41 protein-coding genes, 1 tRNA gene, 2 pseudogenes and 1 riboswitch are annotated in these 46,489 nt (G+C 69.4%); of the genes and pseudogenes, 22 read left to right on the top strand and 22 right to left on the bottom strand.

Going from position 1 to position 46,489, the window contains the following annotated elements:
• Together ACPL7H_RS17910 and ACPL7H_RS17905 are read right to left on the bottom strand one after the other, a co-directional pair.
• The coding region (locus ACPL7H_RS17910) for a carbohydrate ABC transporter permease (protein WP_424798116.1) at window positions 1–416 on the bottom strand (416 nt) is incomplete at its 3' end.
• Between the two features lie 81 nt (window positions 417–497).
• Window positions 498–1,859 (bottom strand): ABC transporter substrate-binding protein, encoded by a 1,362-nt coding sequence (locus ACPL7H_RS17905; protein WP_424798115.1) that lies wholly within the window; start codon window positions 1,857–1,859, stop codon window positions 498–500.
• An 89-nt stretch (window positions 1,860–1,948) separates the two neighbouring features.
• On the opposite strand from ACPL7H_RS17905, the gene ACPL7H_RS17900 reads away from it, so the two are divergent.
• Complete coding sequence (locus ACPL7H_RS17900) at window positions 1,949–2,707, top strand: FadR/GntR family transcriptional regulator (protein WP_424798114.1); 759 nt, start codon at window positions 1,949–1,951, stop codon at window positions 2,705–2,707.
• Between the two features lie 15 nt (window positions 2,708–2,722).
• Here ACPL7H_RS17900 and ACPL7H_RS17895 read toward each other — a convergent pair whose 3' ends face one another.
• A complete protein-coding gene (locus ACPL7H_RS17895; RefSeq protein WP_424798113.1) occupies window positions 2,723–4,918 on the bottom strand; it encodes a S9 family peptidase in 2,196 nt (731 codons plus the stop codon).
• 147 nt (window positions 4,919–5,065) lie between these two features.
• Between ACPL7H_RS17895 and ACPL7H_RS17890 the strand changes: the two genes are divergently transcribed.
• From ACPL7H_RS17890 to ACPL7H_RS17875, 4 genes are all read left to right on the top strand, one after another.
• Window positions 5,066–6,496: a sensor histidine kinase gene (locus ACPL7H_RS17890; protein ID WP_424798112.1), complete on the top strand. Its 1,431-nt coding sequence runs from the start codon at window positions 5,066–5,068 to the stop codon at window positions 6,494–6,496.
• A complete protein-coding gene (locus ACPL7H_RS17885; protein WP_424789027.1) occupies window positions 6,493–7,314 on the top strand; it encodes a response regulator in 822 nt (273 codons plus the stop codon). Before ACPL7H_RS17890 ends, ACPL7H_RS17885 begins: the two co-directional genes overlap by 4 nt.
• Window positions 7,315–7,452: 138 nt before the next feature.
• On the top strand, window positions 7,453–8,361 hold the full coding sequence (locus tag ACPL7H_RS17880) for an ABC transporter ATP-binding protein (RefSeq protein ID WP_424789026.1): 909 nt from the start codon (window positions 7,453–7,455) through the stop codon (window positions 8,359–8,361).
• Window positions 8,358–9,506: an ABC transporter permease gene (locus tag ACPL7H_RS17875; protein WP_424789025.1), complete on the top strand. Its 1,149-nt coding sequence runs from the start codon at window positions 8,358–8,360 to the stop codon at window positions 9,504–9,506. Before ACPL7H_RS17880 ends, ACPL7H_RS17875 begins: the two co-directional genes overlap by 4 nt.
• A gap of 237 nt (window positions 9,507–9,743) precedes the next feature.
• On the opposite strand, the gene ACPL7H_RS17870 is transcribed toward ACPL7H_RS17875, so the two are convergent.
• The gene (locus ACPL7H_RS17870) at window positions 9,744–10,730 is read right to left on the bottom strand and encodes a diaminopimelate dehydrogenase (RefSeq protein ID WP_424798111.1); all 987 of its coding nucleotides are present in this window, start codon (window positions 10,728–10,730) and stop codon (window positions 9,744–9,746) included.
• Window positions 10,731–11,212: 482 nt separating this feature from the next.
• On the opposite strand from ACPL7H_RS17870, the gene ACPL7H_RS17865 reads away from it, so the two are divergent.
• Both ACPL7H_RS17865 and ACPL7H_RS17860 read left to right on the top strand, forming a co-directional pair.
• Window positions 11,213–11,836, top strand: coding sequence for a ClpP family protease (locus ACPL7H_RS17865; protein ID WP_424798110.1), 624 nt, complete (start codon window positions 11,213–11,215; stop codon window positions 11,834–11,836).
• Window positions 11,829–12,416 carry a ClpP family protease gene (locus tag ACPL7H_RS17860; protein ID WP_424798109.1) on the top strand — a complete coding sequence of 196 codons (588 nt, stop codon included), beginning with the start codon at window positions 11,829–11,831 and terminating at the stop codon, window positions 12,414–12,416. The genes ACPL7H_RS17865 and ACPL7H_RS17860 overlap by 8 nt, the downstream gene beginning before the upstream one ends.
• A gap of 41 nt (window positions 12,417–12,457) precedes the next feature.
• Here ACPL7H_RS17860 and ACPL7H_RS17855 read toward each other — a convergent pair whose 3' ends face one another.
• A complete protein-coding gene (locus tag ACPL7H_RS17855; RefSeq protein ID WP_424798108.1) occupies window positions 12,458–12,853 on the bottom strand; it encodes a helix-turn-helix domain-containing protein in 396 nt (131 codons plus the stop codon).
• Window positions 12,854–12,925: 72 nt separating this feature from the next.
• Window positions 12,926–13,411 (bottom strand): MarR family winged helix-turn-helix transcriptional regulator, encoded by a 486-nt coding sequence (locus ACPL7H_RS17850; protein ID WP_424798107.1) that lies wholly within the window; start codon window positions 13,409–13,411, stop codon window positions 12,926–12,928.
• A 158-nt stretch (window positions 13,412–13,569) separates the two neighbouring features.
• Between ACPL7H_RS17850 and ACPL7H_RS17845 the strand changes: the two are divergent.
• A pseudogene (locus tag ACPL7H_RS17845) lies at window positions 13,570–14,040 on the top strand (maleylpyruvate isomerase family mycothiol-dependent enzyme); the annotation flags it as partial.
• Between the two features lie 42 nt (window positions 14,041–14,082).
• On the opposite strand, the gene ACPL7H_RS17840 reads toward ACPL7H_RS17845, so the two are convergent.
• A complete protein-coding gene (locus ACPL7H_RS17840) occupies window positions 14,083–14,826 on the bottom strand; it encodes a hypothetical protein (protein ID WP_424798117.1) in 744 nt (247 codons plus the stop codon).
• A 137-nt stretch (window positions 14,827–14,963) separates the two neighbouring features.
• Here ACPL7H_RS17840 and ACPL7H_RS17835 point away from each other — a divergent pair, with 137 nt between their 5' ends.
• The gene (locus ACPL7H_RS17835; RefSeq protein ID WP_424798106.1) at window positions 14,964–15,662 is read left to right on the top strand and encodes a TetR/AcrR family transcriptional regulator; all 699 of its coding nucleotides are present in this window, start codon (window positions 14,964–14,966) and stop codon (window positions 15,660–15,662) included.
• A gap of 254 nt (window positions 15,663–15,916) precedes the next feature.
• On the opposite strand, the gene ACPL7H_RS17830 is transcribed toward ACPL7H_RS17835, so the two are convergent.
• Window positions 15,917–17,542, bottom strand: coding sequence for a LuxR C-terminal-related transcriptional regulator (locus ACPL7H_RS17830; protein WP_424798105.1), 1,626 nt, complete (start codon window positions 17,540–17,542; stop codon window positions 15,917–15,919).
• Between the two features lie 32 nt (window positions 17,543–17,574).
• Window positions 17,575–18,672, bottom strand: a complete 1,098-nt coding sequence (locus tag ACPL7H_RS17825) for a flavin-containing monooxygenase (RefSeq protein WP_424798104.1) — start codon at window positions 18,670–18,672, stop codon at window positions 17,575–17,577.
• Between the two features lie 122 nt (window positions 18,673–18,794).
• Between ACPL7H_RS17825 and ACPL7H_RS17820 the strand changes: the two genes are divergently transcribed.
• Complete coding sequence (locus tag ACPL7H_RS17820) at window positions 18,795–19,436, top strand: methyltransferase domain-containing protein (RefSeq protein WP_424798103.1); 642 nt, start codon at window positions 18,795–18,797, stop codon at window positions 19,434–19,436.
• 110 nt (window positions 19,437–19,546) lie between these two features.
• Here ACPL7H_RS17820 and ACPL7H_RS17815 read toward each other — a convergent pair whose 3' ends face one another.
• From ACPL7H_RS17815 to ACPL7H_RS17800, 4 genes are read right to left on the bottom strand one after another with little or no spacing between them, the layout of a single operon-like run.
• Window positions 19,547–20,284 (bottom strand): ABC transporter permease, encoded by a 738-nt coding sequence (locus tag ACPL7H_RS17815; RefSeq protein ID WP_424798102.1) that lies wholly within the window; start codon window positions 20,282–20,284, stop codon window positions 19,547–19,549.
• A 10-nt stretch (window positions 20,285–20,294) separates the two neighbouring features.
• A complete protein-coding gene (locus tag ACPL7H_RS17810) occupies window positions 20,295–21,173 on the bottom strand; it encodes an ABC transporter ATP-binding protein (RefSeq protein ID WP_424798101.1) in 879 nt (292 codons plus the stop codon).
• Complete coding sequence (locus ACPL7H_RS17805) at window positions 21,170–21,946, bottom strand: SDR family NAD(P)-dependent oxidoreductase (RefSeq protein WP_424798100.1); 777 nt, start codon at window positions 21,944–21,946, stop codon at window positions 21,170–21,172. The genes ACPL7H_RS17810 and ACPL7H_RS17805 overlap by 4 nt, the downstream gene beginning before the upstream one ends.
• Window positions 21,943–22,581: a TetR/AcrR family transcriptional regulator gene (locus tag ACPL7H_RS17800; RefSeq protein WP_424789691.1), complete on the bottom strand. Its 639-nt coding sequence runs from the start codon at window positions 22,579–22,581 to the stop codon at window positions 21,943–21,945. The genes ACPL7H_RS17805 and ACPL7H_RS17800 overlap by 4 nt, the downstream gene beginning before the upstream one ends.
• An 89-nt stretch (window positions 22,582–22,670) precedes the next feature.
• Between ACPL7H_RS17800 and ACPL7H_RS17795 the strand changes: the two genes are divergently transcribed.
• A complete protein-coding gene (locus tag ACPL7H_RS17795; protein ID WP_424798099.1) occupies window positions 22,671–23,204 on the top strand; it encodes a DUF421 domain-containing protein in 534 nt (177 codons plus the stop codon).
• Between the two features lie 122 nt (window positions 23,205–23,326).
• Here the strand turns inward: ACPL7H_RS17795 and ACPL7H_RS17790 are convergent, their stop codons facing one another.
• Window positions 23,327–23,977 (bottom strand): hypothetical protein, encoded by a 651-nt coding sequence (locus ACPL7H_RS17790; RefSeq protein WP_424798098.1) that lies wholly within the window; start codon window positions 23,975–23,977, stop codon window positions 23,327–23,329.
• Window positions 23,978–24,148: 171 nt separating this feature from the next.
• On the opposite strand from ACPL7H_RS17790, the gene ACPL7H_RS17785 reads away from it, so the two are divergent.
• The 4 genes from ACPL7H_RS17785 (at window position 24,149) to ACPL7H_RS17770 (ending at window position 28,457) form a co-directional block, all read left to right on the top strand.
• Window positions 24,149–25,744, top strand: coding sequence for a histidine kinase (locus ACPL7H_RS17785; protein ID WP_424798097.1), 1,596 nt, complete (start codon window positions 24,149–24,151; stop codon window positions 25,742–25,744).
• A complete protein-coding gene (locus tag ACPL7H_RS17780; RefSeq protein WP_424798096.1) occupies window positions 25,741–26,379 on the top strand; it encodes a response regulator in 639 nt (212 codons plus the stop codon). Before ACPL7H_RS17785 ends, ACPL7H_RS17780 begins: the two co-directional genes overlap by 4 nt.
• A gap of 231 nt (window positions 26,380–26,610) precedes the next feature.
• Window positions 26,611–27,330: a response regulator gene (locus ACPL7H_RS17775; RefSeq protein WP_424798095.1), complete on the top strand. Its 720-nt coding sequence runs from the start codon at window positions 26,611–26,613 to the stop codon at window positions 27,328–27,330.
• Complete coding sequence (locus ACPL7H_RS17770) at window positions 27,327–28,457, top strand: sensor histidine kinase (RefSeq protein WP_424798094.1); 1,131 nt, start codon at window positions 27,327–27,329, stop codon at window positions 28,455–28,457. Before ACPL7H_RS17775 ends, ACPL7H_RS17770 begins: the two co-directional genes overlap by 4 nt.
• A gap of 128 nt (window positions 28,458–28,585) precedes the next feature.
• Here ACPL7H_RS17770 and ACPL7H_RS17765 read toward each other — a convergent pair whose 3' ends face one another.
• Window positions 28,586–29,428 carry a C40 family peptidase gene (locus ACPL7H_RS17765; RefSeq protein ID WP_424798093.1) on the bottom strand — a complete coding sequence of 281 codons (843 nt, stop codon included), beginning with the start codon at window positions 29,426–29,428 and terminating at the stop codon, window positions 28,586–28,588.
• A riboswitch (cyclic di-AMP (ydaO/yuaA leader) is annotated at window positions 29,429–29,577 on the bottom strand. It lies immediately after the preceding gene.
• A gap of 303 nt (window positions 29,578–29,880) precedes the next feature.
• Here ACPL7H_RS17765 and ACPL7H_RS17760 point away from each other — a divergent pair.
• On the top strand, window positions 29,881–30,297 hold the full coding sequence (locus ACPL7H_RS17760; protein ID WP_424786663.1) for a CueP family metal-binding protein: 417 nt from the start codon (window positions 29,881–29,883) through the stop codon (window positions 30,295–30,297).
• Window positions 30,298–30,313: 16 nt separating this feature from the next.
• Entirely contained in the window at window positions 30,314–31,429 is a 1,116-nt protein-coding gene (locus ACPL7H_RS17755) for a heparan-alpha-glucosaminide N-acetyltransferase domain-containing protein (protein ID WP_424786664.1), read from the top strand.
• 277 nt (window positions 31,430–31,706) lie between these two features.
• Here the strand turns inward: ACPL7H_RS17755 and ACPL7H_RS17750 are convergent.
• The 7 genes and pseudogenes from ACPL7H_RS17750 to ACPL7H_RS17720 form a co-directional block, all read right to left on the bottom strand.
• Window positions 31,707–34,010: pseudogene (locus tag ACPL7H_RS17750) on the bottom strand (heavy metal translocating P-type ATPase).
• Between the two features lie 340 nt (window positions 34,011–34,350).
• A complete protein-coding gene (locus ACPL7H_RS17745) occupies window positions 34,351–35,829 on the bottom strand; it encodes a multicopper oxidase family protein (protein WP_424786665.1) in 1,479 nt (492 codons plus the stop codon).
• Window positions 35,830–35,832: 3 nt separating this feature from the next.
• On the bottom strand, window positions 35,833–36,096 hold the full coding sequence (locus tag ACPL7H_RS17740) for an SHOCT domain-containing protein (protein ID WP_424798092.1): 264 nt from the start codon (window positions 36,094–36,096) through the stop codon (window positions 35,833–35,835).
• Between the two features lie 77 nt (window positions 36,097–36,173).
• Complete coding sequence (locus ACPL7H_RS17735; RefSeq protein ID WP_424786667.1) at window positions 36,174–36,809, bottom strand: DUF305 domain-containing protein; 636 nt, start codon at window positions 36,807–36,809, stop codon at window positions 36,174–36,176.
• Window positions 36,810–37,213: 404 nt separating this feature from the next.
• Window positions 37,214–37,286 (bottom strand) — tRNA-Thr (locus tag ACPL7H_RS17730).
• Window positions 37,287–37,335: 49 nt separating this feature from the next.
• Entirely contained in the window at window positions 37,336–38,103 is a 768-nt protein-coding gene (locus ACPL7H_RS17725) for a DsbA family protein (RefSeq protein WP_424786680.1), read from the bottom strand.
• Window positions 38,104–38,286: 183 nt separating this feature from the next.
• Complete coding sequence (locus ACPL7H_RS17720; RefSeq protein ID WP_424798091.1) at window positions 38,287–40,005, bottom strand: protein kinase domain-containing protein; 1,719 nt, start codon at window positions 40,003–40,005, stop codon at window positions 38,287–38,289.
• Between the two features lie 244 nt (window positions 40,006–40,249).
• On the opposite strand from ACPL7H_RS17720, the gene ACPL7H_RS17715 reads away from it, so the two are divergent.
• From ACPL7H_RS17715 to cysK, 5 genes are all read left to right on the top strand, one after another.
• Entirely contained in the window at window positions 40,250–41,722 is a 1,473-nt protein-coding gene (locus ACPL7H_RS17715) for an alpha,alpha-trehalose-phosphate synthase (UDP-forming) (RefSeq protein ID WP_424798090.1), read from the top strand.
• Window positions 41,722–42,588 carry a trehalose-phosphatase gene (otsB, locus tag ACPL7H_RS17710; protein WP_424786683.1) on the top strand — a complete coding sequence of 289 codons (867 nt, stop codon included), beginning with the start codon at window positions 41,722–41,724 and terminating at the stop codon, window positions 42,586–42,588. Before ACPL7H_RS17715 ends, otsB begins: the two co-directional genes overlap by 1 nt.
• A gap of 140 nt (window positions 42,589–42,728) precedes the next feature.
• Complete coding sequence (locus tag ACPL7H_RS17705) at window positions 42,729–43,853, top strand: ABC transporter ATP-binding protein (RefSeq protein ID WP_424786684.1); 1,125 nt, start codon at window positions 42,729–42,731, stop codon at window positions 43,851–43,853.
• A 162-nt stretch (window positions 43,854–44,015) separates the two neighbouring features.
• Window positions 44,016–45,266 carry a DUF4032 domain-containing protein gene (locus ACPL7H_RS17700; protein WP_424786685.1) on the top strand — a complete coding sequence of 417 codons (1,251 nt, stop codon included), beginning with the start codon at window positions 44,016–44,018 and terminating at the stop codon, window positions 45,264–45,266.
• Window positions 45,267–45,402: 136 nt separating this feature from the next.
• Window positions 45,403–46,344, top strand: a complete 942-nt coding sequence (cysK, locus tag ACPL7H_RS17695; RefSeq protein WP_424798089.1) for a cysteine synthase A — start codon at window positions 45,403–45,405, stop codon at window positions 46,342–46,344.
• Window positions 46,345–46,489: the final 145 nt, after the last annotated feature.

Below are 46,489 nucleotides of genomic sequence, written 5' to 3'. Positions count from 1 at the left end.
CCCATGCGGGTGAGGAGGTTCGGGAGGAAGCCGTACACATCATTGAGGATCCAGGTCCATCCGAACCCGATGATGATCGCCGGAAACGCCCAAGGGATGATCAGGAGTGTTCGATAGAGTCCGGTGCACCGACGGACCCTGTCCAACGCGAGCGCAAGCAGCAGCCCGAGCAACAACTGTCCGCTGACCGATCCGACGGTCCACCAGGCTGACGTCGAGAATGCCCTCCAGAACGCCTCGGACGTCAGCAGGTTGACGAAGTTGTCCAGCCACACGATGTCGTAGCTCTGCCGAAGCAGGTGCCGGTTGGTTGATGAGTAGAAGAAGCTGGACAGCAGCGGGTATATCAGCAGCCCGAGGACGGCGATGACGCTGGGGAGGATGAAGGCCAGGCCGACCTTGTCGATTCGCTTCACGCGGGACCAGCGGGAGGGCGCTGGTGCGCCGCTCCCGCCGATCCCGCTGTTCGCCGGCGCTTCTGCCGTTCCGATCATGGATTAGCCGATTTCGGCGCCGGCGGCTTCGAACAGTTCGTTGAGTTCGCGCTCCGCAGCCTCAGCGGCTTCCCGCGTGTCGGTGCCATCGAGGATGACCGAATGGAACATCCGCTCGACGACCCCTTGGCTCGTGAGGATTCCAGCCTGGAGAGCCGGCCCCTGCTCCATCCCGATCGCGGTGCCGAGGGGCACTGCCTCTTCGATGACCGCGACCGATTCTGAGAACTCCTCGATCACGTCGTTGTCCTGGTACTCCGGGCTATCACTGATGTCGGACATAGCCGGGAGCATCCCGCCCGGCACCGAGTGCAGGAACTCGATGTAGTCCTCGTCGTTGTAGAGGAACCTCAGGAACGCCTTCGCCTCTTCCTGGACGTCGCTGGCCTCCCACACAACCATCGGAATGTTCGAGGTCTCGCCCCCGTAGTGGGGCTCGCCGGCGGCCATCCGAGGCAGCGGAGCGGCAGCGATGTCGCCGAGGAGGTCGGGACTTGCACCCTCCACTCCGCTGATGTGGAAGCCGGAGTTGAAGTCGAAGGCGGTGCGACCCTGGTAGAACAGCGTCGCCTGGTCAAGCACGTCATAGTTCAGGCTGCCCTCGGGCGATGTCGATCGATAAGCCTCAACCCAATAATCAATGCCCTCGAGCGCGGCCTCGGATGTCAGGTTGGCGCGCCCGTCGTCGGCGAGGAGGCGCTCACCCGCGGACTGGACGTAGAAGTTGAGGAACCGACTGCCCATCATGTCGTTCGCGCCCAAGGGGACGGAGAGTCCGTAGGTGCCATCCTCCGTCAGAGCGGCAGCCGCATGCGCCAGTTCTTCCCACGTTTCGGGAACGGCGATTCCGGCGTCTTCGAGCAGGTCCGTTCGGTACCACATGACCTGAGCATGCGAATAGATCGGGATGGCATAGGCGTGCCCGTCTTTCGAACCCTCGGTCAGCGCAGCCTCGGAGAAGCGCTCGTGGCCGATCTCCTCGATGACATCATCCAGCGGCACGAGTGCCTCGGCGCCGATCATCTCGACGACGTGATTGGGTAGCGCGGTACTGAGGTCCGGCACCTGACCGGTCGCCAGTCCCGTGGTCCACATCGTGTAGAACTCCGGCCAGGCGAACGTCTCGATCGTGATGTCCACATCCGGGTGGGCATCTTCGAACTCGGCGGCCATTCGTTCCATGTAGTCCGCTCTCGGACCTTGCGTGAAACTGTGCCAGAACACCACCTCCCCCGAGAGCGACCCGTCGTCGCTCCCACCTCCCCCGCCACCCCCACCGCAGGCGGACAGGACGAGCGCCGTGGCGAGAGCGGACGCCCCGAGGGCGACCCCCCTCCGAGGACGGCTGACGGTTGATCGATGCATGGGCTCTCCCGTGAGATGAATGACGTCGGAGGTCTGATGTCGGATGTACTATGGTGACTATAAACGCATCGAGAGCGAAGGGTCAACCAATGGCGCTAACAGCACAGCAGAGATCGTCGGTACCCGACGCCGGGCGCGCGAGCCAGCGGCCGACGACCGCGGACAAGATCAAGGACTACGTCCTCACCCATGGGCTACGGCCCGGTGATGCGCTGCCCACCGAGTCCGAACTGTGCGAACTGCTCGGAGTCTCCCGCTCCAACGTACGCGAAGCCATCCGAACCCTCTCCACGCTGAACATCGTCTCGGTGCGTCACGGGTACGGCACATTCGTCGGGGAATTGAGCCTGGATGCTTTGGTGGAGTCCCTGGTCTTTCGCGGGGTGCTGACCCCTGGCGATGACTTGCAGGCGCTGCGCGACATCATTGAGGTCCGCCAAGCGCTCGATACTGCGATGGCGCACAAGGTTGCGGACAGTATGCGAGGAACACACAATGCCGACTTGCATGACCTGGTGGCGCAGATGGTCGACCTGGCTTCCAGCGGGCAGCCCTTCCCCCACCAGGACCGGGCCTTTCACACGTCGATGCTGGAGCGTCTGGACAACGTTCTCGTCGGTCAACTGGTCGGGGCCTTCTGGGACGTCCACACCGCCGTGATGCCCCGGCTCGGCGTCAGTCCTTCCGCTGATCTCGTCCAGACTGCCAAGGCCCACGGTGACATGCTCCGTGCCGCCGAGAAGGGCGACGCGGAGGCGCTCATCGCTTCAGTTGACGACCATTACGAGCCCATCATGCGCGCTCTGGATGGAGTCCGTCCTCGCCCCTCGGCCCAGAATCCCCGATAGACCGGCGCTTCGCCGTCACCGGACTGGCAGGTACTTGTCCCACCAGGTGAGGATGTGCTCGAACCGGGCCAGGCGGTGCTGTGGCCGCCCGGACCTGCTCAACTCGTGGCCCTCGCCCGGGAAGAGCAGGAACTCGGTCTCCACGCCGCGGCGCTTGAGCCCCACGAACCAGCGCTGGCCCTGCTCCACCGGGCAGCGCCAGTCCTGCTCGGAGTGGATCACCATGGTGGGCGTGGCGACCTTGTCGATGTGGGCCATCGGGCTCTGTGCGGCCACCTGGTCCGGATCCTCACCCAGGTACTTGATCCCGAAGAACCAGCCGATGTCGCTCGACCCCTCGAAACTGACCGGGTCCAGGAAGCCGCGCTCCACGATCGCGGCGACGAACCGGTCGGTGCGGGTGGTGAGCCACGCCGTCATGTACCCGCCGTAGGAACCACCGAGCACGCCGACGCGCTGGGCTTCGAGGCTGGGGTGGGCGGCCAGGGCGCCGTCGAGGAAGGCCAGCACATCGGCGGCGTCACGGTCCCCGAAGCCGTTGATGATCGCCCGGCCGTGGTCCTGCCCGTAACCGGCCGAGCCCCGGGGGTTGCAGAAGACGACGGCGTAACCGGCCCTGGTGTAGACCTGCACCTCGTCGAAGAGCACCGACTCGTACTGTGCGTGCGGGCCCCCGTGGATGAGCAGCAGCACCGGGTGCGGGCCCTCCCCCTCGGGCACCGTGACCCAGCCGTGCACCGGGTAACCGTCCTCGCCGTCGACCTGCAGTTCCTGCGGGACGAACACCCCTGCCTGCTCGCGCAGCCGCGCGGACAGGTCGGTCAGCCGGCGCGCGGTGACGTCGTCGTCGTCGTTGTGGTTGTCGTTGTGGTTGTCGGAATGCCCGACGACGAAGAGGTCGCCGGCACTGTCCGGCGTCGAGGCACTCACGAGCACCCCGCCACCGGGGAGCGGGTCGGCCCCGGCCACGCTCACCTGACCGCTGAAGACCGGCCATAGTTCGCCACCGGTGTAGCGCACCAGTTCGGTGCTACCCCGGTTCAGGCGGGTGAGCAGGACGTCCTCGTCGACGGCCAGGAACACGGCGTTGGTCAACGACCCGGTGCGCGGGTCGGTCACCTGTTCCAGGTCGGCGAGTCCGTCCCGGGTGAGCCGGGCGCGGTGCAGCGCGGGGGTCTTACCGATGAAGTCCATCGAGTCCGGGCCCAGGTCGGAGATCAGCAGCCAGAGGGTGTCGCCCGGGCCGGTCCGCACGCCGACAGGACCGTGCTCGAGGCCCTGCAGCAACTCCGGTTCGGGTACCGGCACCTCGCGCTCGCCCTCCGTCCGGGTGTCCCCGCCATCCGATTCGGACGTGGCGCTCTCACCGGCGCCGTCGGCGGAGGCGCCGGGGCCGGGGCCGGGGCCGGGAGCAGGAACGCGGATCAACTCGCTCCGCAGTTCATCGACCACGCCACGGGTAATGAGCAGGTGGGTGCCGTCGTGGGTCCACACCGGTTCGCGGTGGTCCCGTTCGCCCGCTGTGACCGCCGCCGGTTGCACCGGCACGCCCGTGCGAGCGCCGGGCGTGCTGGCGTTGTGCCCGGTGGTGCTGTGCCCGGTGGTGCTGCCCTTGTCCTCGTTCGACCCAGCCGGGCTCGACCCAGCCGGGCTCGACCCAGCCGGGCTCGACGCCGTCGGGTCGTTCTCCTCGCGCACATCGATGACGTAGACATGCTGGGGCCGGTCGGCATGGAAGCCGGCACCGTCGAGACGGTAGGTGAAGCGGGTGATATGCCGCGGGGGCTCGGCGTCGGGACCCACGCCCTCGGTGGTGCCGTAGCGCCCCTCTTCCGGCACCCGGGCGGTGTAGGCGATTCGGGTGGAGTCCGGGGAGAACTCCGGCCGGCCCGATACCCCCAGCGGGTGGTCGGTGAGCAATTGCGGCTCCCCGCCGTCAGCGCGCATCAGGGCGAGTTGGGGCTTGTCCCCCTTGGCGGCGCGCAGGAAGGCCACGTACTGCCCATCAGGTGAGATGACCGGTTCGGCATCTCGGAAACCGTGCGTCAGCGGGCGCAATGCTCCGTCGCCCAGGTCCAGGCGCCAGAGCCGGGAAGGGTAGGTGTCCTCCTCCAGGTCCGGGCGGGAGACCGCGATCACCGCCCAGGTGCCGTCGGGGTGCACGGCCGGGCGGGTGGTGCTGTGCAGAAGGTTGAGGTGTTCGGGACGCATGGTCGACGAGCCTACCGAGGCCTCGCCACGGCCTGTGCACCAGGCGCTCCACGGGCACGGGCGTGAACCATCCCCGGCGGCCTCCACCTACTGGCCTCCGCCCCGAGGCGGAGGAATCCCCGCGTACCCGCCGCTACCGTTGGGCTCATGAGTGCACCGGCCCCCACCAGCCAGCCGGGCGCTGCCGCTGCGGCAGTCCCGGCGCCCGCAGGACCAGCCGGCGGCGGGGAACTCGGCACTCGGACCACCCCCCGCCCGTGGCAGCGTCCCGCCCCCACCCAGGCGCAGTTGCGCATGGACGCCGCCGCAGCCCTCGCACTGTTCGCCGGTGCACTGCTGGCCATGGCGCTGCAGCGCGCGGCGATGCTCTTCACCGACCCGGCCCACCCGGTGCTGTCGGTGGTGGCGCTGGCCGGGATCACCCTGCCGCTGGCCCTGCGGCGGCGGTATCCGGCCACGGTGCTGGTGGTGGTGTCGGCAGTGTTCATCGTGGCCGGGGAGACCCTGGTCCCCGAGACGCTGATCACCAACATCGCGTTGTTCATGGCGCTGTACACCTCCGGCGCCTGGATCTCCGACCGGCGCCGCGCACTCGTCCTGCGCCTGGTGGTCGTGGACGTGATGGCCATCTGGCTGCTGGTCTCCTTCTTCCGCATCGCCACCGATCCCCCCGACGGGGAGCAGGTGGACATCGGGCCCGGCACGCTGAGCCCGCTGGCCGCGTTCATGTTGGTGCAGGTGCTGATCAACGCCCTCTACTTCGCCGGGGCGATCTGGTTCGGCAACCACGCGTGGAAAGCGGCCCGGGACCGCCACCTCCTCATCGAACGTGCCCACGACCTCCAGGCCGAGCGCGCCCTGGTCGAGGCCCAGGCGGTGACCATCGAGCGGATGCGCCTGGCCCGCGAACTCCACGATGCGGTAGCCCACCACGTGTCGCTGATGGGGGTGCAGGCCGCGGCCGCGCGCACCCTGCTGGACCGGGATCCCGGCCGGGCCGGCGGTGCACTGGAGCGGGTGGAGGACGCCGCCCGCGATGCCATCAGCGAGTTGCACACCCTGCTCGGCACCCTTCGGGCCGAACCCGACGGCGGCGTCGATCCGGGCAGCACAGATCCCGTGGGCTCCCTGGGCGTGGAACGCATTCCCGACCTGATCGAGGACGCCCGGCACGGCGGCCTGCAGGTGCAGTACCAGGTGATCGGCGAGCCGGTGCCGATGCGCCCACTGGCCTCCCTGAACCTGTACCGAATCGCCCAGGAGGCCTTGACGAACGCCCGCAAACACGCCGGCAATGGCGCCCAGGTCGACGTGCGGTTGCGCTACCTGCCCGAGGCGGTGGAGCTGGAGGTGGCCGATGACGGTGCGGGCCGGCGGCGACGCCCGGTCCGCACCGGCAGCGGCGGTCTGGGCCTGGTCGGGATGCGCGAACGGGTCGGCACCGACGGCGGCACCCTGCACGTGGGCCCGCGCCGTGAGGGCGGGTTCCTGGTGCGTGCCCAGGTGCCGCTGACCCCCACCGCGCTGGCCGCCGACGAACACAGATCCCCCGACGAGGAACAGGAAGCTCCCGCATGAGCAGTCCGGCCGAGCACGAGACACCGGCAGGCGACGCGGGGGTGCGGGTGGTGCTCGTGGATGACCAGCCCCTGCTGCGCGAGGGCATCGCCACCATCCTGGACGCCCAGCCCGGCATCACCGTGGTGGGGCAGGCCTCCACCGGGGCCGAGGCGCTGGAGGTGGTGGCCGACACCGGCCCGGACGTGGTGTGCATGGACGTGGAGATGCCCGGGATGAACGGCCTGGAGGCCACCCGGGCGATCATCGCCGCAGACCCCGGCGGGCCCAAGGTGCTGGTGCTGACCACGTTCAGCCGGGAGGACTACCTGCTCGAGGCGCTGCGCGCCGGCGCCAGCGCGTTCCTGCTCAAGACCGCCCGGCCCGAACAACTCGCCGACGCGATCCGCTCGGTGGCCGACGGCGACGCCCTGCTCTCCCCCGAGGTCACCCGGGCGATCATCGAGCGGGCGGTCTCCGGCGCGGACCTGGACGGGGCCAGTCCTGGCCAGGCGGGCCCGGCTGCCCAGGAGAGTTCCGCCGTCGGCCATCCCGCCACCGGCCGGGCCGACGCCGGCGCCGACCCGCTGGCCCCGGCCCGCGGCGCCGGTGGCAACGCGGCCCGGCCCGCGGCCGCGGCTGACCTGACCGAACGCGAACGGGAGGTGCTGGCGCTGGTGGCCCGCGGCATGTCCAACGACGAGATCGCCGCCCACCTGGTGATCGGGCGCGCCACGGTCAAGACCCACGTCTCCAACCTGCTGATGAAACTGCACCTGCGCGACCGGGTCCAGGCCGTGGCCTTCGCCTACCGCCACGGCCTGGCCGGGCAGGACTGACGGTGCCCTCCCTCCCCCGCAGGGTGGAGACCGGAAAGATCCCCCTGACGGCCGAAGCGGCACCGGCCGGTGGCCTCATAGCCTCGATGTCATCGACGGGCGCACACGGTGCCCGCATCAGCAGGGACGGGGTGAGGCATGCTTCAGGTAGAGGGCATCGACCGCTTCTTCGGCGACCACAAGGTGCTGGACAACGTGTCCTTCGGCGTCGAACGAGGCAAACTGACCGGATTCGTCGGGGGGAACGGCGCCGGTAAGACCACCACGATGCGCATCATCCTGGGGGTGCTCAGCGCCCACGCCGGAACGGTGACGATGGACGGTCAACCCCTCGACGGCGGTGGACGGCGGTCGTTCGGGTACATGCCCGAGGAGCGCGGCCTGTACCCGAAGATGAAGATCGCCGAGCAGATCGGCTACCTGGCGCGGTTGCACGGCTACGACCGGGACGGCGCCAACACCCGGGCCCGGGATCTCTTGGAGCGCCTGGGGCTGGGTGAGCGGGCCGATGACCCGCTGGAGGCACTGTCGCTGGGTAACCAGCAGCGGGTGCAGATCGCCGCCGCGCTGGTGCACAACCCGGATGTACTCATCCTCGATGAGCCGTTCTCCGGACTGGACCCGATGGCCGTGGAGGTGGTGCTGGGCGTGCTGACCGAGTACGCCGAACGCGGGGTGCCGGTGCTGTTCTCCTCCCACCAGTTGGACGTGGTGGAACGGCTCAGCGACAGGCTGGTGATCATCGCCGGCGGCAAGATCCGCGCCGACGGCACCGCCGAGGACCTGCGGGAGGCCTTCGGGGTGCGCCGCCACCGGATCGTCACCGCCCGCGACGCCGGCTGGGTCCGGGATGTCCCGGGCGCCCGAGTGCTGGAGCTGGACGGCGCCACGGCCTTGTTCGAGGGCGGGGACCAGGTGGCCCAGCAGGTGCTCACCCGAGCGATCGCCACCGACACCGTTCTCAGCTTCGGGCCGGTGCACCCCTCACTGAGCGAGATCTTCAAGGACGTCGTCACCGACGAGGAGAGCAAGGAGCAGGCAGCATGACCACGCTGACCACCACCCCGACCCGAGGCACCCGGCACGAGCCCACCGAGACCGAGCGTGCCGAGAAACTGTCCACCACCGCGGCCTCGCTGCTGGTGGCCGAGCGGGAGATCACCACCCAGGTCCGCACCAAGTCGTTCATCATCTCCCTGGCCGTCACACTCGGTCTGGTGCTGGCCGGAATTCTGGCGTCCGGCTTCTTCGCCGACCGCATCGGCTCGGACACCCCGGTGGCCGTGGTCGACGGGGCCGGCGCGGAGTTGGAGAACGTGGACGGCTTCGAGGTGACCGCCGCGGCGGACGTGACCCAGGCGCAGGACCTCGTCCGCGACGAGGAGGTGGACGCCGCCATCGTGCCCGATGAGACCTCCCCGGTGGGCGTGCGCGTGATCGCCCTGACCGACCCGCCCACCGAGGTGCTGGGGGCGCTGTCGGTGCAACCGGAGGTGGAACTGCTCGACACCACCACCTCCCGCGGGCTGCAGGTGCTGGTCTCGGTGATCTTCGGGTTCCTGTTCATGCTGTTCGCCATGGGGTCAGGGGCGATGATCGTGCAGAACACCGTGCAGGAGAAGCAGTCCAGGATCGTGGAGATCCTGCTCTCGGCCGTTCCCGCGCGGGCACTTCTGGCCGGGAAGGTGATCGGCAACAGCGTGCTCGCGGTGGGACAGACCGCAGCCATCGGAGCGGTTGCGGTGCTCGGGCTGATGCTCACCGGTCAGAGTGAACTGCTGGACCTGCTCACCGGGCCGATCGCGTGGTTCGTGATCTTCTTCCTGTTCGGGTTCGTGCTGGTGGCGGCGATGTTCGCCGCCGGGGCCTCCCTGGTCTCCCGCCAGGAGGACACCGGCGCGGTGATGATGCCCACGATGATGCTGATCATGGCCCCGTACTTCGTGGTGATCATCCTCGGCGAGAACAGTCTGGCGATGGCGATCGCCTCCTACATCCCGTTCAGCGCCCCGGTGGCGATGCCGGTCCGGCTGTTCATGGGCGATGCCCTGTGGTGGGAGCCGCTGCTGTCACTGGGCGTGCTGGCCCTGGCCGCCGGGATCGTGATCGCCCTGGCCGCCCGGATCTACTCCGGCTCGTTGCTGCGCACCGGGGCGCGGGTATCGCTGCGATCGGCCCTGAAAGGAGACTGATCGCCTAGTCTGTGAAGACGGTCCGGGGTACAGACCGTATGGAGCCGGTGGTGCGGGGTTTCCCCCACCACCGGCTCTGCTGTTCCGGCCCGCCCGAGGTCGCGGCGCCGGCAGTTCGCAGTCTCTGGTTGGCATCGGGCCGGACAGGGGCGCCTGGGGGCGTTCATCCTGGGCGCCAACTCCGTCCTGGACGGGGCGGTCACCGTCACCGTATTGACGTCCTGGCGGCCGAGCGCCTCAGAGCAGTTCGGCGCGCAACTGCTCCACCGGGGTTGGCGAGAGCAGCGCCGGCGGCACCTCCAACACGGTCTGCGCCCCGATCACGCCCTGAGTGTTCAGCCGGGCCGCAGCGCGGGCGTAGGCCACCAGCACGCTGGCGGTGAACTCGGGGTTGCTGCCCAGTTCCAGCCGGTACTCGATCACCTGGTCGTAGCCGCCACCGGTGGTGCCGCTGCGGATCACGAAGCCTCCGTGCGGCATCGCGCCGTGCTCCCGGCGCAACGTCTCCTCACTGACGAAGTGCACGGTGGTGTCGTACTCGGCGAAGTAGTGCGGCATCGTCACGATCGCCTGCTCCACCTCGGTCTCGTCGGCGCCCTCGGCCAGCACCACGTAACACTCCCGGCGGTGCTTGTCCCGGGTACTCAGTTCGGGCCGGGCACCGGAGCGGACCGCCTCGATCGCGTCGGTGGCCGGGATCGTGTACTGCACACCGGCCGCCACCCCGGGAACCCGGCGGACGGCGTCGGAGTGTCCCTGGCTCAGGCCCTTGCCCCAGAAGGAGTAGGTCTCACCCTGAGGCAGCAGCGCCTCCCCGAGCAGGCGGTTCAGGGAGAACATTCCCGGGTCCCAGCCCACCGCGATGATCGACGTGGTCCCGGCCGCGCGCGCGGGCCGGTCGACGGCGGCGAAGTAGTCCGGGATGCGCGCGTGGGTGTCGAAGGAGTCGACCGTGCTGAAGTGTGCAGCGAGTTCGGGACCCTGCTTGGGAAGGTCCTCCTTGGACCCACCGCACAGGATCAGCACGTCGATGTCGTCCTTGTGCTCCAGCAACTCCGACCAGGTGAAGACCGGGGCGACGTCCTGGGCAACCTGCAATGAGGCCGGGTCCCGGCGGGTGAAGATGCCGTGCAACTCCATGTCCGGGTTCTGCCCCACGGCGGCAGCCACCCCCTTGCCGAGGTTGCCGTAACCAGCGATTCCGATCCGCAGCGGTTGCCTCATCGGCCATCCTTCCCCAGTTGATCCGACGGCCAGGTTACCGCCGCATCGGTTACTACCGGGCTCTCGGACACCGGTCGGAGAGTGAGTACCCCGACCTGGGGCGGGGCTACCTGAACCGCCGGCGGGACGTGGTGGACCGGCGAACACCTCCGGCGGTAGACGCCCGACACGTTGCGCGCGCGACTACGCCTGGGCGATGCTGTTCAGGACGTCGATAACTTCGGGCGTCGAGCGAGTGTCGCAGGTACGCACGTGCCGTGCTGAGTTGGCAGCGATTTCGGGACCCCCGGCCGGGATATGACGGCGGGGTAGTCGGCCCGGCCAGAGCAACATGCTCGTGCGGATCATCCTCCGACCGATCGACCTTGGGGGTTCTCCTACGACCGGGCCCAGACACGCTGCCGGCGGCTGACTGCTCTGAGCGGATCCGCTCCGGGCAGCATCGGCAGCGGCGGGTGACCGCCGGCAGGCACAGTGCTGGCATGAGCGAACATCCCCCGCCCCCGTTATTCGACCACCGCGCCAGGCGCCGTCTGTACGAGCAGCGGGTGCTGGTCCTGGACGGCCCGCTGGACGATGACAACGGCACCGTCCTGACCACCCAGCTCATCGCACTGGCCGCCGAGGACGCCTCCACCGACATAGCCCTCTGGATCCACTCCCCCGGCGGTTCGGTGCCCGCGATGCTCGCGATCCGCGACATCATCCGACTGACCCCGTGCGACGTGTCCACCCTGGCCCTCGGCGTCGCCTACAGCGCCGGGCAGTTCCTGCTCTCGGCGGGCACTCCGGGCAAGCGACGCGCACTGCCGCACGCCCGGATCCTGATGCACCAGGGCTCGGCCGGCATCGGGGGTTCGGCGATGGATATCGAGCTGCAGGCCGGCGACCTGCGCCACACCCGGGACACCGTACTCAGCCTTATCGCCCAGGACACCGGCCGTCCGCTGGAGGAGGTGTTCGCCGATTCCCTGCACGACCGCTGGTTCACCGCGGCAGAGGCACTGGAGTACGGCTTCATCGACGAGGTGGTCCAGGCCTTCGACGACGTTGCCCCACCCGGGCGTGCGCGCGCCGGGTTCATCGGGGGCGGTCCCGATGAGTAGTTACACCATCCCGAACATCATCGTCCGCCACCCGCGTGGGGAGCGGGTCATGGACGTCTACTCCCACCTGCTCACCGAACGGATCATCTACCTGGGCACTGCCCTCGATGCCGGCGTGGCCAACGCCATGATCGCCCAGTTGCTGCACCTGGAGGCGGATAACCCGGAGGCAGACATCCAGATGTACATCAATTGTGACGGCGGTGACCCCAGCGCGATGCTGGGCATCTACGACACCATCCGCTTCATCCGCCCCGACGTCGCCACCAGTTGCGTGGGGCAGGCGGTGGGTGCCGGCGCGGTGCTACTCGCGGCCGGTGCGGCCGGGAAGAGGATCGCTCTGCCGCACACCCGCGTCATCCTCCATCAACCGGCCGCTCAGGGGAGAGGCTCGATCCCGGACCTGATCCTGCAGGCTGATGAGGTGGTGCGCATCCGTACCCAGATGGAGTCGATCCTGTCCCGTCACAGTGGTCAGGATGTCGACACCCTGCGGGCCGACACCGCCCATCACCGGGTGTTCGACGCCGCCGGTGCACGCGACTACGGACTGGTCGATGAGGTCGTCGAGGGACGATAGGCCCCGGCGTGCGTGGACCGACGGCGTGTGGCCCGGGGTCCTCAAGCGGCCAGCATCAGCCGCACCTGTGCCGGCGAAGTCCCCGGGGCCTGCGATCGGGCGGCGCGGGCAGCGCCCAGCCCCTCCGCCACGCCCAGGGTCAGGTCCAGCAGCGTCATCCCCAGCGCCGCGGCAACGGCAGCGAGCATCTCACTGGAGGGCTCTTTGAGGCCGCGCTCCATCTCCGACAGGTACTGCGGTGAGACCCCCGCTCGTTCTGCCGTCTCACCCAGCGTCTGGCCGCGGGCGTGACGGGCGCGGCGCAACTGCTCGCCCGCCATGTGCCGCCACAACGGCTCGGGGCGTCGTAGTGGTCTGCGGGACTCGGGCCGTGGTGATGGTCCGCGGGACGAGGGGCCCTGGCGGTGCGGGCGAAGCGGGTTCGTGATCTCGGCCATGGTCCAACGTAGAACGCCCGCACCCGGCCGTGGCGGTTCTTCTGCCCAGAGCAGAACACCGAATCCGGGGCGTCACGGACCACCATGGCCCGTCCCCTCCTGCGCCAGCCTCTCGAGCCCTTCGAGCATGTGCCGCAGCACGCGCAGCGTGGCCTCGAGATCGGCATCGGTCAGGTCGCCTCCGACGTGACTCATGAGGTGGTGCTCGCGCTCGTGCACTGCGCGGATAGACGCTCGTCCCACCGGTGTCAGCCGGACGAGGCTCGAGCGGCGGTGCGCGGGGTTGTCGACCAACTCCACATAGCCGGCCGCAACGGCATCGTTGACCATGCGCTGCACGAACTGCCTGCTCAGCACCTGCTCGCTCGCAAGCTGGGGCACGGTTCGCTCGCCGTCGCGCCTGAGGTGGTCGAGCACCGCACGGATACCGACGGACACTCCGCTCGATTGCCCGTCCCGCTCGACGAGGCGGGAGGCCCTGCGGTAGAGCGGCCCGATGGTGTCGTACACCTCGGCAAGACGCTCGGCCAGGGCGGAGGGGTCAAGGACGGTTCCCATCAACGCATTATGGCAACTTGGTTGTCAGATCTCGCACATTACGGCACCTTGGTTGTCATATCTGCTCGATCACGACTGTCACTGGTCCGAGGACGCCGGCCACGATCTCCGCGCGCAGGCCACCGCGCCCACCGACCACACACAAACCAGGAGAACCCATGGACCCCGCTGCGCAGATGCACGCGCGCACCACGCGCAACCGGTTGGATATCGCGGATCTGCTGCAGTCCCTCGAACCCGAAGACTGGGACGCGCTCACGTTGTGCGAGGGCTGGACCGTCCGGCACATGGCAGCGCACCTCATCCAGTCGATGCTCGTCGGCTTCGCCCGGTTCTGCCTGGTAGCGCTCCGGTATCGCGGAAGCACTCCGGCCACCGTCGACCACCTCACGCGGGACATCGCCCGTCGGCAGCCCTCCGAACTCGTCACACTCCTCCGACGTCACGCGGGCGACCGGGTGGACCCGCCTCGGGTAGGACCCATGGGCCCGTTCGCGGAGACGTGCATTCATCTGCGCGACATCGCCCGACCTTTGAAGCTGACAGCAAATGCGCGCCAGGAGGACTGGGGCGACTTGCTGACGTATCTCACCTCTCCGGGCGCAGCCCCCAGTCTCACCACCCCCGAACGGCTGAGTCCACTGCCAGGTTCGACACCCCTCCGCGTTCGGCTACCTGGGACCGGTGGACGCAGGACGTCGGGTCGGTCCGACACCGACCGCGAACCGCCGAATACGCCCGGAGTGCGCTGTCCGACCGAACAGGGACATCCCAAGCAGGACCAATCCGATGCCAAGCACCAGTCCGTGGCCAATCCGCCCCGCAGCGGGGACGAAGAACTGCGGGAGGTAGGTTGCCAGGCCGAGTCCGGCCAGCAGGCCACCCCATCGCGCCAGTCCAGCACCGGGCCGGGTGGACACGATCAGCGCAATCCCTGCCCCGGCCAGTGCGAGCAGGCCCACCCCGAACATCGTCATCGGCACCGGCGCCAGCCGGAAGGACTCGACCGCGGCGAGCACCTCCACATCACCGACAGTCAGGGCGTGCTCACCGGCGGCGCCCAGGGCGAAGGTCTCCGCGCCGTAGTAGGGCAGCACCAGCACCGACCCGAGCCAGGCGAGCGCCACCGTCGCGCGGGCCGCACCACCGACCCGACCGGCTTGTCCGGCATCGGATCGCCCAGCACCGTCGGAGAACCCCGGAACGGCCTGGCGCTGCCACACCAGGAGCCCCGGCGCGAGCAGGATGAAGGCGACGATGCCGAACATGTGGGAGATCAGCCACGCCGGGGAGGCCCAGGACGCCGCCCCGGCCATGGTGATCTCGTCCTCAGCGTATGGCCGCAGGATCGGGTACATCGCGAAGAGGGCCCCGGCGGCGCCGAGCGCTGCGACTCCCCATCGGCTACTGATCATCGGTCGTCCTTCCATCAACTTCCACAAACTGTGAGCAGTGCTCTCTGACTGTCGTCAGCGTAGAGGCTCCGGCGCGGATCTGGAAGAGCATTGATCACATTCGTGACAACCGATCACACCTTTGTGAGAATCAGACCATGACCACACCCGGCACCGAGGCTTCGACGACGCGCCCTCCGACACCGCGGGCGCGCGCACGAGCGGACGCGATCTCGCGGATCAAGGAACTGGCATCGGCACAACTGGCCGACTCCGGTCCGGCCTCACTCTCGCTGCGCGCGATCGCGCGTGAACTGGGCATCGTCTCCTCAGCGCTGTACCGGTACTTCCCCAGCCGCGAGGCACTCCTGACCGCGCTGATCGTGGACGCCTACCAGGATCTGGCCACCAACCTTCGCCATGCCGCCAGGGACTACCGGCCGGCCCAACGCTGGATGCAGATCTGCATGGCCCTGCGTCGGTGGGCGCACGACGAGCCCCACCGGTTCGCGCTGATCTACGGCACCCCGGTGCCGGGATACACCGCACCGGCCGAGACCATCGAGCCGGCGACACAGGTCATGGCTCAGTTCCTGCAGGTGGCAGGCACCGCCACCGGCCCGGTGCGCGACGATGAGCCGCCGTCGGCTGCCCTGACCGTGCAACTCCACCGGCTCACCGAGGCATTGCAGAGCGACATCTCACCGCAGCGCGCCCTTGCCGCGGTCGGCGTGATCGGTCAGCTGTTCGGGCTGTTGACGCTGGAACTGGGTGGGCATCTGGTGGGTACGTTCGAACCAGCTGAGGAACTGTACGTGCACAGCGTGACCACGGGCGCGCAGCGGATCGGCTTGTGACCACGGCGGTGATAGCGCTCCCGGCTATGTGAGAGCAGCGAGCAAGTCCCTCAGCCCGGTGGCCATCGTCTCCGTGGGCCGTCCCTGAGCGCGGTGCCGGGGCACGTGGGTGCGCACGAGCGCGTGCAGGTCGCGCTCGCGGCCCGGCAGCGGGCGGTAGCTCGCGATGACGACACGGCCGGTGCTGGCGGTCACGGGATGAACTTCCTCGCCCGAGGACGCCGGTGTGCGCTATCTGCTCTACCGGTGACGGCTCAGACCAGCCCGTGGGTGAAGGCGAACGCCGTGGCGGCGGTGCGGGAGCCGACGTCGAGCTTGGTGAAGATGTTGGATAAGTGCCGGGCGACGGTCTTCTCGCTGAGCACGAGGTCGGTGGCGATCTGGGCGTTGCCGCGTCCGGCGGCGACGAGCCGGAGTACCTCGACCTCACGAGCGGTGAGGCCGGCGGGCAGGCTCGGCGGTGCCAGCAGGTCAGTGACGTCGTCGGCCGCGGGCCGGGCCCCGAGCCGGCGGAAGGTCGCGCGGGCCGCCTCGAACTCCCGCCGTGCGGACTGCCCGTCCCCGACGGCGGCCAGCGCGCGCCCGGTGAGGACCTGGGTCCGGGCGCCATCGTAGGGCGACTCGGCCCGCGTCCACAGTTGATGGGCCTTGCGCAGGTAGGGGAGGGCGCCCAGCGGATCGCCGGCGGCCAACTCGACGGCGCCGGAGGCCTGGGCTGCCGCCGCCTCCAAGAACAGGCAGCCGGCGGTCACGGCCAGCGCGTCGAGTTCCCCGGCCCCCTCGCGGGCCCGCTCGACCTCCCCGGACGCAATCAGGATGTCGACTGCTGCGGGCAGCAGCCGGCAGCGCTGGACAGGGCCCCCGCCCTCGGCCAGCAGCCGGTCGATCACGCCGCGGGCCGCGTCCAGCCCGCCGCGCGCCGACCACAGCAGCGCCAGGCCGGGCTGCGGATCGTAACCGTGGTCCGCGGCGATCTGGTAGAAGGCGTCGGCCTGCTCCCACTCGCCCCGCAGTCGGTGCACGTCGCCGGCCTCGGCGGCGGCCAGGCCGATCGCGTCGGGCGCGCCCACCTGCCGGTAGCGCGCCGTGGCGAGTTCGTACTCCTCCAGGGCGGCGGACCACTCGCCGCGGATCCGCATGAGCTGGCCCCGGTGCACGGCGCACTGGCCGGTGAAGGCGAGCAGACCCGGCTGCGCTGCGCACCAGCGCTCGAGCGCAGCGGTCCACTCCGCCACCCGGGCGAAGTCGCTGATCTCCTGGCAGCCCTCGATGGCCGTGCAATACACATGGCCGGCGATGATCGGTGACGCCTCACCGGCGATGACGCGCACCATGGCCTCGTCGAGCAGCGCCAGGCCGTCTGTGACCCGGCCGGCGTAGATCGCCATCCGGCCGCGCGCGCAGACGCTCATGGCGATGAGGTCCGCGTCGTGGTGTCGGTGCCCGATCTCGGAGGCCTCGTCGGCGGCCGCTGCAGCCTCGGCGTACTCGCCCGTGCCGAGGGCGCGGAACATCCGCAGGAGCGCCACCCAGCCACCCTCGGGGCCGTCGCCGCCGAGTTCGGTGAGCAGACTCTCCGCGCGGGACGTCCAACCGGCGAACATGGCCGGCTCGCCGTGGGCGGCCGAACTCATCGCGAGCCGGAAGGCACATGCCACCGCGCCTGCCGGGTCCCGTTCCTGCTGCCGGCGCAGGAAGGCGTGCTGCAACGCGCGCACCGTCTCGGTGTGGCGGCCCATCAACTCCGCGGTGGTGGCGAAGTCCTCGAGGTCTGCGGGCGTGAGAGCCGCGGCATCCGCAGCGGACCAGCCCTGGAACGCGACGTCCCAGTCGCCCCGGGCGAAGGCGTCTCGTGCCTGCTCGAACTGGACGACGCCCATGACGGGAACCTCCGACCCGATTTTACGGCGCCTCAGTCCGCCGCCGCAAACCTCTCCGACTCCCGGCGGGCCACGAGATGGTCGACGACGTACTCGGCATCGCGCCCCGCCCCCGCGATGAGCATCGAACTGAACGCGTACTGGAAGCTCAGCCCGGCGAAGTACAGCCCGGGCGCCTCGTCGACGACGCCGCGCAGCTCGCGTGGGTAGCCGTCCTCGCCGAAGACCGGGACATCGATCCAGTCGAAGACCTGCCGGAAGCCGGTGGCCCACACGACGTTCGCGACGTCGCGCGGCGCGCCGTCGACGACGGGTCGTCCATCGCGCACCTCCTCGACCCGCGAGGTGACCCGCTCGACGCCGCGGGCCGTCAGGTCTGCCCGCTTCACCCGGAGCATCGGGCCGCCGTGGAAGCGGATGTGCGGCAGCTGCTTGCGGCCGATCGGAGTGCGCCGGGTGAGGATGTGCTGCCACGCGAAGTGCACCACCGGGAAGAGCAGGTGCATTGCTCGGGAGTCCAGGCGCGGCGGGATCTGCCCGCAGTCACGGCCGGCGAGGATCGTCGGGTGGGTCTGGCCGACCTCGTGGGCGACGTCGGTGCCGGAGTGGCTCGCGCCCACGACCAGCACCGGGCCCTCGCGCAGCTGGCCGGGCCGGCGGTACTCGCTGGAGTGCAGTTGCAGGATGGTGGGGTCGAGCCGGTCCGCGATGGCCGGGACATAGGGGGTGCGACCGAAGGTGCCGGTGGCGACCACGACGTTGTCGCAGCGGTAGATGTCACCGTCGGTGGTGATGGCCCACTGGTCGCCGTGCCGCTCGAGTGACCGGACCCGGGTCCCGAGGACGATGGGAAGATCGAAGTGGTGGGCGTAGGTCTCCAGGTAGTCACCGACCTCGTCCTTGGTCGGGAAGGTCCACTTCGGGGCCGGGAACGGCAGACCGGGCAGGTTGTCGTACTGCGCCGGAGAGTAGAGCTGGAGCGTGTCCCACTGCCGGCGCCAGTTGTCGCCGAGCCGGGAGTTGGCGTCGAGGATGACGAACGGGCGGCCCCGGCGCTGGAGGTAGTAACCGGCTGCCAGCCCCGCCTGGCCGGCGCCGATGATGACGGTCTCGATCTCTTTGGTGTCCATGGCACCCACGCTAGGAGTGGGCAGTGGGGCACCGCGTCGGGCGTCCTGCGCATCGTGGTCCGCAGTGCGAGTGGGTGGAAATACCCATGGTGCGGGCGCGGTCGCGGGTGGAGACTGGGCCCATGGCCGGATGCTGTGACCCGCGGGGCTGCGACCACATGTTCGGGTCTGCCTTCGCCCAGCACGTGGCGAGGCGGTTCCGCCGGCGCGGCCTGGACGCGACCGCGCGCCGGATGGTCGACTTTCTCGCGGCCGACGGCGTCGAGGGCGCCACCGTGCTCGACATCGGCGGTGGCGTGGGGGAGATCGGCATCGAACTGCTGAGACGCGGGGCCGCACGGGCGACCACCCTCGAGTTGTCGCCGGCGTACGACGACGAGGCGGGGCGGCTTGCGCGGGAGGCGGGCGTCGCCGACCGGGTGCACCGGCAGGTCACCGACATCGCGGCCGCGCCGGACGACGTGGAGCCGGCCGACCTCGTCGTGCTCCACCGTGTGGTGTGCTGCTACCCGGACTACGACCGGCTGCTGGGCGCGGCGGCGGAACACTGCCGGGGCCGGCTGGTCTTCAGCCACCCGCCACGCACCCTCATCAGCCGCGGGTTCGTCGCCGCGCAAGGCGCCGTGTTCCGGCTGCTGGGACGCGAGTACCGCGCGTTCGCGCACCCGCCCGCCGCGATGGTCGCAGCGGCGGCGGCCCGTGGCCTCCGGCCGGTGACGGCCGGCTCAGGCCTGGTGTGGCAGATCGCGGGACTGGCGCGCTGAGGGCAGCCGCCCGCCCGCTACGTGGGAGGCCGACCGCCCCCCCCTCCTCAAGCAAGACCGGCACCACGGAGAACAGCCCGGGTGAGGGAACTCGCTGGAGAAGCCGCGGATCAGCGGAACCTGCGGCCTTCGTCCCGGCGGTGGCCCCGCACCAGGAGCGCCGCGAAGACGACCGTCCACACCACCAGGAGCACCAGGGCGAGGGCGTCTGGGGGCTGGCCCATCAGTGCGAACAGCACCAGATCGGTCGCGCCGCGGGTGGGGACGAACGGGGCGATGGTCGCAATCAGGGCCGGCACTTCCGCCGGATCGAAGAACATCCCACCGGCCACCGCAAGAGGCAACGCGCCGACCGTTGCCACGATCAGTGCGGCCCGGAAAGTGAGGAGGTACCCGAGGGCCAGGCCCATCAGGGTGAAGGTGACCACCGTGGCCAGCAAGGCCACGGCAGCCAGCAGGACCTGGCCGATGCTCGCCGTCGCCGCGGTGAAGATCGCGGCCACCGCCACGACAGGCACGATCGCCGCTGTGACCATCGCCAGGCCGGTCAGGAGGTTCGCCGTGATCTCCGGTGCCAACCCTCCGGGCAGGGTTCGTAGGTAGGTACCCCAGGTTGACTCGCGAGTGGCCGAGACGGTTGTGGCGAAGTGACCGACGCAGCCCAGGAGCACCGCGAACACCATCATTGTGCCGACTGTCGCGGTCATCATTGTGGCATCCGAGCCGACGAAGGGGATGAAGAAGAACAGCATCACAGCGACCGGAGTCATGGTGATCGACAGGAACATCACAGGGGTGCGGATCATCTCGACGAGATAGCGCCGGGTGTAGGTCATGGTCAGTGACATGGAAACTCCCTCAGGCGGCCCGCTCGGTGGAGGTCAGCGCCAGGAAGGCGTCCTCCAGCGACGCGGAGCGGATCTCGATATCGGTGAAGGGGGCACCGCTGGCGGCCAGCCGGCGCACGAAGGTGGCGGCGTCGTCGGTGAGCACGTGGATGCGTTCGCCCTCCTGCTCGATGCTGTGCGCCGTGGGCAGCTCGGGCAGCCGGGCACCCGTGAGGGTGACCCGTTTGAGGCGGACCAGGCCGCGGACCTCGGACAGCGAGCCGTCGGTCAGTACGCGACCGTGGTCAATGACCACCACCCTCTCGGCGAGTGCCTCGACTTCCTCCAGGTAGTGGCTGGTCAGCAGCACGGTGCCGCCGTCGGTGTGGTAGTTGCGAATGCCCTCCCACAGCGCGCGGCGGGCCTCGACGTCCAGACCCGTGGTCGGTTCATCCAGGAACACGATCTCTGGCCTGCCCACAAAGGCAAGCGCGACGGCGAGACGCCGTTGCTGGCCACCGGACAGCCCGCCGACCTGGCGGTCGGTGAACTCGGTGAGGTCGAACCGGGCGAGGGCTTCGGACCGTGTCAGCGGATCGGGGAAGTGGGCGCGAATGAAGTCGACGAGTTCGCCGACCCGCCAGGCCTCGGGCAGGGCCGTCTCCTGCGGTGTCACTCCGATGACCCGGCGCGTGGCCTCGTCACGGGGGTCACCACCGCGGAGTTCGACCGTGCCGGAGGAGGGCCGGCGCAGCCCGACCAGCAGATTGATCAGCGTGGTCTTGCCCGCTCCGTTCGGGCCGAGCGTGCCGACGATCTGCCCGCTCGGGATCTCCAGGGCGACATTGTCCAGGGCGAGGACATCGCCGTAGCGGCGGCTCAGGTCGGTGGTGCGCACGAGGGCGGTCATGTGGAGATCTCCGGGAGGGTCGCGGTGGGGTCGGCCATGATGCTGGGCGTATCTGGAAAGTCCATCGGCCGGGCGTCGGAATTGGGCACGAGCAGCCAGGCCTGTCCGGTGCGTTCGTCGGCGAGGATGGCTTCGACCGCGTCCGCGGCTCGCTCGGGGTCCAGCACCGCGATGCCGAGCCCTCGGATGTAGGGGACAGCGTCTCGGAGTATCGGGGTGTCGACGAACGTGGGGCAAAGCGCGTTGATCCGCACGCCGGACTGCTCCAGAACCGGCCCGAGCGAGCGGACCAGTCCGATGACCGCGTGCTTGGTGCCGGCATACAGCGGGTTGATCGGGCTCGCGTCCACACCGGCCATGCTCGAGGTGGCGATGATCGTGCCGGAGCCCTGCTTGCTCATCTGCCCGAGGGCGGCGTGAACTCCGTAGACGACGCCGTCCTGGTTGACGGCGACGAGTGTGCGGTAGGCGTCCGGGTCGAAGTCCAGCAGCGATCCCTCGGGTTCGCCAAGTCCCGCATTGAGCATCGCGAGGTCCAGCCGACCGTAGTGGCTCACGGCCGCGGCGACCGCAGCAGTATTGTCGGACAGTGAGCCCACGTCGGTGTGCAGGAACCGGGCATCGATCTCGTTGGCGAGGGCGATCCCTGCCGCGTCGTCGACGTCGGCGATCACGATTCGCCATCCTCGCCGGGCAAGCCGGCGCGCGATCGCGGCTCCGATTCCACCGGCGCCACCGGTGATCAGTGCCACGGGGTGTTCGACCGGCGTCATGAGGACTCCGGTGCGTCGGGGTGGCGGGTGGCTCGTTCGAAGAGTGCGGTGAGATCGTTGATGACCGCATCCAGGTCCAGGTCGGGTTCGGAGAGTCGCGGCGGCACGCCATCGATCACGTTGCGCACCGCCACGGCCATGGTGCGGGGGTCGAAGTCACGGAAATCTCCTGTCGCCTGCCCGTTGCGGAAGAGTTCCTCCAACGGGCCGAGCATCTGGTCGACGGTGTCGGAGTCGTCGGCGGCCGGCAGTTCGTCACGGTCCGCCTGGGTGAAGATCTCCAACAGGGCGCGCATCCGCTCCGGATGGGCTCGCATGTACTCCAGGTTCGAGGAGATGTAGGCCCGCAGCTGGCCCGGGGCGGTGGCCTCGGTACCGATCCGCGGACCCATGAACTCCGCGCCGTCGACGTAGACCCGGGTGACGACCTCGGTGATCAGTTCGGCCTTGTTCGCGAAGTGGTAAGAGATCAGGCCGCGACTGATCCCGGCGTGGGCCGCGATGCGAGCCATCGACGCCTTCCGGTACCCGACGTCGGCGATCACCTCGACCGCGCTGGCCACGATCTGGGCGCGTCGCGCTTGCTCGATGAACGATCGTGCAGACTGGCCGTCGTGCTCGTTATCTGGCTGCATAGCCAACGATTAGCACAAGCAGCCAGAGCCCCTGAGGTGCCGGTCATGCTCGGGAGGCCGCCTTGCCCACTGCATGACACGCTTCGGCAATGGACATCACACAGTTCTGGGACGGGTGGGACCCGATCCTGCACACCCTGATCACCATCGGCGCCGGCTACCTGGCTCTACTGCTCATGCTCCGGATCTCGGGGCCACGGACCATGTCCTCGATGACACCCTTGGACTTCATCGTGGCGGTCACCCTCGGTTCGACGTTCGGGCGCGCAGTCACCGCCCCCGACGTTCCGTTGGCACAGATCGTGGTGGCCCTGGCGCTGCTGATCTTCCTGCAGTGGCTGTTGGCCTGGTTCCGCGGCCGCTCATCCCACGTGCGCCGGGTGCTCGACCCTCCTCCCGCGCTCCTCTATTACCACGGCCAGTTCCAGCGCACGGCCATGCGAAAGCACCAACTGGTGGACGACGACGTGCACATCGCGGCGCGCAAGTCCGGCTTCGGGTCCCTCGAGAGTGTCGGCGCAGTGATCCTCCAGCAGGACGGCGATCTGGGAGTGATCTCCGCCGACCAACTGGGTGATTCGTCCAGCGTGCTGCCCTTCACCGGCGAACCGGACAGGCACTGAGAACCGGGCAGGCACTGACTCGGCGCGATACCACTGCCATAGCCGGAGTCGGCGAACACGGTGCCCGCCGTTCCCGTCCGGTGGTACTGCTCGCTGACGTGCTCGACCCGCCCCAGCGGCCCCTACGCGGGAGCGCGCACAGTTCCGGCGACAACCCCACCATCGGCCAAGGCCGGCCGGGGACGCGGCGTGAGCCCGATGAACGCGAGGCCGAAACCGACCATGACCTCCGCATACGCCGGGTGCGCCCAGGGGCTCCCGACAGCAGCGAGGAGGATCACCAGCAGGATCGCGGGCACGATGGCGACCAGGGTAATCGCTGCCGGCCGCAGTTCCCGGCGCCGAAGCAGAGCGAATCCGAGCATCACCCCACCGACGAACATGAGCAGGAAGTTGATACCGGCTAGCGCCCCGAGCGCACCGGAGTCCACGACCTCGCCCTGGACCATCGACACAGCGGTGCTGCCCAGCATGCCCGCGGCGAGCGCGACCAGCGCGAGGCTGAGCACGACCCGCACCACTCGGCGGAACCTGCTCCCGGCGTCGACCCGGTGACGGTGCAGGTGGAGCACAGCGGTGAATGCGAGATAGGCGAGGCCGTGCACGATGCCGGACAGCACAAAGAGGGGATTGAGGCCGAACTCGTCACTGGCGGCGCTGTACTGTCCCGTGAGCGCGAAGGTGGCCGCATCGTTCAGCGCGATGGCTGAGATTCCGGCAGCGCCGAGCAGGGCTAGGACGGTGGCCGTCCTCGCGGTGGCGGATGTGTTCATGGGAGTTTCTCCTTGATCTACGGGCTACTGTGGAGCCCGTTGGCTCCACTCTTCCGACCGGTCCCCGAGGAAGCCTCACCCGAGGCGATGAGGTTGCCGCCCGCTAGGACGATCTGTTCTCGTCCATCCGGACGAGGCGCATTCGGTTGCGCCGGTGGCACACTGTGATGTATGCGTCCGCCGCGGCTGGCCGAGGTCGGTCTTGTGACCGCTGGGTTCACCGCGTCGGTGATCCTCACCTGGGGCGATCCGTGGATCGACCTGTTCTTCGCGGGCGTACTCCTGTCGTCACTGCTACTCCTTGCCCGCCATGTCGGGTCGGGCGTGCTGCGCTCGCGGCAGGCCCGGCGTCACGAGCAAGACGTCGCCGCGATCGATAGGGATGAAGCGGTGCGGGACGCGGTCGAACAGGAACGTGCCAGGCTCTCGGCCGAGATCGACCGCTCGGTGCGCCGCTCGCTACTCGCCGTGGGCCGACTCGTCCCCCGCGCGGAGGCCGCTCTCGCCACGGGTGCCGATCCCCGTCCGGAACTCCTCGCGATCCAGGCCGAGTCCCGTGCCGCCATGGCGGAACTGCGCCGACAACTCGGACTCATCGGCTCCGGGAGCCGCGCGGCGGGTGTTCTGCCCACTCCCCCGGTCGCCGAGGCGGTCCAGGGCAAGAGCGACCGGTTAAGGACCATCAACCGCGGTGACGTCATCCTCACCCTCACCGTTCTCGTGCTGAGCGTCACCGAGGCGCTCGCCTACGCAGAGCCCGGCAGTGCGTGGTGGACCACCGGCATCATGGCGCTCACCGTGCTGCCTCGCCGGCTCATGCCGGTCGCCACTGTGCTGGCGGGGGCGGCAGTGCTTCTCCTCGGGGCCATGCTGGACGCGGCGGTCACTGACGGGTTCTCCTTCCCGATCATCGTCGGACTGCTGCTCTGGAGCGTTCTCGAGGTCCGACCCGGCATGGCCTCCATGGCATCGGCTGCGGGCCTCTACACCGCTGCGATCGGCAGCCGTTTCGCCCACGAACCCGAGAACGGACCCATCAACGTCCTCGTGCTCGGCATCGTCGCCGTCTGTGCCCTCATCGTCGGCCACAGCCGCCGCGTCCGGGAACGTGCCGACGAGGGCGCCGGGGCGCACGAGGCCGAACTCACCTCAGCCCGAGAGCGCGCCACCGAGAGGACGCGCCAGGCCATGGCACGTGAACTCCATGACGTCGCTTCGCATGCCGTGAGCCTCGTCGCGGTCCAAGCCGGCGCGGCCGAACTCGCCTGGCCGCAGGACCCAGCCGCGACGCGTGCGGGGGTGCAGGCAGTGGGCGACACCGTGTCGACCGCCCTGGGCGAACTCGACGTCCAGTCATGGGGGACGGGTTCGGCACCCGCATGGGATGACATCGAGCGGATTGTGGCCCGCCTCCAGGGTGCCGGCCTCGACATCCGGCTCACTGCCTCCGGACGCCCACCAGACGTACTGCTGCCGGTTGTGCACCGCCTCGTCCAGGAAGCCCTGACCAACGTGCTCAAGCACGCGGACGGGGCCACCGCATACGTCACCATCGGCAGCGACGAGCAGTGCACGCATCTGGAGGTGACCGACGACGGGCCGGGCCGCACGGTGGCAGTAGCAGGGTTCGGGCTGGCCGGACTCGAGGACCGCGTCACCGCCGTGGGAGGTCGGCTGCTCGTCGGACCGGGGGATGGCGGCGGTTTCGCATTGCGGGCCGTTCTGCCCCATGAGCCGACACAACTGCGCGGGAGGGCCCGGCCGTGACGATCCGTGTCCTGCTCGCCGACGACCACGCCATGATGCGGGCGGGTTTGGCCGGCGTGCTCGGCTCCGATCCCGAGATCGAGATCGTCGGGGAGGCGCAGGACGGCGCCGCGGCCGTCTCCCAGGCCCGGCGGTTACGTCCGGACGTGGTGCTCATGGACATCGAGATGCCGGGGATCGACGGGGTGACCGCCATCGGGCGCCTGGCCACGGCGGCTCCCGCAGCACGCTGCCTCGTGCTGACGACGTTTGACGTCGATGAGTACGTGCTCGGTGCGCTGCGGGCGGGAGCCGCCGGCTTCCTCCTGAAGACCACACCGCCTCGGGATCTCATCCAGGGGGTCAAGGACTGCGCCGCAGGGGGATCGGCGCTCGGACCCACTGTGGTGCGGCGCCTCGTTGCCTCCTATGTAGGCGCAGCGCGCGAGCCGGTTCCCGGGCTGGAGTTGCTCACCGAACGCGAGCGCGAGGTGCTCGCAGTCATGGCGCGCGGGCTGAGCAACGCCGAGATCGGTGCCGAACTGCACCTCACGGAGAACACCGTGCGCACCCACGTCGCCCACATTCTCGCCAAACTGGGGGTGCGGGACAGGGTCCAGGCAGTGATCCTCGCCCACCGCGCCGGGATCGCCTGAGGGGATCGGCCTACGGTTCTCCTGCGCGAGCGGTCGGGGGGAACCAGCGTGAGTATCGGAGTGCCCGCGATCGCCCTCGTCGTCGGCGCCATTGGCATCCTTGGAACCGTCTTGACCGTCCCGGCATGGGCGCGCACATCCGGCTTCGCACGTCAGGGCGCCGAACAGTCCTGGGGTTGCGCACGTTCGGAGGCAGCGCACGTAACGGTCCTCTTGGTTCACTATGGAGCCATGACCTCCCTTGCTCATTCGGACGTGAACCTGCCCCGTGTTCTGGTCGTCGATGACGAAACCCCCTTGGCGCGATTGGTCGCGAACTATCTTGAGCGCGAAGGCTTCGAGGTCCAGACCTGCGCTGACGGCGACGACGCGGTGCAGCGTGCGCGACAGTGGCGACCCGGGGTGGTGGTGCTGGACCTCGGCCTGCCTGGTCTCGATGGCATCGAGGTCTGCCGGAGCGTGCGCACGTTCTCTGACTGCTACATCATCATGCTCACCGCCCGCGTGGAGGAGGTCGACAAACTCAACGGCCTCTCGGTGGGCGCCGATGACTACGTGACCAAGCCGTTCAGCCCACGTGAACTCGTTGCACGCGTGCGGGCGATGCTGCGTCGTCCGCGGCAGAACCCACCGGGCCACCATGGCGCAGTAGCGTCGTTCGGGCCACTGACCGTTGACGCTCTGGGCCGGGAAGTGTCCCTCGACGGCGAAACTGTCCAACTCACGCGCACCGAGTTCGACGTACTCGCAGCACTGGCGGCGCGCCCGCACATGGTCTTCACCCGGCGCCAACTCATCGAGACGGTATGGGGACCCAATTGGGTGGGCGATGACAACCTCGTCGATGTCCATATCGGACATCTGCGACGCAAACTCGGCGACAAGGCATCCGCGCCGAGGTTCATCCGGACCGTACGTGGAGTTGGCTACCGAATGGGGACCGGGTCATGAACAAGCGGCAGCCAAGACAGTGGGGACTGGGCGCTCGGCTCCTGGCAGCGATCGTCGTGGTCCTCTTGGTGGCCGCCGGGACAGCGTGGGGTGTCGCTTCGATGATCGGGCCGATGATCTTCCACGATCACATGCTCATGGCCGAGCCCGCTGACTCCGAGGTCGTGGCTCACGCACGGCAAGCCTTCACCGCGGCATGGACCCTGTCCCTCTCCGTGGCGCTCCTCGTCGCTCTCCTGTCGTCGGTGCTCGTGAGCATCTTCGTCACTCGACGCATCACCAGGGCGTTGGAAAGGGTCCGACAAGCAGCAGTGCAGGTCGCAAGCGGTGACTACAACGTCCATGTGCCAGCGGTCCACATGGGCGCGCAGTTCGATGACCTCGCCGCCGCGTTCAACACCATGGCCACTGACCTAGGCCATATCGAAAAGACCCGAACCCGCATGCTGGGCGACCTGGCCCATGAACTGCGCACCCCGGTGGCGACCCTGGATGGCTACCTCGAAGGGATCGTCGACGGTGTCGTGCCCGCCGGTGAACGGACGATGGGCATGCTGCGTGAGCCGGTCGCACGCCTTGCCCGGCTGGCCCAGGACATAACGCTCGTGACAACCGCCAGCGAGGGCCGCTTGGAGATGCGGTGGCAGCCGCTGCAGGTCCGTGACCTGCTTCAGGACGCCGCAACACAGGCAGGCGTCAAGTCCGCGGACAAGGGCATTGACCTGACGATCGAGGCCACGGAGTCGGAACGCCAGACGGTCATCACCGCGGACCCTGACCGGCTCGGGCAGGTCCTGACCAACCTGCTGGACAACGCCGTGCGGCACACCCCAACGGGAGGTCACGTCCAATTGGGTGCCAACCGGAGTGGATCGCGACTGCGGTTGTGGGTCCAGGACAACGGCGGTGGGATAGCCGCCGAGCACCTGCCCCACCTGTTCGAGCGCTTCTACCGTGCCGATGCGGCTCGTGACCGCGCGCACGGAGGGTCAGGAATCGGGCTTGCCATCAGCCGCTCCATCGTCCAGGCCCACGGTGGCAGCATGGAAGCGGCCAGCACCGGGCTTGGCCACGGCGCCGTCTTCACCATCGAACTGCCCTTGGGTCGGCAGCCTTCGCAGGCCTGAGACCGACTCCACCGCACACGTCTTCGGCAGTGGCCGCGCTGGAAAGGGTGCGCCCTCATCCGCAGCCACAGCACGAGCATCGGCCCGCCCTGGGCCGGACGGGCCGATGCCGCAACTGAGATATGCGGTCAGAGCACGCGGATGAACGTGGGGTTGCTATGGAAGATCGGGCCCTCGTACAGGGCGGTACCGGGGTTTCGGGCGGCGATGTTGTCGCCGTTGCCGGTGTAGATACCCACATGACCGGGCCACGCCACCAGATCGCCGGGCTGGGCCTCGGCTGCCGAGACTATGCGTCCGGCGCCCGCCTGGGCACCGGACGTCCGAGGCAGGCTTACCCCGAATTGGGCGAAGACGTAGGCGGTGAAGCCCGAGCAATCAAAGCCCGCCGGGGTAGAGCCGCCCCACACATACGGGGTGCCCACGTAGCGGCGGGCGACGTCCACGACCGCGGAACCGGAGGCAGAGGCAGTGCTCGCGGTCTGCTCGCTTGATTCGCCGGAGGAGGAATCCTCGGTCTGCTGCTCCTGCTGTTGAGCCGGCTGCTCGGTGCGCTGCCCGGTGCGGGAGGCCGGAGCGGCACGCGGGGTGGGGCGCTCCGGCGCAGTGATGACAGGCGCTGGCGGTGGGGGTGGGGGTGGGGGTGGAGCTTCGGAGGAGACCTCAGCGACGGCGACGTGCCAGTCGATGCCCTCATCGACAGTGACGGTTGGTGAGGTGACCACCTTATCGATGTCGACGTCGGCGTCGAGCACCACGTTGGCCAGGGCGCCGGCCCCGAAACTCGAACTCGACACCTGGGGGACGGCCGCAGCGCTGGAGGCGCCCATTGTGAGCACCAGTCCGGAGGAGGCGAAGACGGCCAGCGCCCGTCTGCCGGTGGTCCCAGTGACTGAGTCAGCGAAAACGGTCAGTGGGGTGGAGGGGCGGCACGCCGCGCGGTGTCGGGCGCCGGTTGTTGGTTCAGTCAATTCGGTTCTCCAGTTCGCCTACGAGGTCAGTTGTCGGGTTCGGATTGGAGACTTACCCGGTCTGCCTGGCTCCCCAGGCGGGACTTCACCCCTAGGTGCTCGCGCACCGACGGCTGGGTCCCCCGCCCCTGCCACGGCGTTGATCGGTGACCACGGTGCGGTGGCAGGGTTCGGCGTCCGCTTGTGGGCTTCCCGCACGGCGGGAGCAAGAGTGACAGTACATACCGCGAACCCTCAGATCACGGTTAGATCACGGCATTACCGAATGCTTCATCAAACCTTCATCGTCATCCCCCGCCTCGGCGACTGCACGCCCGCCGCTCCTGTCGTAGCGTCGGGGCGGCCGAGACCTTGCCGCCTGCGCTGCAGAAGGCACCTGATTCGAGACGAAAAGCCGAGAATCTCGGGCGCAGTGGTTGCCTGGATGACCCCCACTAGGACGGTGGAAGAACATGAAAAGAATGGCGGCGCTGGTGCTGATCCGCGCCGGCTGCTCCTCGTTGGATCCGGCCTCCGAGCCCACCGCCGGAGGTGGTGAAGCCGCGTTCCTCGCCACCCATGACTTGGCCGGCATGGAGGTCGCAGAGATGATCGACCACCTGGACCGGCTCGGTGGAAAGGAACGCCCCACCGACTACATCGCCTCCATCCGGCCCGATGAACTGGTGCTCTCCGACGGGCAGCAGGAACTGGCCGAAGTGCTCATCGATGAAGAATTGGCGACCTATGCGAACGGTTTCGCCGGCTTCTGGTTGCCACGCGATCTGCAGGGCACCATCAAGGTCAACCATGACGGCCTGACGGGTACAGCCGAGTTCTCCACCACCGACGAGGTCGCCACCTGCCTCACCACCCTCCAACTGATATAGGTCGCGGTCACAACCTGTGCCAATCTCGGAGCAGCAGGACGGCGCACCGGTGAGCGCGGCGCACGCGGCTAGCGACGCCGGGCAAGCCGCCGCACCCCATAGCCGCGTCATCGGACTGGACGCGGCGCGGGCGCTGGCCATCCTGGGCATGCTCGCGGTCAACGTCGGTCCGCTCTATGACGATGGCATCGCCGGGCTGGTCATGCGGCTGCCGCACGGGCGGGCTTCATTGTTGTTCGTGCTGCTGGCCGGGATCGGGTACTCGTTCCTGACCCGCCGGGCCCGCGACGGTGCCGCGCCACCCTGGGGGCAGGTGTTGTGGCGGACGGTTCTGCTGAGCCTGATCGGGCTGAGCACTCAGTTGGCGGGTCATGGCGCCAAGGTGATCTTGACCACCTATGCGGTGCTGTTTCTCGTGGGACTGGTGGTGGTGCGGGCCCCCTCATGGCTGCTGCTGACCGCCTCGATCGCGGCAACTGCCGCTGGACCACTGGTGTGGCTGGGTGTCCAACTCAGAACCGGTGAGGTCTTCGACCGGGAGCCCGCCACGCTACTGGATGCGCCCGGGCAGATCGTGGCCTCGACATTCCTGACCGGGCCGTACCCGGTGATCACCTGGCTCGGGCCGTTCCTGTTCGGGATGTGGCTGGGCAGGTTGCGCCTGCAAGACCGGTGCGTCCAGATACGGCTGACTGTGGCCGGAGTGGTGCTGACCCTGCTTGCCGAACTCGGCTCCCGGGCGTTGGAAGCGTTCCTGGGGCGGCCGGATGGGGAGCCCGGTGTGGACTGGTTCCTTTCGGCGGCCGCACATTCGCAGATGCCGTTGTGGCTGATCCGGGGCAGTGCCTCGGCCGTGGCGGTGCTGGGCCTGACACTTCTGGTTTTGCCGTACCTGGGCCGCTTCGGTTGGCCGCTGGTGGCCACGGGTCAGTTGGCGCTGACCGTGTATGTGGTGCACCTGTTCGGCATCGCGGAGGTAGTGCGTCCCGGCCCGGGGACCGCGCCGGCGGGTCTGGTCACCACGGCGGTGATGGCCCTGGTGCTGATAGGCGCAGCGGTGGGCTGGCGGCACTTCTTCTCCCGCGGGCCGCTGGAGGCATTGTTGCGGGTGCGGCTGCGCCGGCGGCGATGAACTCGCCACCAGGCCGACGGCGTTGAGCCGATAGGACAACCGCTGCAGGGTCGCCCCGGCGGGGAAGTCGTCCAGCAGCACGGACCAGCAGGTGGGCCGGGACGTCGCCTGCGGCTCTTCGGCGCCCAGGCCAAGCGAGATCACCTCACCAACCAGTGGCCGGCGCTGACGCGGATACGTGGATCACCAGCCAGTAGGACTACAGCGCAGGTTTCCACCCCCGTCGGCAGGCCGTAGGGCAGCAGGATCGCCCGGTGCATGGCACACCCTGGCCGCGTCAGTGACGATGCGCCCCAACCACGTCCTCGCGATCCCCAGTAGCCCGTGAGCCGTCGGCGGAAGGAACCCGAGGTGCGCCGTGCGCCGCGGCGGTGCTGGTCTCGGGGCTGAGGTCCAGGCGGCGCAACAGTTGGGCGTTGAGCGCCACGACAATGGTCGACAGGGACATGAGGAGCGCGCCGACCGACATGGGTAGGACGAACCCGACCGGGGCCAGCACACCTGCGGCCAGGGGCACGGCCGCGATGTTGTAGCCGGCAGCCCACCACAGGTTCTGCTTCATCTTCCGGTACCCGGCACGGGAGAGCTGGATGACCGACAGCACCGACCGGGGGTCGTCAGACGCCAGGATGACGCCGGCGGAGGCGATCGCCACGTCGGTGCCCGCTCCGATCGCGATCCCGACGTCTGCCTGAGCCAGCGCCGGGGCGTCGTTGACGCCGTCCCCGACCATGGCGACGATACGGCCCTCCTGCTGCAGCTGGGCGACCTTCTCGCTCTTGTCCTCCGGGCGCACCTGGGCGAAGACCTGGTCGACGCCCAGTTCGGCGCCCACAGCCCGGGCCACCGGCTCGGCGTCACCGGTGATCATGACGACCCGGATGCCCAACTGGTGCAGGGCATCGATCGCCTGCCGTGACTCCTCGCGGACCTCATCGGCCAGGGCGAGGGCACCGGCCACCTGGCCGTCGACGAGAACGTGCAGGACGGTGGCACCGGACTGTGCCCAGGACGCTGTCGCGGCCAGCGGCTCGGCGCCGTACTGGGAGAGCAGCGCAGGCCCGCCGACCTGGACCTCGCGGCCCTCGACGGTGGCGCGTACCCCCACGGCCGTCGCCGCCCTGAAGTTGGCGGCCGACGGAACCTGCAGCCCGCGGTCTCGGACCGCGGCGAGAACTGCGCGGGCAAGCGGGTGCTCACTCTCGGCCTCGGCGGCCGCCGCCAGGCGCAGCAGTTCCTCCACCTCATACGCTCCGGTGCTCGTGACGTCGGTGAGGGCCGGCTCGCCCTTGGTCAGGGTGCCGGTCTTGTCGAAGAGCACGGTGTCGACCACGCGCATCCGCTCCAGGGCGCCGCGGTCCTTGACCAGGACGCCGCCGCGGGCAGCGCGTTCGGTGGAGATGGACACGACGAGTGGGATCGCCAGGCCCAGAGCGTGGGGGCAGGCGATGACCAGGACGGTGATCGCCCGGACCAGTGCGCTGTCCGGAACCCCGAGGGACATCCACACCACGGCGGTGATTGCGGCGGCGATGAGCGCGTACCAGAACAGCCACCCGGCGGCCTTGTCCGCGAGGAGCTGGGCGCGGCTGGTGGAGGCTTGCGCCTCGGCCACGAGCCGCTGGATGCCGGCAAGGGCGGTGTCCTCCCCCACGGCCGACACTCGAACCCGTAAGGCGTTGTCGGTCGCGACGGTGCCAGCCACGACGTGGTCTCCCACGGTGCGCAGCAGCGGCCGCGACTCACCGGTGATCATCGACTCATCGACGTCCGCGCCGCCGTCCACGACCTCACCATCGGCCGGCACTCGTCCGCCCGGGCGGACGACTACCACGTCACCGAGTCGCAACTCGGCGGGGGAGACCGTGATGACCTAGTCCCCTTCCACCCGTTCGGCCTCGTCGGGCAGCAGCGCGGCCAGGGAGTCGAGGGCGGAGGACGTCTGCGCCAGGGAGCGCATCTCCAGCCAGTGTCCGAGCAGCATGATGACGACGAGCAGCGCCAACTCCCACCAGAAGTCCAGTTCGTGGGTGAACAGCCCCAGGCTGGCCCCCAGGGACGCGACGAAGGCGACGGTGATCGCCATCCCGATGAGCAGCATCATCCCCGGTCTGCGGGTGCGCAGCTCACCGATCGCGCCAGTGAGGAAGGGGCGCCCGCCCCACAGGTAGATCACGGTACCCAGCACCGGGGAGACCGCCTCCACACCCGGCAGGTCGGGCAGCGCGTAGCCGAGCAGGTCGGCGAACATCCCGTTGAGCAGCACCGTGGGCACCGCCAGGGCCAGCATGACCCAGAACAGGCGACGGAACATGGCCACGTGGTCGCCATGACCGCCGTGCCCTCCGTGGCCGGCGTGCGCGTCGTGCCCGCTGTCGTGCCCGTGGTCCGCGGCCGAGTCGTGCCCCGCAGCGGTCAGCGGGTCGGTGACACCCCCGCCCTCAGTGGGCAACGCCTGCCCGTGCGTGGCCTCATACCCGGCCGCGACACCGTAAGCCGAGTCGTGGTCGGCGTGCGCGGTGTGCTCCTGGCCGTCGCGTGGCCGGGGGCCTGCGTGGTCGTGACTTGATGGCGTACCCATGGCAACCCCTCATTCCATTGCTCCATATACCCCTAGAGGGTATCTCGTCAGCAGTAAGGCAGGCGAGAAGTTTTCCATTCCCGATCTGACCGCAGCGGGCAGGGATCTTCATTGGTTCTTCATGGTGGCGTGGACCCTCGAGCGCTGCTCGGCCGAGGGACGCGGGCTGGTTCTGCGGCACCGCCCGCCATGGTGCCGCTGGCTGCCGGTGCTCTCCGGGTCCGCCGCGGGCGCTCCTGGCGTTCACCTTCGCCGTCATGCGGATGTGGGCGGTCACGATTTCTGGGTGATGCTCGTCGGCTCCTCGGAATGGGGCCATGCGCTCGTGTGGCCGTCGGGTTCAGCGGGTGTCGACCACTGCCATCATCCCGGCATCCTCGTGGTCGAGGATGTGGCAGTGGTACACGCTGCGGCCCGGGTGGTGGGTGAAGTCCACCAGCGTCCGGACCCGGCCGTTGGCGGGGACGTTGACGACATCCCGCCAGGTCGGTTCTGACACCGGTTCGCCGTCGGTCTCGAGGAGCTGCATGGGCCACACATGCAGATGGAAGGGATGATCCATCGGCGTGGGATTGGTGATGGTCCACTCCTCCACCGACCCGGCGGCGACCTGCTGGTCGACCCGGTCGGCGTCGAAGGGGCGTCCGTCGAAGCCCAGGTCCATCATCCCCCTGCGGCCGGGACCCATCATCCCCCCGCTCATGTTCATGGTGAAGGCGATCTCCCGTCGCTCATCGAGCGGGCGGTTGCGCAGGTCAGGGTCCGCAGGTCGTTCGGGCACCGGCCCCACCGCGGCGGCCTCGTCCCCGGAGACCGCCAGGGTGGCTAGGACGGCGGGGCCTGACAGGTCCCCACCGCCCATCATCATGCCCATCGCGCCGCGGTCGTACCCGAGCGAGCGCAGCTCGCTGGTACCCCCGCGGGTGGTCACCAGCAGATCCGCGCGGTTGCCCGGAGCCAGCAGCACCTGCTCGACCTCCCGGGCTGCGGGTTCGTGGCCGCTGTCGATGCCCAGCAACGCAAGAACCTGCCCGGGCAGGGCCAGGTGCAGGTAGCGGGATGTGCACGCGTTGATCACTCGCCAGCGTTCCCGTTCTCCCGGACGGGCGGTGAGTTCTGGCCGGACCTGGCCGTTGATCAGGACAAGGTCCCCCTCCCGGCCCATCATCACCTGCGCTGTCGACGCCGACGCGAGTGCGCCGTCGCGATCCAGCGTAATGTCCGAGACGACGAGGACCCGCTCCCGGCTGACCGGCACCTCATCGCCCTCGACGATCAGGGCACCGTACAGACCGCCGAAGACCTGGTCGGCCACCGTGCCGTGGCGGTGAGGGTGGTACCAGAACACCCCGGTCGGGTGGTCCTCGCGCAGGTCGAAACGGTACTCGAAGCTCTGCCCCGGATCGACACTGACGAAGGGGTTATCCCCGTTGTCCCGTGGGGACACCACGAGGCCGTGGGTGTGCAGGTTGGTCGGCGTCTCGAGTTCGTTGCGCAGGAGCACCTCGATGCGGTCCCCGGGACGCACCCGCCAGGTCTGCCCCGGAACAGTGCCGTTGTAGGTCAGCACCCGGGCAGGCCTGCCGGCAATGGTTGTCTCCCGTGGGGTCGCGACAAGCTCCACGCGCAGGAGCCCGTCCCGGCTGCGCACCACCTCGGGCTCGGTCAACGTCTCGGATCCGCGCGTCGCTGTGCGCAGCGGGGCCGGCAGGGCGGCCCAGGGGAGGCCGGTGCGGGACAGCCCCACCCCGCCTACGACCACCCCCAGGGCCCCTAGCGCCCCCAGCCGGAGCGCCACCCGGCGGGTGATCGGTTCCACCGCTCAGTCCTCGGGGCCCTCGAGGCGCCGGCGCCGCTCGTCGTACTCCGTGGAGTCGATCTCTCCCCTGGCGTACCGCTCATCGAGGACCTCCAGCGCGCGGCCGCCCCGCATCGGCGGCGGGTTGCGCTGCTCACCCTGCCCACCCCCGGACAGGAGCCGGACCAGCACCACCGCCAGCACCGCGACACCGAGCACAAGCAGGACGAGGAACAGCCAGCCCCAGCCCATGCCCATGCCCCACGAACCCATGTCATGCCAACCCATACCATCTCCTTGTAGCCGGTTCTGCCACCGGAGGGCCTATGGTGCCGGGCTCGACTCCCGGCCCTCCTGCGCACTCCTCAGAGCGTCTCCAACAACTGCTCCATCTCCGCGATCTCACGCTCCTGGTCATCGACGATCTTCTGGCCCAGGTCCAGCGCCTGTGGGTTCTCCCCGCCGTGGAGCTCCTCCTGTGCCATGTCCACCGCGCCGCGGTGGTGAGCGATCATCAGTTCCAGGAACCGCCGGTCGAACTCGGCGCCGGACAGCGATTCCAGCTCGGCCATGGCCTCCTCCTGGCTCATGCCCTCCATCTCCATGCCGCCGTGGTCCATGCCCTCCATGCCGCCCGTCGGGGAGGTCTCCTCCCCCCATGCCTCCAGCCAGGACGTCATCTCGTCGATCTCCGGGCCCTGCGCGGAGGAGATCCGCTCCGCCAGGGAGCGCACCTCCTCGCTGTCAGCCTTCTCCAGGGCCAGGTCAGCCATCTCGATGGCGCCCTCGTGGTGCACGATCATCATCTGCGCGAACATCGTGTCCGCGTCGTTGTGCACGCCCTCGACCTCAGTCGGCGATGCGCTGTCAGTCGTCTCCTCCACAGCGGAGCCCGGGGCCGGCTCATCGGGTGTGGTTCGTGCTCCGTCACCGCACGCGGCAAGGGCGAGGGCCATGGCAACCCCGCCGGCGACGACGGCGAGTCGCGTCCTGGGTATCACGAACGGTCTCCCTCTGCTGGAGTTGGCTAGCGGGCAAGAAGGTCCCAGGCGCAACTGGCCGGCTCATCGCGTGGGGCTAAGGGAGGATAATCACGCCCGTCCCGGCGGCAGCAAGCCCAGCAGCGGCGGCGCGGGATTCTTCATCGACTCTTCATCACCCGGTGCGGGGAGGCGGGGGGGCGGGGGGCGCGTGGGACAGCGGGCCTGCAAGCCAGAGCAGGGTCAGGTGCGAACCAGAAGGGCCCGGGGTCCCCCGGTTGCGAGCCGCTCGCCGTGGAGGGACGTGACCTCCCAGATGCGGCTGAAGAACTCGGCGTTGATGAAGTGGGTAGACGCCCAGTTTCCGCCCACTTCATCAACACATCCAGGGCGAGTGCGTTACTGCAGGTCAGAGGGCTAGAGAGAGCCACCTGTCGGACTCGAACCGACGACCGTCCGCTTACAAGGCGGGTGCTCTACCAACTGAGCTAAGGTGGCGGGTTCCTGCGGCTCCGGACCGCAGGCGCACCAGTGAGTCTGCCAGGTGCTACGCCTGGGAGCGGATGAACTCCGGGAGCTCCCCGGGGTTCAGCCAGTTCTGGCCCTCCTGCTCGGCGTCGACCTCGGTGCCGTCGACGAAGATCGTGGGTGTGCCCATCGCACCGTCCCGTCGGCCTTGGTCGCTGGCCACCTGCACCCACTCGGTGAAGGTGCCGTCGGTGATCGTGTTCGCCACGTCCTCGGGCACGCCCACGCTGACGGCGACCTCGATGATCTGCTCGTCCGAGGCACCCGGCTCCAGGCTTGCGAACATCTGCTCGTTGAAGTCGACCAGGTGCTCCGGTGACCGATCGGCCACCGCGGCCATCGCCGCACCGGCACGCACGGAGTACTCATTCAGATAGGCCACCGGGTGGTAGATCGCGGTCACTTCACCCGCGTCGGTCATCTCGGCGATGTCGGCGCCGTTGACCTCCTCGAACCGCTCACACCACACGCAGGAGTAATCCAGGTAGATCTGCACCTCGACGGCGTCCTCGTTCGGACTGCCGACTCCCTCGGCACCGACCACGAAGCCACCGCGGTCGTTCGCACCGGCGGGGACCTCGCCCTCGAAGTCGCTGAACAGGGTGCGCTGGGAGGACTGCCAGATGATCAGCCCGGCCACCGCAATCAGCACGACGATCACCGCAGCGATCACACCGATGATGATGCGTTGCTTGCGGTCCTGCGCCTGGGCCTGGTTCCGCAGTATCTCCGCCTGGGCGCGCGCCGCCTCGCGGCGTGCGGTCTTGTCCATGCTCTTCGAAGCCAACGCGGGAGTTCCTTTCCGACAGCAGGCACTACAACGGGTAGCCCCTTGCGTTCAGGATACGTGCTGGCCCGACGTCGCTACAGGCACCGGTGCTGTGGCACTGGCCACTCGGCACCGGCCGCGGCGCTCACCGTGCTGGTGACGGCGGGCAGGTCAGCGTGCGGGTATTCGGAACGTGGATACTCAGAAGGTGGGCACCGCGGGCGCCGGTGCCGGGTCCCAGACGACCTCGGCCCCGAAGCCCGCCACCGCCAGCAACATCACCAATCCCACCAGGACGCCGACCCCGGCCCAGATCCGGGCCACGCGCGCCGAGGGCGCCAGCACCGCCAGCACGTGCCGGGCACCGGTGCGGGCACTCGTGCTCGAGGGGATCCACCACAGCAGCAGGGTGAGCGCAGCCATCGCCAGGGCCACCACACCGGTGTGCGGGAGCCGGGAGGCGCCCAATCCCCAGATCACCACCGCCGCCAGGGCACCGACCATCAGGCCCGGGACCGTCAGCAGAGTCCCGGAGAGCAGGTACCAGGGGCTACCGGCGATCACCCGGGCGGAATCGGAGCGACGCCGCCCGTAGTGCAGCCGCCGTTCCCGCAGCGCTTCGGCGCCGACCCCGATCGCCCCGGTCAGGGCCATCACCACCGCCAGGCCGATCAGGGTCCAGGCGGGCCGGAGCGCGCCCAGACCCACGACCGCCAGGAACCAGGCCCCCAGCACCGCCGGGCGGGTCCGCGGGCGTCGCGCCCAGGCCGGCATCGGCGCCGGTGCCTGCTCCTGCGGGTGCTGCCAGCCCTCCGGCCCGGCAGGGGCGGGGTGCACCGGTTGCACCGGCCGGCGGGCGGGTGCCGGTGTGACCGGTGCCTGCTGCCATTGCTGCTCCCCGGGCGCGTGCTGAGCCGGTGGCTGTGCCTGGCTCTGGGGGGGATACCCCGCGGCCGGCGCTGGGCCCTGCACCCCAGCGGCGCCCGCACCCGCGGCGCCCGCACCCGCGCCGCCGGCACCCGCAGCGCCGGCCGGCCAGGCACTCCGGCGATGCGGAGGAAAGGCCGGCGGCGCCGGGGGTCGTTGCGGCGCGGCCACCGTGGGGTGCTCGGCGATCACCACGGTGGGAGTGTGGCCGAGCGCGAACTCTCCCAGCGCCTTGCGGACCTCCCGGGGGTCGAGGCGGTGCTGCGGATCGGGGTGCAGCGCCGCCCGTAGCACCGGCGCCAGCGGCTCGGGTACACCGTCCAGGTCCGGACGCCCGGTCTCCACTCTGCCCAGCACCGCGGCCAGCGGCCCCTTGCCGAACGGGGCACGGCCGGTGAAGGCGAACAGCAGGATCGCGGCCCAGCCCCACCAGTCCCCGGTGATGCCCGGGGCGGATCCGCGCATCACGGCGGGGTCCACATACCCCGGGGTGCCGGTGACCAGCCCGGTCTGGGTCAGGCGCGAATCATCGGCCAATTGGGAGATGCCGAAGTCGATCACCACAGGTCCGGCGTCGGTGAGCATCACGTTGCCGGGTTTGAGGTCCCGGTGTACCACCCCGGCACCATGGATGGCGGCCAGGGCATCGGCCAATCCGTCAGCCAGATCGGCCACCTCGACCTCATCGAGCGGACCGTGCTCACGCACCGAGTCGTCCAGGGACTGCCCCTCGACCAACTCGGTGACGATGAAGGCCTCGGCGGAGTCGGACTCGGCGTCCAGCACCCGCGCCACGTGCGGGCCGCGGACCCGGTGCAGGGTGGCGATCTCACGGCGCAGCCGCGCCCTGGCGGCCGGGTCCGCGCTGATGCCCGGATGCAGCAGTTTCAGCGCCACCACCCGGTTGTCCCCGTCCAGCGCCTCATACACGGTGCCCATCCCGCCCGAGCCGAGGACGCTGCGCAGCCGGTAACCGCCCACCTCCTTGGGCACCGGCTGCGTGGTATCAGGGCTCGACGACATACGCCTCAAGGTACCCGCAGCAACCCGATCGGACGGTGTCCGGCGCCCCGTCCCGCACCGAATACCGCGGCCGTCGGGCGCCCGGCCCGGTACGCCGTGTTCGCGATGACCGGCAACCGGCACTGAGGGCCGCGTGCACCCCGATCGGCACCTGGATAGGCTGAGCGGGGGCCGGTACTGGGCATCTCGAACAAGTGAAACTCGATGGAGTGGCATGGCGAAGAACAGGTCAGCAGGTTCAACCGGTCGGGGCCACGACTTCGTGGTGGTGGCCAACCGGCTCCCGGTCGATGCCACCGTCGACCAGGACGGGACCGTGCAGTGGACCCGCTCCCCCGGCGGGCTGGTGACGGCCTTAGCGCCACTGATGCGCTCCGGTGACGGCGCCTGGGTGGGCTGGCCGGGCCGTACCGAGGAGGACCTGGACCCGTTCGAGGCCGAGGGCATCCACCTGCGGCCGGTGCCGCTGACGCAGCAGGAGGTCACCGACTACTACGAAGGCTTCTCCAACGCCACCCTGTGGCCGCTGTACCACGACGTGATCGTGCCCCCGGAGTACCACCGGCACTGGTGGAACACCTATCGCAAAGTCAACGAACGCTTCGCCACCGAGGCTGCCGACGCCGCCGATCAGGGTGCCGAGGTGTGGGTACAGGATTACCAGCTCCAACTGGTCCCGGCGATGCTGCGCCGGATGCGACCGGACCTGCGCATCGGCTTCTTCAACCACATCCCCTTCCCACCGGTGGAACTGTTCGGCCAACTGCCGTGGCGGTCGGCGGTGATCGAGGGCCTGCTCGGGGCGGACTTGGTGGGCTTCCAGCGCAGTGGGGACGCCGCGAACTTCCTGCGCGCGGTGCGCCGCTTCACCACCCACAGCACCCGGGGCAACGAGATCGCCATCGACCCGGGCACCCAGGCCGATGACGCCGACGACGCCCATAACACCGGGCGCCGACAGGTCCGCGCCGCCGCGTTCCCGATCTCCATCGATGCCGCCCACTTCGACGAGGTGGCGCGCAGTGAGCCGGTACTGGAGCGCGCCGCCCAGATCCGCAGGGAACTGGGCGATCCGAGGACGGTGCTGCTCGGCGTGGACCGCCTGGACTACACCAAGGGGATCCGGCACCGGTTCAAGGCCTTCGGGGAGTTGTTGGACGAAGGCAAGATCACCGCCCCCGGCACGGCGCTGGTGCAGGTGGCCAGTCCCAGCCGGGAGCGGGTGGAGCAGTACCAGGCACTGCGCCACCAGATCGAGGAATCCGTGGGGCATATCAACGGCCAGCACGGCTCCCTCGCGGGCGCCGCGATCTACTACATGCACCACTCCTACCCGATGGAGGAGATGGCGGCGCTGTACCTGGCCGCCGACGTGATGCTGGTGACGTCCCTGCGGGACGGGATGAACCTGGTGGCCAAGGAGTACGCCGCCGCCCGCCACGACCTGGGTGGAGTGCTGGTGCTCAGCGAGTTCGCCGGTGCGGCCGCCGACCTGCCGCAGGCGCTGCTGATCAACCCGCACGACATCGAGGGCACCAAGGCCGCGATCATGCGCGCCATCGACATGCCCGAGCGGGACCGACGACGACGGATGCGCGCCCTGCGCAGGCGGGTGATGGACAACGACGTGCGCCAGTGGGCGCAGGCGTTCCTGTCCACACTCCAGGCCCTCACCCAGGAGCGCTGATGACGTCCCCACACACCCCGGGCGCGGGCAGCGATTCCCCTGCGCCGGCGGCGGCACCCACCCCACCCGCCGAACTGGCCGAGCACCTGGCCACCTTCGTCCGGGCCGAGCACCTCCTGGTGGCCCTGGACTTCGACGGCGTGCTGGCACCGCTGGTCCCCGACCCCAACCGGTCCCGGCCGATCCCGCGGGCCGCCGAAGCGCTGGTGCGCCTGTCCGGGGCCGACGCCGTCCAACTCGCCCTGGTCTCCGGCCGGCCGGCAGCAGACCTGGCCGAGTTGGCCACGCCACCGGCGGGCACCTGGCTGGTCGGCAGCCACGGCGCCCAGACCGGGCAGGTCGAACCCGACGGCACCGTGCAGATGATGCCGTTCGATCTGGAGCCCGGGGCGCGCGAATTGCTGACCAGGGTCACCGACGCCCTGGAGCGCATCGCCGCCGAACCGGAGTTCGACGGCGCCTGGGTGGAGCACAAACCCGCCTCCGCCGCGCTGCACACCCGTCCCGTGGCCGACGCCGAGGCGGCCCAGCGGGCGCTGGCGTTCGCACTGGCCGGGCCGGGCAGTTGGCCGGGCACCTACACCCAGCCGGGCAACCAGGTGGTGGAGATCCCGGTGGTGCAGGCCACCAAGGGAGAGGCGGTGGCCACTCTGCGCCACCGGTTGCGCACCGAACGCGACGGCGCGGGCGTCGCCGTCCTGTTCGCCGGCGACGACGTCACCGATGAGACGGCCCTGGCCGTACTGGGCGAGGGCGACCTGGGCGTGAAAGTGGGCACCGCCGAGTCCGTGGCCACCGTGCGGGTGGCCGATGAGGAGGCCATGGCCGAACTCCTGCACGCACTGGCGGACCTGCGCGAGCAGTGAGATGCCTCACGCGGCGAAGAACGTGACGTGTGGCACAATGACTCTCGGCCGGTGTTCCTCACCGGCTGTGTCAGCGGAGACACTCTGACACTCTTCACAACGGATCGTCCGGCACGTACCTGCCGGTGGAGGGAATCATCATGGCAACGGTCACTTTCGACCACGCGACCCGGACCTACCCGGGCACTGAGCGTCCCGCTGTGGACGCACTCAACCTGGAGATCGCCGACGGCGAGTTCCTGGTCCTCGTAGGCCCCTCGGGTTGCGGTAAGTCCACCTCGCTGCGGATGCTCGCCGGCCTGGAGGACGTCAACTCCGGCCGCATCCTGATCGGTGACCGCGACGTCACCGACGTGCAGCCCAAGGACCGGGACATCGCGATGGTGTTCCAGAACTACGCGCTGTACCCGCACATGTCGGTGGCCGACAACATGGGCTTCGCCCTGAAGATCGCCGGTAACCCCAAGTCCGAGATCCGTGAGCGGGTGGAGAACGCCGCCAAGATCCTGGACCTGAGCGAGTACCTGGACCGTAAGCCGAAGGCCCTCTCCGGTGGTCAGCGTCAGCGTGTGGCGATGGGCCGCGCGATCGTGCGTAACCCGCAGGTGTTCCTCATGGATGAACCGCTGTCCAACCTGGATGCCAAACTGCGTGTGTCCACCCGCACCCAGATCGCTTCGCTGCAGCGCCGCCTGGGGGTCACCACCGTGTACGTGACCCACGACCAGACCGAGGCGCTGACCATGGGTGACCGCATCGCGGTGCTCGACCACGGCGTGCTCCAGCAGGTGGGCACCCCCCGGGAGATGTACGACACCCCGGCGAACGTGTTCGTGGCCGGCTTCATCGGCTCCCCGGCGATGAACCTGGGCTCCTTCGGTGTCTCCGAGGGCAAGGCCCACCTGGGTAACACCCACATCCCGCTGGCCCGCACCACGCAGGATGCCCTCACCGAGGCCGACAAGAACGAGATCACCCTCGGCTTCCGTCCCGAGTCGCTGGACCTGACCACCGAGGGCGACGAGGGCGCCTTCCCGGTCGACGTGAACGTGGTGGAGGAACTCGGTTCCGACGCCTTCGTCTACGGCCAACTGGGCGACAAGGAGGTGGCCGAGCACGTCACCTCCGGTGCCGGTGAGGCGCAGGTCATCGTGCGCACCGACCCGCGCAAGGTCCCGATGAAGGGCGACCGGATCTACGTCCGGATCCGCGAGGGTGAGTCGCACGTGTTCTCCTCCGCGACCGGTGAGCGTCTGCCGAACTGATCAGACCGGTGAACGCGCACTGAGACATGCGCAGGAACGGGGCGGGATCCAACCGGGATCCCGCCCCGTTCCGCATGTGCCGCCAGTGCCCGCAGTGCCGCCAGCGCCGGCTCCACCCCTTGAGTTTCCCGGCCACCGCGTGGGGCTGTCAGAATCATCTGCATGCCCACCTCGTTGCAGATCACCGCGGCCGCACCGGACCCAGCCCTGCTGGACCTGCCCTGGCACGTGCCGCTGGAGGACTGGCCGGCCGAGACGATCGCGGCGCTGCCCCGCGGTATCTCCCGGCACATCGTGCGGTTCGTGCGCCTGTCCGGCCGCGTCATCGCGATCAAGGAGATCGGGGAATCGGTCGCCTACCGCGAGTACCAGTTGCTGCGGGACCTGAACCGGCTCGACGTGCCCTCGGTGCGCCCGGTCGGGGTGATCACCGGCCGGCGCAGTCCCGATGGCGAGGCACTGAACTCCGCCCTGGTCACCGAGCACCTGCGGTTCTCCCTGCCCTACCGCGCCCTGTTCAGCCGGCACCTGGCCCCCGAGACGGCCACCCGGCTCATCGACGCCCTGGCCGTGCTGCTGGTGCGGCTGCACCTGACCGGCTTCTACTGGGGTGACGTGTCCCTGTCCAACACCCTGTTCCGGCGCGACGCGGGAGAGTTCGCCGCCTACCTCGTCGACGCCGAGACGGGGGAGCTGCACGGCGAACTCACCCGCGGCCAGCGTGAGTACGACCTGGAGATCGCCCGGGTGAACATCATCGGGGAACTGATGGACCTGGACGCCGGGGACCTGCTGATGGAGGAGGTGGACACCGTCGCCATCGGCGAGATGCTCGTGGAGCGCTACCAGGACCTGTGGTCGACGCTGACCGACCTCGAAGAGTTCGGCACCGCCGATCGCTGGCGGGTCGCGGACCGGATCCGGCGGCTGAACGCCCTGGGTTACGACGTGGGCGAACTGCAGATCACCACCGACATCGACGGCACCTCGGTACAGATCCAGCCCAAGGTGGTCGACGCCGGCCACCACCACCGGCGTCTGATGCGCCTGACCGGTCTGGACGTGCAGGAGAACCAGGCCCGCCGGTTGCTCAACGACATGGACACCTACCGGGCGGCCACCGACCGGCTCGGCGACGACGAGGAGTACGTGGCCCACGACTGGCTCACCGAGGTGTTCGAGCCGACCGTGCGGGCGGTGCCCCGAGATCTCAGCCGGAAGCTGGAGCCGGCCGAGATCTTCCACGAGATGCTCGAACACCGCTGGTTCATGGCCCAGGAGCGCGGGCGGGACGTGCCGCTGCCGGAGGTGGTCACCTCCTACATCGAGAGCGTGCTGCGCCACCGTCCCGATGAGGACGCGGTGCTCGGCGGACCGCCCACCGACACCATCGCCCGCGTCAGCGACGAGTGACACCGCAGACCGGCCGCGGACCGACCCGGCACACCGGCGCCGCCCAGGATCCGGACGGGGCGCCGTCGTCGGCCCTTCCGGGCCCGCCGGTACCGTACGCTCCGCAGGCACCCTGACACCTCTTCTTGGAGCATCGATGGCACGCATCTACGCCGACCTGACCGAACTGGTCGGACACACCCCGCTGGTGCGGGTGGGCGCCCTGAGCGCCGAGCACCTGCACGCCCGGGTCCTGGTCAAGCTGGAGTCCCAGAACCCCGGCTTCAGCGTCAAGGATCGCACCGCGCTGGCGATCGTGCGCGCCGCGGAGGCCGATGGGCGGCTCCGCCCGGGCGGCACGATCCTGGAGGCCACCAGCGGCAACACCGGGATCGCCTTCGCCTGGATCGGCGCCGTGCTCGGCTACCGGGTGGTCATCGTGATGCCCGACGACGTGTCCTCCGAACGTGCGGCGGTGCTTCGGGCGCTGGGTGCTGAGGTGATCTTCACCCCCGGCACCGAGGGGATGGCCGGGGCCAACCAGCACGCGAACGCCATGGTGGAGGCCGATCCGGACCTGTTCCTGTCCGGGCAGGGCGGGAACCCGGCGAACCCGCACGTGCATGAGACCACCACCGGGCCGGAGATCTGGGCCGACACCGACGGGCAGGTGGACGTGCTGGTGGCCACCACCGGGACCGGTGGGACGATCAGCGGGGCCGGGCGGTACCTGCGCACGAAGAACCCGCGGGTGCAGTTGTTCGGGGTGGAACCGGCCGAGGCGGCGGTGCTGAACGGCCAGGAGTGGCATCCGCACAAGATCCAGGGCATCACCGGCGGCAACGGCGTCCCGCCCGTCACCGACCTGGACCTGCTCGACGGCGTGCTGCAGGTCCCCCAGGATGAGGCGATCGAGGTGGCCCGCACCGCGTTTCGCACCGAGGGCCTGATCGTGGGCGTCTCCTCCGGCGCCGCCCTGCACGCCGCGCTGCAACTGGCCCGGCGCGAGGAGTACGCCGGGCGCACGATCGTGGCGATTCTGCCCGACACCGGCGAGCGCTACATCTCCTCCGAACTGTTCGACCACGTGCGCCGGTAGCGGTCTCAGGCGCGGGTGCGCCACCGCTTCAGCCACGGCAGCGCGGCCAACCCCAGGTTCGCCGCCGCGGCGGTGCCGAGCACACCGGCCAGCAGGCCCCACCACTTACCGACCGGAGCACCGGAGGCGTTGCGGCTCAGGGCCT

This window comes from Pseudactinotalea sp. Z1732 (assembly GCF_049724975.1).
Classification (GTDB): domain Bacteria; phylum Actinomycetota; class Actinomycetes; order Actinomycetales; family Beutenbergiaceae; genus CALKWS01.
The sequence above is the reverse complement of the archived record's forward strand: the minus strand, read 5'-3'. Positions and strand labels throughout refer to the sequence as shown.

What these genes read in the sequence shown, in the direction of transcription:
- ACPL7H_RS17905 (WP_424798115.1), bottom strand. Translation starts at nt 1,859, where the DNA reads ATGCATCGATCAACCGTCAGCCGTCCTCGGAGGGGGGTCGCCCTCGGG.
- ACPL7H_RS17900 (WP_424798114.1), top strand. Translation starts at nt 1,949, where the DNA reads ATGGCGCTAACAGCACAGCAGAGATCGTCGGTACCCGACGCCGGGCGC.
- ACPL7H_RS17895 (WP_424798113.1), bottom strand. Translation starts at nt 4,918, where the DNA reads ATGCGTCCCGAACACCTCAACCTTCTGCACAGCACCACCCGCCCGGCC.
- ACPL7H_RS17890 (WP_424798112.1), top strand. Translation starts at nt 5,066, where the DNA reads ATGAGTGCACCGGCCCCCACCAGCCAGCCGGGCGCTGCCGCTGCGGCA.
- ACPL7H_RS17885 (WP_424789027.1), top strand. Translation starts at nt 6,493, where the DNA reads ATGAGCAGTCCGGCCGAGCACGAGACACCGGCAGGCGACGCGGGGGTG.
- ACPL7H_RS17880 (WP_424789026.1), top strand. Translation starts at nt 7,453, where the DNA reads ATGCTTCAGGTAGAGGGCATCGACCGCTTCTTCGGCGACCACAAGGTG.
- ACPL7H_RS17875 (WP_424789025.1), top strand. Translation starts at nt 8,358, where the DNA reads ATGACCACGCTGACCACCACCCCGACCCGAGGCACCCGGCACGAGCCC.
- ACPL7H_RS17870 (WP_424798111.1), bottom strand. Translation starts at nt 10,730, where the DNA reads ATGAGGCAACCGCTGCGGATCGGAATCGCTGGTTACGGCAACCTCGGC.
- ACPL7H_RS17865 (WP_424798110.1), top strand. Translation starts at nt 11,213, where the DNA reads ATGAGCGAACATCCCCCGCCCCCGTTATTCGACCACCGCGCCAGGCGC.
- ACPL7H_RS17860 (WP_424798109.1), top strand. Translation starts at nt 11,829, where the DNA reads ATGAGTAGTTACACCATCCCGAACATCATCGTCCGCCACCCGCGTGGG.
- ACPL7H_RS17855 (WP_424798108.1), bottom strand. Translation starts at nt 12,853, where the DNA reads ATGGCCGAGATCACGAACCCGCTTCGCCCGCACCGCCAGGGCCCCTCG.
- ACPL7H_RS17850 (WP_424798107.1), bottom strand. Translation starts at nt 13,411, where the DNA reads ATGGGAACCGTCCTTGACCCCTCCGCCCTGGCCGAGCGTCTTGCCGAG.
- ACPL7H_RS17840 (WP_424798117.1), bottom strand. Translation starts at nt 14,826, where the DNA reads ATGATCAGTAGCCGATGGGGAGTCGCAGCGCTCGGCGCCGCCGGGGCC.
- ACPL7H_RS17835 (WP_424798106.1), top strand. Translation starts at nt 14,964, where the DNA reads ATGACCACACCCGGCACCGAGGCTTCGACGACGCGCCCTCCGACACCG.
- ACPL7H_RS17830 (WP_424798105.1), bottom strand. Translation starts at nt 17,542, where the DNA reads ATGGGCGTCGTCCAGTTCGAGCAGGCACGAGACGCCTTCGCCCGGGGC.
- ACPL7H_RS17825 (WP_424798104.1), bottom strand. Translation starts at nt 18,672, where the DNA reads ATGGACACCAAAGAGATCGAGACCGTCATCATCGGCGCCGGCCAGGCG.
- ACPL7H_RS17820 (WP_424798103.1), top strand. Translation starts at nt 18,795, where the DNA reads ATGGCCGGATGCTGTGACCCGCGGGGCTGCGACCACATGTTCGGGTCT.
- ACPL7H_RS17815 (WP_424798102.1), bottom strand. Translation starts at nt 20,284, where the DNA reads ATGTCACTGACCATGACCTACACCCGGCGCTATCTCGTCGAGATGATC.
- ACPL7H_RS17810 (WP_424798101.1), bottom strand. Translation starts at nt 21,173, where the DNA reads ATGACCGCCCTCGTGCGCACCACCGACCTGAGCCGCCGCTACGGCGAT.
- ACPL7H_RS17805 (WP_424798100.1), bottom strand. Translation starts at nt 21,946, where the DNA reads ATGACGCCGGTCGAACACCCCGTGGCACTGATCACCGGTGGCGCCGGT.
- ACPL7H_RS17800 (WP_424789691.1), bottom strand. Translation starts at nt 22,581, where the DNA reads ATGCAGCCAGATAACGAGCACGACGGCCAGTCTGCACGATCGTTCATC.
- ACPL7H_RS17795 (WP_424798099.1), top strand. Translation starts at nt 22,671, where the DNA reads ATGGACATCACACAGTTCTGGGACGGGTGGGACCCGATCCTGCACACC.
- ACPL7H_RS17790 (WP_424798098.1), bottom strand. Translation starts at nt 23,977, where the DNA reads ATGAACACATCCGCCACCGCGAGGACGGCCACCGTCCTAGCCCTGCTC.
- ACPL7H_RS17785 (WP_424798097.1), top strand. Translation starts at nt 24,149, where the DNA reads ATGCGTCCGCCGCGGCTGGCCGAGGTCGGTCTTGTGACCGCTGGGTTC.
- ACPL7H_RS17775 (WP_424798095.1), top strand. Translation starts at nt 26,611, where the DNA reads ATGACCTCCCTTGCTCATTCGGACGTGAACCTGCCCCGTGTTCTGGTC.
- ACPL7H_RS17770 (WP_424798094.1), top strand. Translation starts at nt 27,327, where the DNA reads ATGAACAAGCGGCAGCCAAGACAGTGGGGACTGGGCGCTCGGCTCCTG.
- ACPL7H_RS17760 (WP_424786663.1), top strand. Translation starts at nt 29,881, where the DNA reads ATGAAAAGAATGGCGGCGCTGGTGCTGATCCGCGCCGGCTGCTCCTCG.
- ACPL7H_RS17740 (WP_424798092.1), bottom strand. Translation starts at nt 36,096, where the DNA reads ATGGGTTGGCATGACATGGGTTCGTGGGGCATGGGCATGGGCTGGGGC.
- ACPL7H_RS17715 (WP_424798090.1), top strand. Translation starts at nt 40,250, where the DNA reads ATGGCGAAGAACAGGTCAGCAGGTTCAACCGGTCGGGGCCACGACTTC.
- otsB (WP_424786683.1), top strand. Translation starts at nt 41,722, where the DNA reads ATGACGTCCCCACACACCCCGGGCGCGGGCAGCGATTCCCCTGCGCCG.
- ACPL7H_RS17705 (WP_424786684.1), top strand. Translation starts at nt 42,729, where the DNA reads ATGGCAACGGTCACTTTCGACCACGCGACCCGGACCTACCCGGGCACT.
- ACPL7H_RS17700 (WP_424786685.1), top strand. Translation starts at nt 44,016, where the DNA reads ATGCCCACCTCGTTGCAGATCACCGCGGCCGCACCGGACCCAGCCCTG.
- cysK (WP_424798089.1), top strand. Translation starts at nt 45,403, where the DNA reads ATGGCACGCATCTACGCCGACCTGACCGAACTGGTCGGACACACCCCG.